Source organism: Chryseobacterium sp. ISL-6 (assembly GCF_018613715.1).
Classification (GTDB): domain Bacteria; phylum Bacteroidota; class Bacteroidia; order Flavobacteriales; family Weeksellaceae; genus Chryseobacterium; species Chryseobacterium paludis.
In genome coordinates, this window is the sequence record NZ_JAGGPT010000010.1 from 57,672 (window position 1) to 115,342 (window position 57,671).

General features: G+C 33.9%; 51 protein-coding genes and 2 tRNA genes (1 of these 53 only partly in view). 23 read left to right on the plus strand and 30 right to left on the minus strand.

The features are described from left to right. Window positions 1-1,385: the 3' portion of a YfhO family protein gene (locus tag J7E44_RS18260; protein ID WP_214832120.1), read on the plus strand. It extends 1,150 nt beyond the left edge of the window; only the last 1,385 of its 2,535 coding nucleotides appear in the window; its start codon lies off the left edge, out of view; it ends in the stop codon at window positions 1,383-1,385. A gap of 26 nt (window positions 1,386-1,411) precedes the next feature. Beyond that, on the plus strand, window positions 1,412-2,761 hold the full coding sequence (locus J7E44_RS18265; protein ID WP_214832122.1) for a glycosyltransferase family protein: 1,350 nt from the start codon (window positions 1,412-1,414) through the stop codon (window positions 2,759-2,761). On the opposite strand, the gene J7E44_RS18270 is transcribed toward J7E44_RS18265, so the two are convergent. After that, window positions 2,758-3,399: a hypothetical protein gene (locus tag J7E44_RS18270; RefSeq protein WP_214832124.1), complete on the minus strand. Its 642-nt coding sequence runs from the start codon at window positions 3,397-3,399 to the stop codon at window positions 2,758-2,760. The genes J7E44_RS18265 and J7E44_RS18270 overlap by 4 nt on opposite strands. Window positions 3,400-3,465: 66 nt before the next feature. Between J7E44_RS18270 and J7E44_RS18275 the strand changes: the two genes are divergently transcribed. Continuing rightward, entirely contained in the window at window positions 3,466-4,443 is a 978-nt protein-coding gene (locus J7E44_RS18275; RefSeq protein WP_214832133.1) for a YpdA family putative bacillithiol disulfide reductase, read from the plus strand. 166 nt (window positions 4,444-4,609) lie between these two features. Here J7E44_RS18275 and J7E44_RS18280 read toward each other — a convergent pair whose 3' ends face one another. Both J7E44_RS18280 and J7E44_RS18285 read right to left on the minus strand, forming a co-directional pair. Next, a complete protein-coding gene (locus tag J7E44_RS18280; protein ID WP_214832142.1) occupies window positions 4,610-6,640 on the minus strand; it encodes a TonB-dependent receptor in 2,031 nt (676 codons plus the stop codon). 24 nt (window positions 6,641-6,664) lie between these two features. Continuing rightward, window positions 6,665-7,843: an MFS transporter gene (locus J7E44_RS18285; protein ID WP_214833193.1), complete on the minus strand. Its 1,179-nt coding sequence runs from the start codon at window positions 7,841-7,843 to the stop codon at window positions 6,665-6,667. A 296-nt stretch (window positions 7,844-8,139) separates the two neighbouring features. On the opposite strand from J7E44_RS18285, the gene J7E44_RS18290 reads away from it, so the two are divergent. From J7E44_RS18290 to J7E44_RS18300, 3 genes are all read left to right on the plus strand, one after another. Then, on the plus strand, window positions 8,140-9,015 hold the full coding sequence (locus J7E44_RS18290; RefSeq protein WP_214832144.1) for a helix-turn-helix domain-containing protein: 876 nt from the start codon (window positions 8,140-8,142) through the stop codon (window positions 9,013-9,015). Between the two features lie 90 nt (window positions 9,016-9,105). Next, window positions 9,106-11,046 (plus strand): oleate hydratase, encoded by a 1,941-nt coding sequence (locus J7E44_RS18295; protein ID WP_214832152.1) that lies wholly within the window; start codon window positions 9,106-9,108, stop codon window positions 11,044-11,046. A 78-nt stretch (window positions 11,047-11,124) separates the two neighbouring features. Beyond that, window positions 11,125-12,021, plus strand: coding sequence for a 3-hydroxyacyl-CoA dehydrogenase (locus tag J7E44_RS18300; RefSeq protein WP_214832154.1), 897 nt, complete (start codon window positions 11,125-11,127; stop codon window positions 12,019-12,021). 91 nt (window positions 12,022-12,112) lie between these two features. Here the strand turns inward: J7E44_RS18300 and J7E44_RS18305 are convergent, their stop codons facing one another. Next, on the minus strand, window positions 12,113-13,786 hold the full coding sequence (locus J7E44_RS18305; RefSeq protein WP_214832156.1) for a glutamine--tRNA ligase/YqeY domain fusion protein: 1,674 nt from the start codon (window positions 13,784-13,786) through the stop codon (window positions 12,113-12,115). A 150-nt stretch (window positions 13,787-13,936) separates the two neighbouring features. Here J7E44_RS18305 and J7E44_RS18310 point away from each other — a divergent pair, with 150 nt between their 5' ends. After that, entirely contained in the window at window positions 13,937-15,070 is a 1,134-nt protein-coding gene (locus tag J7E44_RS18310) for an alpha/beta hydrolase (RefSeq protein WP_214832158.1), read from the plus strand. A gap of 236 nt (window positions 15,071-15,306) precedes the next feature. Here J7E44_RS18310 and J7E44_RS18315 read toward each other — a convergent pair whose 3' ends face one another. Further along, window positions 15,307-16,311, minus strand: coding sequence for an o-succinylbenzoate synthase (locus J7E44_RS18315; RefSeq protein WP_214832160.1), 1,005 nt, complete (start codon window positions 16,309-16,311; stop codon window positions 15,307-15,309). Next, window positions 16,312-17,328 (minus strand): class 1 fructose-bisphosphatase, encoded by a 1,017-nt coding sequence (fbp, locus tag J7E44_RS18320; RefSeq protein WP_214832162.1) that lies wholly within the window; start codon window positions 17,326-17,328, stop codon window positions 16,312-16,314. Between the two features lie 394 nt (window positions 17,329-17,722). On the opposite strand from fbp, the gene J7E44_RS18325 reads away from it, so the two are divergent. From J7E44_RS18325 to J7E44_RS18345, 5 genes are all read left to right on the plus strand, one after another. Continuing rightward, entirely contained in the window at window positions 17,723-18,961 is a 1,239-nt protein-coding gene (locus J7E44_RS18325) for an aspartate kinase (protein WP_214832164.1), read from the plus strand. Between the two features lie 22 nt (window positions 18,962-18,983). After that, entirely contained in the window at window positions 18,984-20,825 is a 1,842-nt protein-coding gene (locus tag J7E44_RS18330; RefSeq protein ID WP_214832166.1) for a bifunctional lysophospholipid acyltransferase family protein/GNAT family N-acetyltransferase, read from the plus strand. A gap of 109 nt (window positions 20,826-20,934) precedes the next feature. After that, window positions 20,935-21,007 (plus strand) — tRNA-Phe (locus J7E44_RS18335). A gap of 182 nt (window positions 21,008-21,189) precedes the next feature. Next, window positions 21,190-22,539 (plus strand): DUF3472 domain-containing protein, encoded by a 1,350-nt coding sequence (locus tag J7E44_RS18340; protein WP_214832167.1) that lies wholly within the window; start codon window positions 21,190-21,192, stop codon window positions 22,537-22,539. A gap of 158 nt (window positions 22,540-22,697) precedes the next feature. Next, window positions 22,698-22,770, plus strand: a tRNA-Phe gene (locus tag J7E44_RS18345). Window positions 22,771-22,863: 93 nt separating this feature from the next. Here the strand turns inward: J7E44_RS18345 and J7E44_RS18350 are convergent. Next, window positions 22,864-23,622 carry a response regulator transcription factor gene (locus J7E44_RS18350; protein ID WP_214832169.1) on the minus strand — a complete coding sequence of 253 codons (759 nt, stop codon included), beginning with the start codon at window positions 23,620-23,622 and terminating at the stop codon, window positions 22,864-22,866. A gap of 461 nt (window positions 23,623-24,083) precedes the next feature. Between J7E44_RS18350 and J7E44_RS18355 the strand changes: the two genes are divergently transcribed. The 3 genes from J7E44_RS18355 to J7E44_RS18365 all read left to right on the plus strand — a co-directional run bounded on the left by J7E44_RS18355 (window position 24,084) and on the right by J7E44_RS18365 (window position 27,856). Further along, the gene (locus J7E44_RS18355) at window positions 24,084-24,257 is read left to right on the plus strand and encodes a hypothetical protein (RefSeq protein ID WP_214832171.1); all 174 of its coding nucleotides are present in this window, start codon (window positions 24,084-24,086) and stop codon (window positions 24,255-24,257) included. 66 nt (window positions 24,258-24,323) lie between these two features. Further along, window positions 24,324-25,655, plus strand: coding sequence for a hypothetical protein (locus tag J7E44_RS18360; RefSeq protein WP_214832173.1), 1,332 nt, complete (start codon window positions 24,324-24,326; stop codon window positions 25,653-25,655). Then, window positions 25,655-27,856, plus strand: coding sequence for a peptidase domain-containing ABC transporter (locus tag J7E44_RS18365; RefSeq protein ID WP_214832175.1), 2,202 nt, complete (start codon window positions 25,655-25,657; stop codon window positions 27,854-27,856). The genes J7E44_RS18360 and J7E44_RS18365 overlap by 1 nt, the downstream gene beginning before the upstream one ends. Before the next feature lie 57 nt (window positions 27,857-27,913). Here J7E44_RS18365 and J7E44_RS18370 read toward each other — a convergent pair whose 3' ends face one another. The 3 genes from J7E44_RS18370 to J7E44_RS18380 all read right to left on the minus strand — a co-directional run bounded on the left by J7E44_RS18370 (window position 27,914) and on the right by J7E44_RS18380 (window position 30,887). Beyond that, the gene (locus J7E44_RS18370; protein WP_214832177.1) at window positions 27,914-28,594 is read right to left on the minus strand and encodes a hypothetical protein; all 681 of its coding nucleotides are present in this window, start codon (window positions 28,592-28,594) and stop codon (window positions 27,914-27,916) included. A 2-nt stretch (window positions 28,595-28,596) separates the two neighbouring features. Beyond that, complete coding sequence (locus J7E44_RS18375; protein WP_214832180.1) at window positions 28,597-29,616, minus strand: alpha/beta fold hydrolase; 1,020 nt, start codon at window positions 29,614-29,616, stop codon at window positions 28,597-28,599. Window positions 29,617-29,780: 164 nt separating this feature from the next. Continuing rightward, a complete protein-coding gene (locus tag J7E44_RS18380; protein WP_214832181.1) occupies window positions 29,781-30,887 on the minus strand; it encodes a helix-turn-helix domain-containing protein in 1,107 nt (368 codons plus the stop codon). Between the two features lie 229 nt (window positions 30,888-31,116). Between J7E44_RS18380 and J7E44_RS18385 the strand changes: the two genes are divergently transcribed. Genes J7E44_RS18385 through J7E44_RS18395 form a run of 3 tightly spaced genes read left to right on the plus strand, consistent with a single transcriptional unit; the run spans window position 31,117 to window position 33,153 of the window. Next, window positions 31,117-32,292, plus strand: coding sequence for a thioredoxin family protein (locus tag J7E44_RS18385; protein ID WP_214832183.1), 1,176 nt, complete (start codon window positions 31,117-31,119; stop codon window positions 32,290-32,292). A 5-nt stretch (window positions 32,293-32,297) separates the two neighbouring features. Next, window positions 32,298-32,942: a DUF3575 domain-containing protein gene (locus J7E44_RS18390; RefSeq protein ID WP_214832185.1), complete on the plus strand. Its 645-nt coding sequence runs from the start codon at window positions 32,298-32,300 to the stop codon at window positions 32,940-32,942. A 4-nt stretch (window positions 32,943-32,946) separates the two neighbouring features. Beyond that, window positions 32,947-33,153 carry a hypothetical protein gene (locus tag J7E44_RS18395; protein WP_214832187.1) on the plus strand — a complete coding sequence of 69 codons (207 nt, stop codon included), beginning with the start codon at window positions 32,947-32,949 and terminating at the stop codon, window positions 33,151-33,153. On the opposite strand, the gene J7E44_RS18400 is transcribed toward J7E44_RS18395, so the two are convergent. Further along, complete coding sequence (locus J7E44_RS18400) at window positions 33,150-34,346, minus strand: exo-beta-N-acetylmuramidase NamZ family protein (RefSeq protein WP_214832189.1); 1,197 nt, start codon at window positions 34,344-34,346, stop codon at window positions 33,150-33,152. The genes J7E44_RS18395 and J7E44_RS18400 overlap by 4 nt on opposite strands. 4 nt (window positions 34,347-34,350) lie before the next feature. On the opposite strand from J7E44_RS18400, the gene J7E44_RS18405 reads away from it, so the two are divergent. Further along, window positions 34,351-35,580, plus strand: a complete 1,230-nt coding sequence (locus J7E44_RS18405) for an ABC transporter permease (protein ID WP_214832191.1) — start codon at window positions 34,351-34,353, stop codon at window positions 35,578-35,580. A 144-nt stretch (window positions 35,581-35,724) separates the two neighbouring features. Then, on the plus strand, window positions 35,725-36,708 hold the full coding sequence (locus tag J7E44_RS18410) for a PLP-dependent cysteine synthase family protein (RefSeq protein ID WP_214832193.1): 984 nt from the start codon (window positions 35,725-35,727) through the stop codon (window positions 36,706-36,708). A gap of 40 nt (window positions 36,709-36,748) precedes the next feature. Here J7E44_RS18410 and J7E44_RS18415 read toward each other — a convergent pair whose 3' ends face one another. From J7E44_RS18415 to J7E44_RS18425, 3 genes are read right to left on the minus strand one after another with little or no spacing between them, the layout of a single operon-like run. After that, a complete protein-coding gene (locus tag J7E44_RS18415) occupies window positions 36,749-37,273 on the minus strand; it encodes a hypothetical protein (protein ID WP_214832201.1) in 525 nt (174 codons plus the stop codon). Window positions 37,274-37,315: 42 nt separating this feature from the next. Continuing rightward, on the minus strand, window positions 37,316-37,618 hold the full coding sequence (locus J7E44_RS18420) for a chaperone modulator CbpM (RefSeq protein WP_214832203.1): 303 nt from the start codon (window positions 37,616-37,618) through the stop codon (window positions 37,316-37,318). A 3-nt stretch (window positions 37,619-37,621) separates the two neighbouring features. Continuing rightward, window positions 37,622-38,536, minus strand: a complete 915-nt coding sequence (locus J7E44_RS18425) for a DnaJ C-terminal domain-containing protein (protein WP_214832204.1) — start codon at window positions 38,534-38,536, stop codon at window positions 37,622-37,624. Between the two features lie 94 nt (window positions 38,537-38,630). Between J7E44_RS18425 and J7E44_RS18430 the strand changes: the two genes are divergently transcribed. Further along, window positions 38,631-39,836, plus strand: coding sequence for a dicarboxylate/amino acid:cation symporter (locus tag J7E44_RS18430; RefSeq protein ID WP_214832206.1), 1,206 nt, complete (start codon window positions 38,631-38,633; stop codon window positions 39,834-39,836). A 91-nt stretch (window positions 39,837-39,927) separates the two neighbouring features. Here the strand turns inward: J7E44_RS18430 and J7E44_RS18435 are convergent, their stop codons facing one another. Together J7E44_RS18435 and J7E44_RS18440 are read right to left on the minus strand one after the other, a co-directional pair. Then, complete coding sequence (locus tag J7E44_RS18435; protein WP_214832208.1) at window positions 39,928-40,311, minus strand: DUF779 domain-containing protein; 384 nt, start codon at window positions 40,309-40,311, stop codon at window positions 39,928-39,930. Between the two features lie 343 nt (window positions 40,312-40,654). Continuing rightward, on the minus strand, window positions 40,655-42,184 hold the full coding sequence (locus J7E44_RS18440; RefSeq protein ID WP_214832210.1) for an aldehyde dehydrogenase family protein: 1,530 nt from the start codon (window positions 42,182-42,184) through the stop codon (window positions 40,655-40,657). A gap of 180 nt (window positions 42,185-42,364) precedes the next feature. Here J7E44_RS18440 and J7E44_RS18445 point away from each other — a divergent pair, with 180 nt between their 5' ends. Beyond that, complete coding sequence (locus J7E44_RS18445) at window positions 42,365-43,288, plus strand: helix-turn-helix domain-containing protein (protein ID WP_214832212.1); 924 nt, start codon at window positions 42,365-42,367, stop codon at window positions 43,286-43,288. 49 nt (window positions 43,289-43,337) lie between these two features. Further along, entirely contained in the window at window positions 43,338-44,273 is a 936-nt protein-coding gene (locus J7E44_RS18450) for an alpha/beta hydrolase (RefSeq protein WP_214832214.1), read from the plus strand. A 64-nt stretch (window positions 44,274-44,337) separates the two neighbouring features. On the opposite strand, the gene J7E44_RS18455 is transcribed toward J7E44_RS18450, so the two are convergent. From J7E44_RS18455 to J7E44_RS18520, 14 genes are all read right to left on the minus strand, one after another. After that, window positions 44,338-44,727 carry a hypothetical protein gene (locus J7E44_RS18455; RefSeq protein ID WP_214832216.1) on the minus strand — a complete coding sequence of 130 codons (390 nt, stop codon included), beginning with the start codon at window positions 44,725-44,727 and terminating at the stop codon, window positions 44,338-44,340. Window positions 44,728-44,968: 241 nt separating this feature from the next. Beyond that, entirely contained in the window at window positions 44,969-46,297 is a 1,329-nt protein-coding gene (locus J7E44_RS18460; RefSeq protein WP_214832218.1) for a hydroxymethylglutaryl-CoA synthase family protein, read from the minus strand. Window positions 46,298-46,445: 148 nt separating this feature from the next. Beyond that, window positions 46,446-48,956, minus strand: a complete 2,511-nt coding sequence (locus tag J7E44_RS18465) for a M1 family metallopeptidase (RefSeq protein WP_214832220.1) — start codon at window positions 48,954-48,956, stop codon at window positions 46,446-46,448. Then, the gene (locus J7E44_RS18470) at window positions 48,956-49,186 is read right to left on the minus strand and encodes a hypothetical protein (protein ID WP_214832222.1); all 231 of its coding nucleotides are present in this window, start codon (window positions 49,184-49,186) and stop codon (window positions 48,956-48,958) included. Before J7E44_RS18470 ends, J7E44_RS18465 begins: the two co-directional genes overlap by 1 nt. A gap of 4 nt (window positions 49,187-49,190) precedes the next feature. Beyond that, entirely contained in the window at window positions 49,191-50,510 is a 1,320-nt protein-coding gene (locus J7E44_RS18475) for a serine hydrolase domain-containing protein (protein ID WP_214832224.1), read from the minus strand. Between the two features lie 59 nt (window positions 50,511-50,569). Then, entirely contained in the window at window positions 50,570-51,451 is an 882-nt protein-coding gene (locus J7E44_RS18480) for a hypothetical protein (protein ID WP_214832226.1), read from the minus strand. Between the two features lie 35 nt (window positions 51,452-51,486). Next, window positions 51,487-52,281, minus strand: a complete 795-nt coding sequence (locus tag J7E44_RS18485; protein WP_214832228.1) for a thymidylate synthase — start codon at window positions 52,279-52,281, stop codon at window positions 51,487-51,489. Window positions 52,282-52,453: 172 nt separating this feature from the next. Continuing rightward, the gene (locus J7E44_RS18490; RefSeq protein ID WP_214832230.1) at window positions 52,454-52,648 is read right to left on the minus strand and encodes a hypothetical protein; all 195 of its coding nucleotides are present in this window, start codon (window positions 52,646-52,648) and stop codon (window positions 52,454-52,456) included. A 196-nt stretch (window positions 52,649-52,844) separates the two neighbouring features. After that, a complete protein-coding gene (locus tag J7E44_RS18495) occupies window positions 52,845-53,078 on the minus strand; it encodes a hypothetical protein (protein ID WP_214832232.1) in 234 nt (77 codons plus the stop codon). Window positions 53,079-53,081: 3 nt separating this feature from the next. Continuing rightward, complete coding sequence (locus tag J7E44_RS18500) at window positions 53,082-53,522, minus strand: hypothetical protein (protein ID WP_214832234.1); 441 nt, start codon at window positions 53,520-53,522, stop codon at window positions 53,082-53,084. Window positions 53,523-53,653: 131 nt separating this feature from the next. Beyond that, window positions 53,654-55,000 carry an alpha-amylase family glycosyl hydrolase gene (locus tag J7E44_RS18505; RefSeq protein ID WP_214832242.1) on the minus strand — a complete coding sequence of 449 codons (1,347 nt, stop codon included), beginning with the start codon at window positions 54,998-55,000 and terminating at the stop codon, window positions 53,654-53,656. A gap of 151 nt (window positions 55,001-55,151) precedes the next feature. After that, complete coding sequence (locus J7E44_RS18510; RefSeq protein ID WP_214832244.1) at window positions 55,152-55,745, minus strand: IS1096 element passenger TnpR family protein; 594 nt, start codon at window positions 55,743-55,745, stop codon at window positions 55,152-55,154. Between the two features lie 133 nt (window positions 55,746-55,878). Beyond that, window positions 55,879-56,910: a sensor histidine kinase gene (locus tag J7E44_RS18515; RefSeq protein ID WP_214832246.1), complete on the minus strand. Its 1,032-nt coding sequence runs from the start codon at window positions 56,908-56,910 to the stop codon at window positions 55,879-55,881. A gap of 48 nt (window positions 56,911-56,958) precedes the next feature. After that, window positions 56,959-57,636, minus strand: coding sequence for a response regulator (locus J7E44_RS18520; protein ID WP_214832248.1), 678 nt, complete (start codon window positions 57,634-57,636; stop codon window positions 56,959-56,961). Window positions 57,637-57,671 lie beyond the last annotated feature (35 nt).

Below are 57,671 nucleotides of genomic sequence, written 5' to 3' on the forward strand. Positions count from 1 at the left end.
CCTGGGGAAGTAACTTTATGCCATTATCGGACTTCTTTATAGATTTCATACCATTTTATAGCAAGTTCAGAGCCCCATCTTCTATTTTAGTTGTTGTTGAACTCTTATTTCCATTAATTGCTATTATTGGATTGTATAGATTCTTTACCGATGAAAAATTAACCGAAGAATATAAAAAGAAAATACTTTTTTATGTAGGAGGTGGAACGTTAGGATTCATATTAATTCTTTTAATCTTTGGTAAAGGTTTGTTAGGTTTTGCCACAGACAACGAGAAGCTATATTTCCCTCCTTTCCTACTGGATTATCTGGTGGATGAGAGATTTAAATTATTCAAAATAGATGCAATCAAAGCATTTCTTTACGTAGCAATAGCGGCTGTAGTTCTATTCCTTACTATGAAGAAAAGGTTAAATCAGAATATTGCTTTAGTTATAATTGGTGTGGTAAGTTTATTTGACCTATGGACCGTAAACAAGCGATATCTGAATGACGAAAACTATGTAGATAAAGTATTTGCTGAAAATCCATTTCAGACTGAAAGCTCAGATCTTCTGGCAGAAAAAGTACAGGCTAATCCGGCTCTTGGATCTATTTTAGCTAACGTGAATGTCAATAAAACATTAGAAACAATTGCTGAAAAAGATAAAACACACTATAGAATTTTCAATAATATTTTAGGAACTTTCAGTGAAACGAATACTTCTTATTTCAAATCTTCTATTGGAGGTTATCATGCTGTAAAACTAAGAAGATATGATGATGTGATCAACGAGTATTTCCAGGTAATGGATTCTGTAAAAGTTCCGAATGTTCTTAGTCTATTGAATGCAAAATATTGGGTTCTTGGAGGTCCGGAAAAACCACAGACAATGCCAAATACAAAAGCCAACGGCAATGCTTGGTTTGTAAGTGATATCCAATTTGCCAATACACCGAATGAAGAAATAAAATCAATTGGTGTTATCAATAGCAAAAGAACGGCAGTTGTTGCTTCTGAAGATAAATCATATTTTACCAATAAACCAGTTCAGGCTGATTCTACAGCATTTATTAATTTAACAAAATACCAGCCTAACGAGTTAGAGTTTAAATCTAAATCTAAGACTCCACAATTGGCCGTATTTTCTGAGATCTACTATCCTCATGGATGGAAGATGTTTGTGGATGAAAAAGAGGTACCTTATATTAAAGCAGACTATTTACTTCGTGCTGTTCATGTTCCTGCTGGAAATCACCACATCAGAATGGTTTTCGAACCCGAGGTTATTGAAAAAGGGAAATGGATATCTTTGCTTTCTTTCGGATTATTCATTGCTCTAAGTGGTTTTGGTATTTTCTGGGTGAACAAAAAGAAGGGAGACCTAGTTAAAAAAACTGCTTAAAGTTTAAGTTCGAGGTTTGACATTCCATGGAAAAGAAGAAAATTCTTATCATCACTTATTACTGGCCTCCTGCAGGAGGTCCGGGTGTTCAAAGGTGGTTGAAATTTGCAAAATACCTACCTGATTTTGGATGGAATCCTATTATTTATACACCTGAAAACCCCAGCTACCCTTTATTGGATGCGAGTTTAATAAAAGATGTTCCTCAAGATCTAGAAATTATAAAGACGCCTATTTGGGAACCTTATCAGCTTGCCGAAAAACTTAATAAAAGTAATAAAAAGTTTAAAGCAGGACAGTTTGATGTTGGTAAAAATCAAAGCTGGAAATCAAAGCTTTCTATTTGGGTAAGAGGAAATTTCTTCATTCCTGACGCCAGGATTTTCTGGGTAAAGCCTTCTGTGAAATTTTTAGAACATTATTTAAAACAAAATAAAATTGATGTTGTGCTTACTTCGGGGCCACCTCATTCCTTACACCTCATTGGTTTGCAACTTAAAAAGAAACTTCCAACACTAAAATGGATTGCAGATTTTCGTGATCCATGGACAGAGATTTCTTATTATAGGCATTTAAGGCTAACCAAAAGTTCAGATAAAAAGCACCGACAGCTAGAAAGTGAAGTTTTTAAAAACGCAGATATAACTCTGGCAACAAGCTATACAGATGCTGAAAACTTCCGTAAAAATGGTGCCAATGCGATTTGTATTACCAATGGATTTGATGAAGATGTTTCGCTCAACTTAACCGATGAAAAAACGAGCGGGCAAAATAATAGTGAAATCAAAAATAATATACAATCTCTTGAATCCTCAAACCCAAACACTCATTTTATATTGAGTTATATTGGTGTTTTAGAACAGCTTCGTAATCCTGAAAACCTTTGGAAAATACTTAATGATCTTGTACAGACAAATTCGGATTTTGCTAAGTATTTTATGTTGAAATTTGCAGGAAGAGTGGATGATAAGATTTTAGAATCTCTAAAAAATTCAAGTTTAAAAAATTACATTTTAGATTTGGGATATCTTTCCCATGATAAAGCAATTGTAGAAATGCAATCTTCTGATATGCTGTTGATCACTAATTTTCCAAATGAATCTTCAAAAGGCATTATTCCCGGAAAAATATTTGAATATTTAGCCACAGGAAAACAAATCATTTCATTTGGTCCTGATAAAGCTGACGTTTCCAAAATACTTGAAGAAACTCAATCCGGCAAGCATTTCAGTTATCAAGATGATGATGCAATAAAAGCTTTTATATTAGAAAAATTTGATCTTTGGAAAAATGGAAATCTTCTTGAAAATGCTCAGAATATTGAACAGTTCTCAAGAAGAAATCTCACTAAAAAGTTAGCTGAAGTATTAGCTTAAATTGTCCACTGATCATTAATAACAGCTATTAAATAATATTTTCCCTGGAATTCCTCATACACAAAACGAAGAGTCTTCCAATCCATCTCTCCATATTTCTCTGTTCCTTTAATATAATTTTCTGTGAAATCATGCTTTGGATAGATCTCTTTTAAATTATTCAATGAATTTCCACCTCCCTGAAACTCATTAAGAGAATAGGAAGATATTGTAAAATCTTTTGAAAAGACCCATTTCCCAAGATAGTTTTTGATCGTCTCTTTGTACAAGTCTCCTGAACCGTCATGTGAACCCCAGGTAAATTGCGTTTGTGTCTGAACATATTTTTCAAAATCAGTCTTCGAAAAGTGCTTATCCTCTTTAATGTCTATAAAAGCATACATGGAAAAACGAATCCCTTTTTGTGGGTGAATAAATTCTGAAAATTTCTGATAATCTTTACTTTTTAGAGTCTGCAAAACCTCATCATTGGTTTTCTTTAAAATTTCTTTTTTTTCAGCTTCACTCATTTTCGGAACAGTTGTACTATCCGTTTTTGTCTGAGCAATAGAATCGATAGAGTTTGTTGCAGGCTTCTCCGGATTTTTTTTACAAGCTATAACGCTTAATATCAATATTGAAATGAATAGTTTCTTCATCTTTTTTTAATGTTAATTATAGAAAATCACCAAAACTAATGCCAGAAAAATAAGTAAATTTGTTGAATGGAAGTTTTAGATATTCTCATTATCGGAGGAGGACCTATTGGGTTAAATTGTGCACTCGAAGCTCAGAAAAACAATCTCTCATATTTAATTATCGAAAAAGGAACAATTGTTAATTCATTGTATAATTATCCTTTATATATGCGTTTCTTTTCTACGGCTGAAAAATTAGAAATTGCAGAAATCCCTTTTATATCCACAGCACCAAAACCAGGCAGACAAGAAGCATTAGAATATTACCAGGGAATTACCAGACAGAAAGACCTTAACATTCACCTTTATGAAAGGGTTATTAAAGTCTCTAAAACAGATGGTATATTTGAAGTTGAATCCTCCAAAGCCAAGTATTACTCAAAGAATGTGATCATTTCCACAGGCTTCTACGATATTCCAAATCTGATGAATATTCCCGGTGAAGACTTACCAAAAGTAAAACATTATTATTCTGAACCCTACCCTTATACTAAACAAAAGATCGCAATTATAGGCTCAAGTAATTCAGCCGTAGATGCAGCTTTGGAAACGTACAGAAAAGGAGCTGAAGTAACGATGATCGTCCGACATTCTGAAATATCAAAAAGTGTAAAATATTGGGTAAAACCGGATATCGACAACCGAATTGCAGAAGGCAGCATCCATGCCCACTTTAATTCTGAAATTATTGAGATAAAAGAGCATAGCGTTGTGTTTAAGGATGAAAAAGGTCAGATGAATGAGATTGAAAATGATTTTGTCCTTGCCATGACTGGTTACCTACCTGATTTTGATTTTCTAAAAAATTCTGGAATTGAATTACAGGGAGATTGTCTTAAGCCTGTACACCATCCTGAAACAATGGAAACAAACATTAAAAATCTATATCTGGCGGGAGTTGTTTGTGGAGGAAAAGATACCCATCTGTGGTTTATTGAAAACTCCAGAATTCATGCCAGCATGATTATAAAGAACATATTGGCGACTCTTTCATCTCTTGGTTGATCACAAAGACACAACTTTTCTCCAATTCTGAGTTTTTAAGATTTGGCCGTCATTGGTAGCGAAGCGAAGCAATCTCAATCATGATTCCAAGGGAAACGGAAGATGAAAATCCAACCCATTTCAAGTAAAAACAAGAAAAATACACTAAGGTCCCAACATTAAAATACTAAAAATCGGCTTTTACACCAAAAATAAAATTCCGTTTTGCAGCCGGATTGTAAAAGCGGTTGCCAAATGCATTGGTATCAAATCCTAAAACATAATCTGTATTATACAGGTTTTGAATCTGAAGATATACATCGAGTTTTGTTTTTTGAAATTGAACAGGAACCCTGAATTGTAAATTACCAATGAGTGTTGATGTAGACCATACTGAATTGGCGTCGTTCAAAGGAATTTTTGAAGTATAGAAATGAGAATAATCAATAGAAATGATTTTTAAAACCATGAAATTGAGCAAACTATTTATTGTCGTTGCAGGAACCCCTGTTAAGCTATTTCCAGAAAAATCCTTGTTATCCTGTTTATAATCTTCAAATCTAAATCTATAAAAACTACCGGAAAGTCTGAATTTGAAATGATTCAACACTTCACTGCGAAAGTTGAAATTCTTTGATTCTATTAAGGTTTCAAATCCTCTTTGAACAGTACTTCCCTGGTTAATAAAAAATTCCTGTCCCTTTTCATTTTGTCTTCTCACAATAGCATTCTTCATTCTGAAATCAAAATAGCTTCCTTCTACGAACAAAATATCGCCAAATTGTTTTCGGATTCCAATCTCCTTATTCCAACCATATTCAGGAGCAAGATTCAGATTGAACTGCTGATCAGAAGATCGGATCTCTTCATTTGTCGGAGCCGAATTTCCCTTTCCGGCTTTCACTCTTACAGAAAATCCTTTTGTTATAAGATAGGTCAACCCAATGTTTGGAAGCCATTGTTTTTTAAAATTTATCTCTCCACTTTCATTACTTGGATATACCCTATCCCATTGGTATGAATTTGAATTCAGGCATACTGAAATATCTGTAAATAATTTTTCATTAAAACTAAATTTTTGTGAAAGGAAATAAAATCCGGATCTGTTCCTTAGTTTGTCAAAATTTTGAGAACTTCCTTCTGATCCCATATTGTTATCATAATTTTTAACCAGAATGGAATTAATCCCACCTTCAAATCCAAATCGCCATGCCATTTCAACTTTATCCCAGTGTTCTGTATAATTAAGATGGGTTCGCAATGCAAAATTTTGTTCAAATCTATTTTCAAAATTGGTAATAAAAGGATTTTCAAAATCAACATATGAACCTTGCAACATCATGAAATGTGAAAGTTTCGGACTAAGTTCCAGTTGATGAGAAATTCCTGCAAGAATCATTTTATTTCTTATTCCCGCATTTTGCTCACTGGCACCAGGGATTGTAGTGGTCGCTGGTCTTGACTGTTTCCTATCCACCTGCATTTGTTCTAATGTAAGGCCACCAGGTGTTTGATAATCAAGATCAGAAAATAAAAGCATGGTATTCAATGATGCTTTTTTAGTATATTGAAATCTGTCTTTAAAAAAAATCTGTTTCCTCTCTACAGCAGATTGTTTTCGATAAGAATCCGTTCTGTAATAATTCTGAAAAATTTCAAAAAAATGCTTTCCCAATTGCTTTGAAAGGTCAAAGCTTTGGTTAAATGCCCCATAACTACCGACAGAAAGATGAGCAGATAAATTTTCTGAAGATCTTGTCTGAAGAAGAAGTGTCCCACCAGTTGCAGCCCCATAATCACCTCCTTCTGGCCCCTTATATATTTCTATCCTATCGATCAATTCAGGGGAGATGAGATTAAAATAGGTATTTCCCGAAGCATCAGACAGGATAAAGTCATCCAGGTATACTTTAATATTTCTTACCCCAAAAGGTGATCTTAGCGTGCTTCCACGCACCGAAATCCTGTAACTTCCAGGAGAACGTTCTTCTATTCTTGCTCCAGCGATCTGATTAATGGATTCAAGCATTCTCTCTGGTGTGTTCTGACGGAGAAGCGCTTCTGAAATTACAGAAACAGATTTTGTAGAGGTTATATAAGTAGTTGGCTTTTTATATGCATCAATTTTCACTTCTGAGATCAGTTCAGCAGAATCTCTTTTTTGTGAAGAGAAAAATGGGCAAGCAATGATAAAGAGTAAGAAGCAGATCCTCACCATCCTACAAAACTAGTAAATGATTCTTTAAACTGTTTCCTCTTTTGAGTTTTTTTCAGCTAACATCCATGGAACAATAAAATAAAAAGCAATGGCAATTAGAGTTGCAAGAGCTCCGGTACCTATCCATAATACTGTAAATCCAAATTTCTCAGCAATTAAAGTTCCTACGTAAGGAGTTACAATAAACGCAATGGAAAAAGACATTCCATTTAATCCCATATAAGCTCCTTTATTATTGGCTCCTGATCTTAAGGCAGTAATAGTAGACATAAAAGGAAGTGTCCATATCTCGCCAATACATAAGATGGTCATTGAAATAAGCAATGTTATGATACTATAATCAAACGCCATCATTGCATATGAAAAACCACATAAGAAAGTTCCTAAAAGCATCGTAACACCTAATTTAAAATACTTTTCAGCAATTTGTACAAAGGACATTTCCAGCAATACAATCAGAAAACCGCTGTATCCTAATAAATAACCGATATGCTCCTGGCTAAGATGTGCCGTGTCTTTATAGAAAATAGTCAGTGTACTGAATAACTGAAAAAAACATATGGCAAACAGCATACAAAAGAAACAGTATATCAAGAATTTTCCATCCCGATAAGGTGACCCTTCTTTGGCAATAGCAATAGTTTCTTTTACTTTTTTAGCTTTCCTAGTTGCTAATTTATCTCGTTTTCTAAAAAATACAACATAGGTTATTCCTGCTATAAGTGCTCCCAAAGCATTGCTATAAAATAGAAACTCATAAGAAATAGCAGATAAAATACCTCCTAAAGCCGGACCTATTGAAAATCCTAAATTCACGGCCATTCTATTCAACGAAAAGGCCCTGGTGATATTTTCAGGTCTCGCATATTTAGTGATCGCTACTGAGTTGGCAGGACGGAAAGTCTCACTTACAATACTCTGTGCCAAAATAATTCCCGCTAACCCTACTTCTGTTGTAAAGAGAGGAATCATACAAAATAAAGGAACACTGAGTAGCAAGCTTAAACTCTGAACTTTATACTCACCGATCTTATCGGTAATCATCCCTCCAAGCCATGAACCTATTACAGAACCAATTCCAAAAAAGCTCAGGACTATTCCTGAATTTTCAATACTGAAATTCAAATGAGCAGTCATATATACTCCCAAAAAAGGAAGTACCATAGAGCCGGCACGGTTGATAAGCATTACCAATGCCAACATCCAGCTTTCTTTAGAAAGCCCTTTAAAGGAGCTTGTATAGATACTTAATAATTTCACGGATTTTGTTTGGGGAAAAATTAGAAGACACAAAATTAGGTAAATTAAGCCAGAGCATAAACGTAAAATCCTAATTTTTATGAAGAAATAAAAAACAAAGTGAAAATGATAAAAAAACAAGTATTATTTTAACTCATTGCCTTATTTCAATTTTATAAAATTCGTAAATTGCAGTTAAAGCAAGATTCATTATACAAATCTTTAGGATCTAACTAAATTAAAATCAACTCAATATTAGAATGATAACTTACGAAAATTTACAGGATACCTTATCATTTTATAGTATAGATTGTCATAAATCCTATTATATTTCTTCCGGAAAAACAATTTTTGAGTTTCCCGACGCTCCTTTCAGGATGGATTATTATGCCATCTGCATTTGCACTGGTGGTGAAATAGATCTTGAAATAGACAGTAATCAATATCATCTGGGAATTAACAGCTGTCTTATTTCAGCGCCTTCTACTATTGTCAGGTTTATGAATACCCATAAGGACTTCACCATGAAGTTGTTATTTTTTGATAAGAATTTTTTACTCAAAAACATCTCAGATCCTTTTATCATTGAGAAAATGAATTTATTTCACAACAATTCTTATAGTCTTTTAAAAACAAACAATAAAAATGCATCTATACTAATAGACTTAATGGGATATATGGAAAAAAAAGCAGAGCAAAAAGGAAAATATTCTGAAGAAATTATCAGAACTACCATTTTTAATCTGCTATTGGAAGTTGCCGAAATACTCAACAATGCGGACGATAACCTTGAAGAAAAAGAAGAAGGAAAGATCGATCTATATCTTAGGTTTTGCAAATTAGTCCGTGAAAACATCCACCACTACAGAACAGTGCAGCTTTATGCTGATCATCTTTTTGTTTCAAGTAAATATCTTATAGAGATCGTAAAAAAGGCAACCGGAAAAACACCTCATGAAGTGATAGATGAAGCATTATTAAAGGAAGCATATGTTTTACTTGGAACTCCTGAGATAACGATATCAGAGATATCCTTTCAGCTTCAGTTCAATTCTTCGTCAGCCTTTGGCCGTTTTTTCAAAAAACAGACTTCTCTTTCCCCTTCTGAATATCGGAAAAAAAAAATTCAGCCTTAAGAATTAGGGGATATTAATTCTGACATTAGGGACATATTGCCCCTCTAGAATAGATGTACCTTTATTCTGTTAATAAAAAAACAATATAAAATGAGTACGATCAATTCTAAATTCGACAAAGTTTTAAAAGCTTCAAATGAGTATGGAAAAGTAAATCACGAACCAGATTCAAGCAAGGAAGTTCAAATTAACACCCCCGGAAAGACAATGCCTTTTTCCGATCAGATTGGAAACTATCAACGTAATAAAGGTATTCCTACCCAATCCTACGAAAACAGTAAAATCTATATTGTAGGAAGTGGTATTGCAGGAATGGCTACAGCCTATTACTTTATCCGTGACGGACATGTTCCCGGAAAAAATATAATTTTCTTAGATCAATTGCATATAGATGGAGGTTCATTGGATGGTGCGGGAAATCCAGAGGATGGATATATTATTCGTGGTGGTCGTGAGATGGATATGACTTACGAAAATCTTTGGGATCTTTTCCAGGATATTCCTGCTGTAGAACTACCCGCTCCTTATACTGTTTTAGATGAATACCGTCTTGTAAATGATAATGATCCTAATTATTCCAAAGCAAGATTAATTCATAATCAGGGACAGGTACAGGATTTCAGTAAATTCGGATTGGAAAAAAAAGATCAGCTTGCTATTATAAAGCTTTTATTAAAGAAAAAAGAAGAGCTTGATGATCTATCAATTGAGGATTATTTCAGTGAATCGTTTTTAAACAGCAATTTCTGGTTTTTCTGGCGGTCTATGTTTGCTTTTGAAAATTGGCACAGTTTATTGGAATTAAAACTTTATATGCACAAATTTCTACATGCCATAGATGGTATGAAAGACTTCTCATGTTTAGTGTTTCCGAAGTATAATCAGTATGATACTTTCGTAACTCCATTAAGAAAATTCCTCACTGAAAAAGGGGTACAAATCCAATTAAATACACTGGTTAAAGATTTGGATATCCACATTAATACCGAAGGAAAAGTAGTTGAAGGTATTCTTACAGAGCAGGATGGTAAGGAAGTAGAAATCCCTGTGGGTAAAGATGATTATGTGATCGTAACAACAGGATCTATGACCGAAAGCACTTTCTATGGAGATAACAAAAAAGCTCCAATTATCAATATCGATAATAGTACAAGCGGACAAAGTGCCGGATGGATGCTATGGAAAAACCTCGCTGCAAAATCAGAAGTATTTGGAAAACCTGAAAAATTCTGTAGTAATATTGAAAAATCTGCCTGGGAATCTGCAACGCTTACCTGTAAACCTTCGGCTTTTGTTGATAAATTAAAAGAACTATCCGTTAATGATCCCTATTCAGGAAGAACAGTTACGGGAGGCATCATTACCATTACAGATTCTAACTGGGTGATGAGTTTTACCTGCAACAGACAGCCCCATTTTCCAACCCAACCTGACGATGTCCTTGTTCTTTGGGTATATTCATTACTAATGGATAAACAGGGTAATTATGTAAAGAAAACGATGCCTGAATGTACAGGGGATGAAATTTTAGCTGAACTATGTTATCATCTTGGAATTATTGATCAGCTGGACAATGTCATTGAAAACACAATCGTTCGATCTTCATTTATGCCTTATATCACTTCGATGTTTATGCCGAGAGCAAAAGGTGACCGTCCAAGAGTCGTTCCAGAAGGCTGTAAAAATTTAGCTTTGGTGGGACAATTTGTAGAAACCAATAATGATGTGGTATTTACTATGGAGAGCTCTATAAGGACTGGAAGATTAGCGGTCTATAATTTACTCAACCTGAATAAACAGGTTCCGGATATAAATCCTTTGCAGTATGACATCCGTCATCTTCTAAAAGCAACCCAAGCCTTAAATGACTATCAACCGTTCCTTGGTGAGGGAATTCTAAGAAGAATATTAAAAGGAACTTATTTTGAACATATCCTGGTCAATAATCCGGTAGAAAAAGAAGAGCATGAATCCTTTTTTATGGAGCAAATCAATAAATTCCAGGACTGGATTAAAGGTATAAAAAGTTAAAATAAATTTTATGAAAACCGGACGTACCATTGTTCGGTTTTTAATTCTTACTAATATGGTTTATTAAATTTAAATTTTATGAATTTTAAAAATGTAACTGTTGCCGGTAGCGGTGTATTGGGATATCAAATAGCTTTTCAAGCAGCTTTTTATGGCTTCAATGTCACAGTTTATGATATCAGTGACGAAATCTTAGAAAAGGCAAAGACAAAATTCAATATACTTAGTGAAGCTTTTAAAAAAGGTTTAAATGCCACTCAGAAGCAACTGAACGTGGCATTTAAAAACCTAAATTATACTTCTGATCTTTCGGCAGCATTAAAAAACGCTGATCTATTGATAGAAGCTGTTCCTGAAAACCTTAAGATCAAAATTGATTTTTACCAAAAGGTATCAAAAGTCGCTCCTGAAAAAACGGTATTTGCAACGAACTCTTCATCATTACTTCCCAGTAAGCTTGCAAAAAAAACAGGAAGACCAGAAAAGTTTATTGCATTACATTTCGCCAATGAAATCTGGAAACATAATACCGGAGAGGTAATGAAACATCCTGAAACATCAGCAGAGGTTTTTAATGCTGTCATTGACTTTGCCAAAGCAATTGGAATGGTTGCACTTCCTATCCATAAAGAACAGCCTGGATATATCGTCAATTCGTTATTAATGCCTTTACTAAGTTCTGCATTAGAGTTGTGGGTGAACAAGATATCAGATATTAAAACCATTGATAAAACATGGATGGTAGCAACTGGAGCACCAATGGGTCCTTTTGGAATAATGGATGTAGTTGGTATTACTACAGTTTATAACATCAATAAAATAGCAGCAGATTCCACAAAATCTTCTATTAAAATTAAAATTTCAAAGAAATTAAAGAAGGAGTACGTGGATAAAGGGAAATTAGGTATTGTTTCTGGAAAGGGGTTTTATGCTTACCCTGATCCGGCATTTGAAAAGAAAAATTTCCTGAAGTAATGTCATTTATTTTCTAAGCCTAAATGAAACATGTAAAAATAAAAACAGGACCTAAAAAATAGATCCTGTTTTATTTTATATTGGAATGATCCTACTCTGGTTTGTAAGAATCTTTCAATGTTACCGTACGGTTAAATACCAAATTAGATTCTGTAGAATCCTGATCTTTCGTGAAGTATCCAATTCTTTGGAACTGAAGTGGTTCACCTACTGCTACATCTTTCAGACTTGGTTCAGCAAATCCTTGAATTGTTGACACAGATTCAGGATTGATGAAGTTTAAGAAATCAACATCTTTCTCAGCATCAGGCTGTTCTACAGTAAATAACTGATCATAAATTTTTACTTCTACAGGAATTGCATGTTTTGCTGATACCCAGTGCAGCGTACCTTTTACTTTTCTTAAGCTCTCTTCTGTTCCACTTCCAGACTTACTCTTCTCATCGTAAGTAGCGTAAATAGTTGTGATCTCTCCGTTCTCATCTTTCTCCACTCTTTCAGCTTTGATAATATACGCGGATTTTAAACGAACTTCACCTCCTAACTTTAATCTGAAGAACTTATTGTTTGCCTCTTCCTTAAAATCTTCACGTTCAATATATAATTCTCTTGAAAAAGGGACTTCTCTTGTTCCTGCATTTTCCTGTTCAGGATTATTTTCAGTTTCCAACCATTCTTCCTGTCCTTCAGGGTAGTTTTCGATCACTAATTTTACAGGATCTACCACAGCCATCACACGTTTAGCTACTTTATTCAGGTCTTCACGAACACAGAAATCCAATAACTGAATTTCAATCAGATTTTCTCTTTTTGCTACCCCAACTTTATCAATAAAGTTTCTGATAGAAGCTGGTGTAAATCCTTTTCTACGCATTCCTGAAATAGTAGGCATCCTAGGATCATCCCAGCCTGTTACCACCTTCTCAGCAACTAACCTTTGCAGTTTTCTTTTAGAAGTAATCATGTACGTAACATTCATCCTTGCAAATTCTCTCTGTTTTGGCGCTACTTTAGGCTCTTCATATACCTGATCTAAATACCAGTTGTAAAGTGGTCTGTGGTTTTCAAATTCCAAAGAACACAATGAGTGAGATACCTGCTCCAAATAATCCGATTCTCCATGCGCCCAGTCATACATTGGATAGATTTTCCATTGTGTCCCTGTTCTGTGGTGGGGTCTTTTCAATATTCTGTACATCACAGGATCACGCATATTCATATTTGGCGAGATCATATCAATCTTAGCACGAAGAGACATCGTACCTTCTTCAAATTCTCCATTTTTCATTCTTTCGAATAAATCAATAGATTCTTCTACAGGACGATTTCTGAATGGAGATTCAACTCCTGGCTCTGCAGGGTTTTTTCTCTGTTCTGTAATTACTTCTGATGGTTGCTCATCTACATAAGCTTTCCCTTCTTTAATAAGTCTAACAGCCCAATCATAAAGCTGCTGGAAGTAGTCGGATGCATACAATTCTTTATCCCATTTGAAACCTAGCCATTCTACATCTTTTTTGATGGAATCCACAAATTCCTGCTCTTCTTTTTCAGGATTTGTATCATCGAAACGAAGGTTTACGGGAGCATTGTATTTTTCACCCAACCCAAAGTTGATGCAGATCGCTTTTGTGTGCCCTACATGCAGATACCCATTAGGTTCAGGGGGAAAACGGAAACGGATTTGATCTCTATTCAAACCGTTTACCAAATCATCTTCTATAATTTGCTCAATAAAATTGAGTGATTTTTTTTCTTCTTCCATTAAATTAACTTTATAAAGCTCGTGGACTTTGTGCAAATTTAGCGAAAATTTAGGGTTTATGAAAGTAATGAATGAAAACTACAATGAACTATTATCCAATAATTTTTCCGAAATTTATAAAGTTAAAAACCACTCACAAAATCATTCATTATGGCCGTTTATATATTAAGTAATCGGAAGATCATTCGTCATAAAAACGAAACCATTGATTCATTTTCCAATGACGAGTACTCTATCCCTAATTTCAGAATTGCAAAATGTGATTTCGATAATTATACAGAACCTACTGCTCAGGCAAAAAAGAAAAAAGATTATACCAACAGGAATATTTTAAATTATCAGCTTTTCTCGGAACCGGAAAAGCAAGGATACGAAGATGTTCTTGAAGTATTATTAAGTGAGAAAAAGATAAAAAAATCAAAGCTCACTGCCAACAACCTTGGGGGAACGCAAAGGTTGTTTTATGAATTATATAAAAACATGTCCTCTACAAAGTCCAGAAGTGATGTGTTAATATTTATTCATGGCTATGCCTATGATTTTGATGATGAATTAGAAGCCATCATCGATCTGAAAAAGCTATTTATTGATAGCCCTGAATCTCCTGTTGAGCATATTCTATTCGTTAGCTGGCCGGCTTCAAGCAGTATTGTTCCTCTAACATATTTTGATGATAAGGCTTCAAGTATCAATTCAGGAACCTCTTTAATGAGGCTGTTCTATTTCTATACCCAGTTCTTAAAAGATATTTTTTCCAACCGGGATCTTGCTCCCTGTAATCAGAGAATACATCTGATGGCACATTCTCTGGGAAACAGAGTACTCCAAAGTATGCTCTATAGCTTAAAAAGTGAAAATATTCTAAGAGTTATTGATCAGGTATTATTGCTAAACGCCGATGTAACTTACAAAGTTTTCGAAGACTCTGAAGATTCTTTTAATAAACTTCCCTTACTTGCCAACCGGATTTCAATTTATTTAAACCGAAAAGACGCAGTCCTCGGTATTTCACAATTCACAAAAAATATTCTTACGCCAAGGCTGGGAAAACATGGTCCAAGTGATATTCAGAAATTTAAGGATATTGTTTCTATCATCGACTGTACATTTATTGAAAATGATTTGAAGAGTGGTCTGAAATTTGAACTTGGTAATCATTGGGGATACCTATCCAGCTCGCAGGTTCAAAATGATATTTTCCAAACTTTAAATGGAACCGACAGCAACCTCATTACCAATAGAATAAGCAATAATGAAAACACCTTCATCATTGTCTCAAAATGATTAATTAATTTAGAGTTAACAATAAAATAATGTGTTAATATTTGTAAAAAGCCCGAAATGGCATGAAGATTGCATATTTCTTAGACTAGAGAATTAATTAAAATTTCCGGCAATGAAAAAGTTTAAAGAAAAGTTTTCTATTTTATTAGAAAACATTAAAAAAACGATTTTCATAAATGATGAGATTTAGTTAGATGCCTTCAAACAGGAAACCTTAACACATTTCCATGTTTAGATCATGCTTTAAAAAGCAAGCGTTCCCCAGTTAGTTTCATATGGTTGACAAAATTATTAGTAAATAAGCCTCCAGTGCCAAGGCCTTGAGGCAATTTACTATGTTTTGTAAATGTATACTGCGCAATCGCATTTAACCCGATATTACTTTCCAAAGCTGAAGTTATCCACCATCCTATTTTTTGTTCTTCTGCGAGCTTAATCCACTCATCAGATCCTGAAAAACCTCCGATTAATGAGGGTTTTAAAATAATGTATTGTGGCCTGATGGCTTCTAAGAGTTTTTTCTTTTCATCATTTTCAGTTACCCCAATTAATTCTTCGTCCAAAGCAATGGGTGTTGGAGTTTCCGCACATAATGCAGCCATATCGGTCCAGTTTCCGGCTTTAATAGGCTGTTCTATAGAATGAATATGCAAATCGGAAAGCTGCTTTAAGACCATTCTTGCTTCTTCTGTATTAAATCCACCATTAGCATCAACACGCAACTCTAATGCATCTTTCGGAAATTTTTCTCTTAACTTTTGAAGAACTGTATGTTCAGATTTCCAATCAACACCAATTTTTAACTTAATACAATGAAAGCCATTTTCAAGTTTCTCATGAATCTGTTCTTCCATATAATTAACATCTCCCATCCAGATCAATCCATTGATAATAATGGGAATCTGTCCTCTTGTAAATTCACTTGGAAAATAAAGGTGATCACCATTATGCAAATTGAGAATGGCCTGTTCGTATCCAATCCAAATGGATGGAAATTCTTTTAACTGTTCTTTTAAAAACTGGGGATCCTGATCGATATTTTCACAAAGCCACTTCAATTTTTCTTCATAATCAGGTCTATCGTCAAAGCTTAATCCTCTGAAAACAGCACACTCTCCTACTCCCTTTTGCTCACCTTCTGAAACTTCAAGAATAAAGGTCTCTTTTTCATGCAAAACGCCACGAGATGTTCCACTCGGGCGTTTGAATTCTAATAAATATCTAGAATATTTAGCTATCATTTATTTTACACTATCTATTCGCATAAATTCCTCGGCCTTCTCTACCATATCTACGCTTCCACAGAAAAATGGAATTCTTTGGTGAAGTTCAGTAGGTTCAACTTCCAAAATTCTTCTGAATCCGTCTGTCGCTTTTCCTCCTGCCTGTTCTGCAAGGAATGCCATAGGATTACATTCGTACAATAATCTCAGCTTACCATTAGGTGATTGAGAGTAGGATGGATAAATATAAATTCCACCTTTTAGCATATTCCTATGAAAATCAGCCACGAGAGAACCAATATATCGGGATGTATAAGGACGATCGCCTTCTTCCATCTGGCAATATTTCAGATAATTTTTAACTCCTTGAGGGAATTTAATATAGTTCCCTTCATTAATGGAATAAATCTTTCCGGTTGCCGGAAATTTCATATTTGGATGCGAAAGATAATAGGTGCCTAAAGAAGGATCTAAGGTGAAGCCGTTCACTCCATTTCCTGTGGTATAAACAATCATGGTGGAAGAACCATAGATCACATATCCTGCTGCGATCTGATTTACTCCTTTCTGTAAGAAGTCTTCTAACTGAACCGGAGTTCCAGGTTCTGATACCCTTCTGTAAATTGAGAAAATAGTTCCTACCGAAACATTAACATCAATATTTGATGAACCATCAAGAGGATCAATTAAAACTACATATTTACTAAGATGCCCGTTTCCAACACATTTAATATCTATAAAATCATCGTTCTCTTCCGAAGCAATTCCACAAACTACCTCTCTTTGCGATAATGCAGTGATAAATATTTCATTGGCAAGCACATCTAATTTCTGCTGCTCTTCACCCTGAATATTCTCATTACCGGCTTTTCCGATAATATCTGCAATTCCAGCTTTATTTACTTCTCTGTTTACCACTTTTGAAGCCAATCTTATAGCACTTAGAAGTCGGGAAAGTTCCCCCGTAGAATATTGAAAATCTTCTTGTTTATCTATAATAAATTCTCCTAAAGTCTGCAACGATTGATCTGACATATTTTACTATTTACGATTTCTCCAAATTTCGTAAAATTTATCGCAATCTAAAAAAAATTCTTTTAAAAGATCTTAAACACTGTATATCAATGTCATATAGTGTTATTTCATCATTATCCTTCTCTATCTTCTCAATAATCTGTTCCCGTTTTTCATTGCAAAGAAATTTCATCAATTATCATCATTTTTAGTCATATAACTCGATTACATAGAAATAAAACTACATAATAGAGGTTGATATTAAAGAAAACCCAATAAAATCATCCATTTATCATAAAAATCTTTATCTCATCCTACCATTCAGGTATTTCATATCTCATTGTAAATTTATAATTTTGACGTCCGTAAAAAACTCAACTATTATTTATCTAACAATTTTATTTTTAATAATTTAATGAAAATTTTCAAGTTTGGTGGAGCATCTGTAAAAGATGCTGAAAGTGTAAAAAATGTGTCAATGGTTTTAAAAAGCCAAGGATTTGCCAAATGCTTGCTGGTAATTTCAGCAATGGGCAAAACGACTAATGAGTTGGAAAAGGTTGTAGAACTTTATTTCAAGAAGGAAAACTATCAAACTGAAATTAAGATTATTAAACAGAAGCATATCGAAATCGCTCAGGGTCTTTTCCAAGAAAACCACCCAGTATTTTCGGAAATTAATTTGTTTTTTGATGATCTTGATTCTTTTTTAAGAAGAAATAAATCTCCAAATTATAATTTTGTTTACGATCAGGTAGTAAGTTGTGGAGAAATGATTTCTACAAAAATTTTGAGTGAATATCTTAATGAGATACAGTTTACTAATCAATGGCTGGATGCAAGAGATTATATAAAAACTGATAATTCTTATAGAGATGGTAATGTAGACTGGAAAAAAACAGAAGAGTTTATCTCTACTTTAAATTCTGAGATCTGTTATGTAACACAAGGTTTTATCGGCTCTGACGATAATAATTTTACAGTTACTTTAGGAAGAGAGGGTTCTGATTACTCTGCTGCCATTTTCGCTTACTGCACCAATGCGGAAGCAATGACGATATGGAAAGATGTTCCCGGGGTAATGACGGGGGATCCCAGAAAATTCAAGGATGTTACCCTTCTTTCTAATATCTCTTATGAGGAAGCTATTGAAATGGCTTATTATGGAGCAAGTGTTATTCACCCGAAAACCTTACAGCCTTTACAACAAAAAAGCATTCCTTTTTATGTAAAATCTTTTGTAGACCCTACAAAGGGAGGAACGAAAGTAGGAGCTTCAGAAAAAAATCAACATGAAGAATCTTATATTTTAAAAGAGAACCAGAATCTTTTAAAAATATCTACAAGAAATTTTTCATTTATTGCTGAAGATCATATGAGTGAAATTTTTAGTCTTTTATCAAGACATAAAATTAAAGTTTCATTGATGCAGAATTCTGCAATTTCACTAGCTTTATGTTTGGAAGATAAATTCAATACTATTGATGAGCTGAACGAAGAATTACAAAAAGGTTTTAAAACTGAGGTAGTTAAGAATGTATCTCTATTCACCGTAAGAAATGCGAAGATGGATAACATTGATAAATTTTACCAGGAAAAAAGTGTATTATTGGAACAAATTTCCAAGAGTACTCTTCAAATGGTAACACTATAAATATAATTGCGACTAAACACATATGAGCTTAATTTCGAAAAATGATTTAATCCAAGCTTCCGGCTTAAGTAAAATAGGATTTCTAAAGAATCCTGTAGCATCTGCTATCATGAGCGTTGCTAAAATAAATGAAGTCAACAGATTATATGATAAACTAAAAGACAGGGAAGGTAAAGACTTTTTCGATTCATTTGTAAGGGAGAGAAACTTAAGCTATATCGCATTTGAAGAAGATTTAGCTAAGATCCCAAAGACAGGACCATTTATCCTGGTTTCCAATCATCCGCTTGGGGCAATTGATGGAATCTTAATGTGTAAAATATTATTAGAAGTACGTCCTGATTTTAAAGTAATGGGTAATTTTCTATTAGAGAAAATAAAACCTATGGAACCTTATGTAATTTCTGTAAATCCTTTTGAAAACAGAAAGGGAGCTTACAGCAGTTCTTCAGGAATGCGTGAGACTTTAAAACACATTGAAAATGGAGGTTGTGTTGGTATTTTCCCAGCAGGGGAAGTTTCAAACAAAAACAATGCTTATAGTGAGATCTTAGACAGGGAATGGGAAAAACCAGCTTTAAAATTGATTAAAATGGCAAAAGTACCGGTTGTTCCGATGTACTTCCATGCCAAAAACAGCACATTATTTTATCAGGTGGCAAAACTGCATGCGAGTTTGCAAACATTAATGTTACCATCTGAAATGATGAATGACAGAGAAAAACCCATCCGTGTAAGAATAGGTAAACCCATTGCTGTAAAAGCCATGGATGAGATGGAAAATATTGAGGAGCTAGGTGAATTTTTAAAACGTAAGGTGTATATGATGAAATCTTACTATGAAAAAAGAAAATCACTTGCCCAGGTTATAAATCTTCAAAATCTATCTTTAAAATTCCCTTTACTTAAGGAGGAAAATATTGTACAAAATATCATTGATGAAACGCCTAAAGAAAATATTCTAAATGATATTAGTAAGCTGAGAGGTACTGATAAGATGCTTTTCAGTAACGGCAATTATGAAATCTATTTCACTACATATGAGGAGATCCCTTCTGTAATGAGGGAAATAGGCAGACAGAGAGAGCTTACTTTCCGCGCCGTGGGAGAAGGGAGTAATTTACCTTTTGATCTCGACGAATATGATAAGCATTACCACCATCTTTTCCTTTGGGACAGTACTGCAGAAATGCTGGTTGGAGCCTATCGTATGGCCTTAGGTAAAGATGTTATGAAAAAATATGGCATTAAAGGATTTTATACCAGTTCACTTTTTGAATTCGAACAGGATATCCATCCTTTCTTCAAAAAAGTGATTGAAATGGGAAGAGCGTACATCTGTCAGGAATATCAGCAAAAACCGCTTCCACTCTTTTTATTATGGCGTGGAATCGTTCATGTGTGCTTGAGAAACCCTGATCATAAGTTCCTTATGGGTGGAGTAAGTATTTCGAATAAGTTTTCAGAGTTTTCAAAATCTTTGATGATCGAATTCATGCGTTCAAATTATTATGATGGTGCAGTTGCCCAATATATTACGCCCAGAAATGAATATAAAGTGAAGCTTAGAGATCGTGACAAAAATATCTTTTTTGAGGAAATGGAATCTGATCTTAATAAGCTGGATAAAATCATTGATGATCTTGAACCGGAGTTAAGACTGCCTGTTTTGATCAAAAAATACATCAAGCAAAATGCAAAAGTAATTGCATTTAATGTAGATCCTAATTTTAATGATGCAATAGATGGACTTATGTATATCCGAATCAGTGATCTTCCGGAAAGTACGATTAAGCCTGTATTAGAAGAAATGAGTGAGCAAATCAGAAAGGAACAGGAAAATAATCCAGCTGAGAATCAGTAGGTTTTTATTTAAACTATAAAAAAATTCCATTAATACTTGCTTCATATACCAAAACTTACTACTTTTGCATCACTTTAAAACAACGAAGTAAGACAAACAAAAATATAATGGTTTCTTAGCTCAGTTGGTAGAGCAATGGATTGAAAATCCATGTGTCCCTGGTTCGATTCCTGGAGAAACCACAAACCACCTTTTTAAGGTGGTTTTTGTTTTATATACAACCCACCATCTTATACTCCACCCCTCTTTTTTTTATTGAAACAATATGAATTTACTTATAATTTAATCAACAATGTGAGAATTAATTTTTTATTCTATAGATAAAAAATTAAATTAGTGCTGTAAATCCAATCACAAATAAATTATGAGACTAAAACTATTGACAGAGATCTTTTTAGGTATTGCTTTTCTTGTTTTTCAGTCGTGTGCAGAAAATAATAGCATAGCCACGGAAGACACCATTTCTAAACAAAATAAAGCATCTTCTTTAATAAACAATCCACCATTCAGTGTTCCGGTAGCTGGAAATTCATTTCTGACCGTAAAGCCTTCCGGAGCCAATGAGGTAATCACATCTGCCAAATTAGCCAACTGGACCAATCCCAATACGGTTATTAGTACTTATTTCAGACTAAGCAATACTGGAACGTTAAATATCGGATTAAAGGCTTCAGTCCCTTCCGGTAGTAGCATAGTTAAAGTAACGATTGGTAATGAATCTAAGAACATTACATTAACAGGATTGGCTTATACCAATTATACTGTGGGAGATTTTACCATTTCTAACCCAGGTTATGTAAAAGTTGATCTTCAAGGGGTATCTAAAACAGGAGGTTACTTTGCGGACCTCACCGATATTTTAGTTAGTGGATCCGCAGCCACAGGAACTCATATTTTCAGTAATGATCCCTCATATTATTACTGGGCTCGTAGAGGGCCTTCCTGTCACTTGAATTACACGATCCCAACAAATACCAATGTAAGTTATTATTATAACGAAGTGACAATTCCCATTGGTGAAGATAAGATCGGCTCTTATTTTATGGCAAACGGCTTCAAAGAGGGCTACTTTGGGATGCAGGTTAATTCTGCCACTGAAAGAAGGATTTTATTCTCTGTATGGAGCCCATTTGAAACAGACGATCCCAATAATATCCCACCCGATCACAAGATTGTGTTAAACAGAGCAGGTAGTGGAGTTAGTATTGGAGAGTTTGGTAATGAAGGCTCAGGAGGACAGAGTTATTATAAATATAATTGGACAGCTGGACAGACCTATAAATTCTTATTAAAAGGTGAACCTGATGGAAATGGAAAAACGGATTATACAGCATGGTTCCTCTCTCCAGAAACCACTTCCTGGAAACTCATTGCCAGCTGGAAGAGGCCACAAACCAGCACTTATCTTAAAGGATTCTACAGTTTCGTAGAAAATTTTGAACCTGAGAATGGATATCAGGGAAGAAAGGTAGAATTTAAAAATCAGTGGGTAAGAACCTCTTCTGGAAACTGGATGGCAATTTCAGGAGCGAGATTCAGTGTGGATAATACTTATAATGCAGAGCAAAGGATAGATGCTATGGGTGGAATAAATGGTAACGCATTCTTTTTACAAAATGGAGGATTCTTTAATACTGTTGTAAACCCAGGAACTCAGTTTTCGGTTACAGCACCAACACAAGCTCCCAATATAGATTTTTCAAATCTTCCATAAAACATTCATATAAGAGATATAACCTGCTATTACCATTTGGGAAAAATAATAGCAGGCTTTTATTTTTATACATTTTTTTAATTTTTATTGCATGATATAGTAAAAATTACTATTTTTGCACCCACTTTAAACAACGAAGTAAGCCAAACAAACATATTGGTTTCTTAGCTCAGTTGGTAGAGCAATGGATTGAAAATCCATGTGTCCCTGGTTCGATTCCTGGAGAAACCACAAAACCACCTAATTAGGTGGTTTTTTGTTTTTATTTTAATTGAACAGTTAGTTTAAGATACACTACTGAATTCTTAAATATCATTCATCTCTCTATAGCAATTTATTATTGGTTACAAATGCCAATGCTTCTGAGATATTAGTTACCTGCATTTTTTCAAATAATTTCCTGCGATGAAATTTTATGGTATCAGGAGAAACAAAAATTTTCTCTGCTATTTTATTAATGGTGTAACCTTGTGCGTGATATCGTAAAACATCCAGTTCCCTTTCCGTTAATTTTATTTTTTTCTCGTTTCTCCATACCCCCTCCTTAGTATCATATCTCCAATAGTCATTCGTACCTTGTTTAGAAATGGTAATATTTCCGGAATTGGTATTTGTGGAAAGGGAAACTACACCCATCGCTTTCCATATCTTCCCTTCTTCTGTAAGAAAAAGTGGAGTCAATTTCTGATTTACTAAAAAAGCCTTATTATTATTCAACAAGTGAATATCATAAGAAAGCGTATAGTATTTTCTCTCATCAGCCGGAATCTTTTCATAGAACTCAAATCCTATCTGGTTAACTTTTGATAATAAATCTGCATCACTTTTCTGTACATACTTAAAATAAAAATCATATCCCATATTCTTGACTTCTTCGGCAGTATTCCCACAAAGGAATAATGGATTTTCGGAAACATATTCAAAATTCCTTTTTTGATAGTCAATAATATATACACTCATATAAATTGCCCTGGAAAATGCATCTGTCACTTCCAGATAATTACTCGATTGTGAAGTTTCTTCACGCAAGACCCCCTTGACTTTAGTTTCAGAGAAAAAAAAGTCATTAAAAATTTCACTCATAAATTTAAGTTTGGTTATAGTTTTTTCATGATTAATTTAATTTAAATGATAATTCTACACTAAAGTGTAGCATTCAGTTAAATCAATCCATATAAATTTATGAAAAATAATTCCCATGAGCAAGACATCTTTACATAAATCAATTCACAATTATTTGAAATTAAAATTGACTGTAACTACTGACAATATTGTATGTTCTTATAGTCCGAAAATAAATACATTTCACTATGAAGAGTATTATACGTATAAAACAGTATAAAATGAAAAATACTATTCTTTTTTATACAATGAAAATAATCTAGCAATCTTTTTAAAATACACACCAGTCTTCTCTTTCATTTTTACTAAAGAAAAATAAAATGAGATAGATGTTAAAAATATTTTCTTGCAAGAAGAGACCGACGAAGGGGCTAATGTCTATAAACTTTGAACCATAAAAATCATTTTAAAAATTTATTATCATGAAAAAAGCAAAATTTAACGCAAAAGAGTTCTTAAAGGTAAAAACTCTTTCTCCACTTGAGCAAAATCAATTAAGAGGAGGATTCGGTGAAGCAGCTGACGCAGCTGACAACGTAGTAGTAGTACGTGTAGTACGTGTAGTACAACAAGTACAACGAGTTATCGGCTTGTAAAATGAATAATGTAATAGAGAAATTTATTTTCTCTATTACTTTTTTCCACCATTAATACATTTTAATATGAATAATAAAGAGTTTAATAAAGAGTTTTGGGAAAACTTTATTGCTACCAATAAAAACTTCACCCAAACCTGTGTAATCAAAGACGTCATTCCGGAAGATTTAATTAAAAAATTAAAAGACGCAGTGGTGGACGGCCTTGTTAATAGATTTAAAACAAAAGACCTTGATGGTTTCAGACTTTATTTTCCTTCTCAAGGGAAAGGTAAAGAAAATGCTGACTTCATTGATGAATTATATAAAAATCCACCTCTTGAAAATGAAGAAATCATTGAATACTGTAACAGAGTTTTCAAAGAAAAATTTGGATTGATCATCAATTTTCTGGAGAGACATTCTAATTTCATATCCAAAGAATTACGATTAATCACTGAGCCTTTGCTTGAAATCATTGGCATTCCTGCAACAGGAGTAGATGTAACTGTATTTATAGGAAATTACGGATGGACACCTCTTGGAATTCATCAGGATCATAAAGGGGAAAATGTTTTACATTTCCATTTAGGCCCTGGTGATAAAACAATGTATATCTGGGATCAGGAAAAGTACAAAGACCTTACAGGTACAAAACATAATAATTTTGAAATAGAGCCTTTATTGGAACATGCTGAAAAATATGATTTTGGAGCAGGAGATTTATTTTTCATGCCTTGGAACAAGTTTCATATAGGTAAAAGTGATGATCTTTCTGTAGGGGTAACTTTTTGGTTCAACAATCCATCAAAAGTAAAATTCTTTGATAGAATACTTAATACCTTCTACAGAGATTACATTGATATTAATAAGGACATAATTGAACCACAACACAATTTCCTGGAAAACAATGAGACATTCGATGAATTTTTGTCTATTTTGAAAATCGACGAAGAGATACTTAACGGATCCACAAGATCATTCTTCAAATATTTCTACGATGAGTTTAAGCATGGATTACTAAGTAATGCTGGTTGGCAGGCACCACCTCAATCGCGGGAAAAAGAAGACAGCTATAATATTGATGATTACGAATTCCTTCTTGAAAAGGAAATTTACACCAATAATCCTTTTAAAATGATCTACAAAATAGATGAAGCTAAAGATATGTTCTATCTATTTGTAAGAGGGTCAAAAATAGAAATGAGATATCATCCCGAGTTAATAAATATCGTTGATCACCTTAACAGCCATGAAAGCTGGAAAGTAAGTGATTTACTAAAAGATCTAGAAAAAGAATGGCCTGTGGAAGCAGGATTATACTTCCTTTCAATGATCTATGATAAAAAAGGAATTGAAATAATAGGAGAAACTCAAACTGTGAAACAAACTGAGGATATACTACTAGAAGAAAAATAATGAAATTTATCCCTCAACATGATAAAATGGACTGTGGCCCATCGTGCCTAGCTATGATAACTTCTTATTATGGCAAAGCATATGGGCTTCAGTACTTACGTGATACCTGCTTTATTTCCAGGGAAGGTGTTTCTATCCTGGGGATCAATAATGCTGCCGAAAAAATCGGTTTTAAAACAATAGCAACACAATTATCTATTGAGGATATAAAAGACGAATTTTTACCCTGCATTTTACATTGGAATCAAAATCACTTTGTTATTCTTCTAAGAATATCAAGATCTTTGTTCAGTAGAGAGAAAACATATACCATTGCCGATCCTGCACATGGAATCCTGAAACTTAAAGAAGAAGAGTTTAAAAAGTCATGGTTAAAAAACACAGATAAAGGAATCGCTCTTTTACTGGAACCCACCGAGGCATTCTTCCAAAGAAAAAATGTACCTGACAAAAAAATATCTTTGCAGTACCTATCCAGTTATCTAGGTCCTCATAAGAAACAGTTTGCCTGGTTATTTTTCATTCTTTTGATGGGAACTTTAACAACTCTGGCCTTTCCTATTTTAACTCAAAAACTAATTGATGAGGGAGTAAGCAAGAAGAATTTAGGAATTATCACTTACATCCTTGTTGCTCAACTTGCCTTTTTTGCAGGCAATATAACATTAGGAATATTCCGGAACTGGATCATGCTATATGTTGGTAGTAAGCTCAATATCAAAATTATTTCTGATTTTCTAAAGAAGTTGATGAGTTTACCTATCAAATTCTTTGAAACAAAATTCATGGGTGACTTTAATCAGAGAATACAGGATCATGAAAAGATAGAGCTGTTTTTGACTTCCAACAGTCTGGTTACCATTTTTTCGATGATCACATTTTCGGTATTTTTTGTAGTCTTATGGACTTATGATTTCCGCATTCTAGCCACGTATTTTATTCTTACTGTACTTTCTATAGTATGGTCATTATACTGGCTGAAAAAATTAAAAGTTTTAGATTATTATCGCTTTCAGGAGAAAAGTGAAAATCAGGAGTCCATTTATGAGATCATTAATGGAATATCCGAAATGAAACTTAATGAATTTGAAGATTATAAGCGTAATGAATGGGAACAAATTCAGAAAAAGTTATTTACCGTTAATCTTAGAATTTTAAAGATTGATCAAATTCAGCTTTCAGGATTTGAATTTATTAACCAGCTGAAAAATATTATTGTGATGTTCTTATCGGCTTCTTTTGTAGTAAAAGGGCATATGACATTAGGTGCATTATTAAGTGTTTCCTACATTATAGGACAAATGAACCCCTTGGTAAGTCAGTTAATAACCTTCTTTCGTTCTTTACAGGAAGCTAAATTAAGCTTATCCCGACTCCATGAAGTTCAAAACCACCCTGAAGAAGAATCCGAACAACTTATAGGTCTTGATCATGAAAAATATGCTAAGAAAAATGGAATAGAACGAGGTATATATCTGAAAAACATGTCATTTCAATACGAAGGACCACAATCTCCATATATATTAAAAGACATTAATCTTTTTATTCCTGAAGGAAAAGTTACAGCTATTGTTGGTGCAAGTGGAAGCGGAAAGACTACATTGATGAAAATATTGTTGAAATTCTATGAACCTGTTGAAGGGGAAATCTATTTTAATCATGCCAATCTAAAAGAAATATCACCACGTGATTTACGAAGAAACTGTGGTGTCGTAATGCAAGATGGTCATATCTTCTCAGATTCCATTGAAAGAAATATAGCAACAAGTGATGAAGTCATTAATGAAGATAAATTAAAAAGAGCTTTACAGATTGCAAACATCCAATCATTTGTAGACGACTTACCACTTGGTTTAAAAACTAAAATCGGAGCTTCAGGAAATGGCATTTCGGGAGGACAAAAGCAAAGGATCCTTATTGCAAGAGCGGTTTACAAAGAACCCCACTTTATTTTCTTTGATGAAGCAACCTCTGCGCTGGATGCAGAAAATGAAAAAGTAATTCATGATAACCTACAAGAATTCTTCAAGGGGAAAACGGTTGTAATTATAGCCCATCGTCTTTCGACTGTTAAAAATGCAGATCAGATCATTGTATTAAAACAAGGAAAAATCATTGAACAAGGAAATCATCAGTCTTTGGTTGAAAGAAAATCAGATTATTTTAATCTAGTCAAAAATCAACTCGAACTGGGAGCCTAATATTTTATATTAAAAAAAACAAAAAGCCGAATCTTAAGATTCGGCTTTTTATTATGATCAGAAGGGTAATTTATAATTATATCCTATTTGAAGAAGGTAAGGTAACTGAGGTTTCGTTTTAAGATCCTGAGACACTATACTCCCAACTTTCAAATAAATTTCCTGATTACTAAATGAATACCCGCCTTGAACTGAGGCATAGAAGTTTCCTCCTGTTGATGGTTCGTACCATCCATCTTTTACTTCGGGATAAATCTGTCTGTAATGATCGGAATGTTTAAAATGAGTGACAATGGCTTTATCAAAACCAACTTCCACACCTGCAAACCATTTGGGGCGGTAATATCCTATAGTACCGGACATATCCAATCCAAAATTCATAAGCTGTATATTTTCATTTTCATATTTTCGAAAAATCCCTTGAGCTTTAGTCGAGAACTGTAAATTTTGAATTTTCAGCCATCTTACATTCGCTCCTGCCTTTACTTTAAAATCATCAAACAACCGATCACCTGCCGGTACTGAGATTTCCACATTAGCAATAGTAGGAAACAATTTACTATTAAATTTATACCCATATCCAAGTCCAACCACAGCTCCGTACTCTGCACCGATATTAGCATTAAGAATATGCCTTTCACGATCAATAAGTGCCCCCCAATTCACAGTCTGTGACTTTACTACACTAAACATCAGGCTAAAAAAAGCTATGTTGATATATAATTTATTATTTCTCATTTTTAAAGACTGTTGATAAAGTTGATCATTTTTGGTTTTGTCTGAGAGTTCCATGCATTTTGATTGGTAATAATACCGTCATGTCCTACTCCTGAAATTTTTACCCGTTCTATATGATTATAAGCTGAAGTTACTTTTTGCGCCCAGGAATCCGGATATGCTTTATTTCTTTCACTGTAAAAGAAAAGTACAGGAGCATTGTAATCCTGTAAACCTTTAGAAAAATCAGATTTGTATTGATCTCCAACCTCAAATAAAGCATCCATAACCACTGCTCCACTCCTCCAACTCATACTTGGATCAAAATCTCCTTCTCCGGTAATATTGTTCTTTGAGCTCAACATGGACATTTTATAATCTAGTACTTCATGTTGGTCATCTTTCCCGGAAATAAACTGATCTAAATAGGTTGCATCGTTAAGGATTTCACTCCATAACTTAAATGACCTTGATTCTTTTACATAATCTTTAATATCATCCCACTTTAACCCGCCAGGTTCACATAAAATAAGACCTTGAACAGCATTTGGATATTTCCCGGCATATCCTGAAGCTAACATAGCACCCCAGGAATGTCCTAATAAAATTACTTTTTGATTTGGAGTTTTCTGATAGTAGGCAATTACAGATTTCAATTCCTCATACATAAGATCAGGTGCTTCTGCTCCCAACGATGTGTAAGACTGTTTGGAAAAACGTTGTGATAATCCAGAACCTCGCTGATCATAAAATACAACCCGATATCCCTGGGCTGCAAGATCTTTACAATTCAGAAGATATCTATAATCTCCTCCTGGCCCACCATGAAGAGCAATAATAAGAGTCCCGTTTTCAGGTCCGAAAGCTTCAGAATGAAGTAGTGTACCATTAGCATTAATTGATGGTAAGGAAGAATCCTGGTCCACCGTTTTAGGTACGAGGTTCCCCGGCTCATCTATAAGCCGCCCATCTGTACAGGAAAATAACAGTGTGAAAATTGTAAAAGAAACCACCAGGGCATTCTTTTTTCTTAATGTTGGCATAGTATCGGTTTAAAATGTTTGATGCAAAGATTCATCAAACCCGAAACTTACACGCTCCATTAGGAAAGTTGGTTCACAAAAAAAAGAGAACACAAATAACTATATAACAACAACTTATGAAACATGAAACTCTTCCCTGAAAATTGAACCGTAAAAAATAAGAATTAAAAAGTTTTTTGATATTCTGTAGGGGTAACTCCAGTATATTTTTTGAAATTTCTGTTGAAGGATGTTTTAGAATTAAAACCGCATTCAAAAGCAATGGCCAGAAAAGTATATTGCTTACTATCCGGCTGTATGATCTTATGCATGAATTCTTCTATCCTTTTTTCATTAATAAGCTCATAGAAGTTTTTATTTTCTTTGGAGTTGATTACTTGTGAAAGATAGTTGGGGTGAACTTTAAGCAATTCCGCCAGTTCATTTAAAGTAAGATTAGGATTAATAAATGGCTTTTCTTCGTTTAAGACGATGAGTAATCTTGTATGTATATCTTCAATACTTTCCTTTGTCAGTCCAGATTTTTGATATTTCTTATCCTGAGAATCTGTAACATTTACAATTACCTCTTCCTCTACAACTTTTTCGGCACTAAAAAAAGAATTGGACTGATTGAAAACCTGTACTTGTTTTATGCCAAAATAACCTAACCACATAATAAAAATCACTACTGCACCATAAATGATATTGGCATTCTCGTTAAAGAGAACCAATCCCCAGATCATACCAATCCAGATGATAAGATACAGCAGCCAATTGAAGTTTATTCTTTCAGTATTTGAAAACTGCTGAACCATATTTTTCCGAAATTTATATAAAATAAGAAAGGAAATAGCTACATAAACAATACCTGAAATATAGATACCATACAATCTTAAAAGCATTTCAACATTAAATCCTCTTCCTTCATGTTTAAAAATATTCAATCTTTCGTTAAAAGAAGCAGTATAAAATGATACAAATAATAGATTGCAAATTACAAAGGGTAGAAAATGCAGTAACTGTTTTAATGAAAAAGGATTCGGAGATGTTTGTTTTTTTACATACAGATATAAAAACGGACCGTAGACAAGTGGAAGCGTAAATCCCAGAAAGACAAAAGAAGGGTATTTTGCATATTGACCGGTAAGAAATAAATAATGTGCTAGTAAGTTTATTCCAATTACCAGAAGCCACCCACTTAAAATAAAATCTGCAGAACTTTTACCTTTCTTTGTAAGCAAAAGAAATGTCAAAAAGAAAGCAATAAATATCCCGGAAAGATAAAGCATAAAGAGCTTTTATTATTTGTTATAGCGCTAATAAATTTTAATCGTCTAATTCACAAAAATAAAGAATAACTTCCATGTAATGATGACAAAAAAAAGAAAGGTTTGCTTAATCTTATCAATGTGAAATTTAGCTTCGGTTCTTAAAATTAGTTAATGTAAGATATCCGAAGACTAAATTCGGAATCTATATCTCGAAAAATACCTATCTTCGCCTACAAATTTTAATCGAATGAAGAAGCTTATCTCCGGATTTTTTGTTTTTCTCACTGTCATTCTTTTTGCACAGGAATCTATCCAATTTCAGGATCTGCCATTTAAAGATCTTGTTGCTAAGGCTAAGAAGGAAAACAAGATAATTTTTATAGATGCTTATGCCTCTTGGTGTGGACCATGCAAGCTGATGGAAAAAAATGTTTTCACTAAAAAATCAGTAGGAGATTATTACAATGCCAATTTTGTGAACGCCAGGTTCGACATGGAAAAAGGAGAAGGAAGGGAAATTGCCGCTAAATATGGCGTTCGTTCCTATCCTACTTACCTGTTTCTTAATGGTGATGGAGAATTGGTCTCTCAGAATCTTGGCTATATGGAAGAAAGTATTTTCTTAACAATGGCACAGGATATTAACTCCCCAAACAATAAAAAAGGATCTTTAAAAGATCGCTTTGCAAATGGTGAAAAAGACCCGGAATTTTTAATTAATATTATGAAATTAAATTCCACATCAGATTTTGATTTTGCAAAAAAAGCTTCTGAAAGATATTTTGAAAATAAGAAAAAAACAGAGGAGCTCTCTAAAGATGATATAGGATTCTTATTATTCTTTCTAAAATCTGTTGAAGATCCAAATTATAAAATTTTCACTTCTAGAAAGGCTGATATCATTAAATATCTTCCCGAAGAAACTTATAAGGAATTTGACCATCAGCTTATATTATCAAAAATAGTTGTTCAATCTATTGATGAAAAAAATAAAAGAATCAACGAAGATTATTTTTTAAAAACAGCAGAACCTTTGGTTGGAAAATATGATGCTGAAGTAAAACTTAATCAAACTAAGCTAAGCTACTACGAGCAAAATGCTAATTATCCTGAGTATGAAAAAGCTGCCTTAGAATATTACAAGAATTCGGATTCATTTGAGCCCAATCAATTATTGAAAGCCGCTTGGATCTTCTCTGAACATATTAAAAATACTTCATCATTAAAAAAGGCTGTTGAATGGGCAGAAAAATCCGTCATGAGAGGAGAAACATCTGAAAACACTTTTATTTTGGCGAAGCTTTATTTCTTAACAGGAAATAATGATATGGCAAAAACGTATGCTGAAATGTCAAAAAATATGGCAACACAAGCCAATAAAGATGCTACTTTGGCTGAAAGATTACTTAAACAAATCAAATAAATTTCATGAAGTACAAAATTTTAGCAGGTTTTCTTAGTCTACTTTCTATAGGAAATCTATATGCACAGGAAACAGAAAAGAATTTAGAACCTATACAGGAAAATGGAAAAAGTTTGTATGTAAAAGGCAATGCTCTTTTACTTCCAGTAGGAATACTGAATGCAGGACTAGAATATCAACTTGGCAAAAAATACACTTTACAGGGTGATGTTTTTATTTCTCCATGGAAATCTTTTGCAGGCCATGAATTCCAATACTATTCAATTTCTTTAGAAGGCAGATATTATTTTGATGAAGCCTTTAAACATTGGTATTTAGGAGCTAATCTTTCTGCTGCTTCTTTTGTATTACAAAAATGGAATTATTGGGGAAACGGCACATACACTAATGACAGAAATGAAAAATTTAAGAAATCCAATCTCTATCAAAAAGGCCTTTCTGTAATAGTTGGTGTCACTGCCGGTTATCAGTTCCAACTTTCTGAAAACTGGAACCTGGATGTTTATGCCACGGTAGGAACATCACAGGATTACTACAAAGGCTATGACCGCACTACAGGAAAACGTTATGATATAGCGCGTGAATATAATAAAAGTGGTGAGGTACTTCCTTACAGAGGTGGTATTATGATTTCGTACAAAATAAAATAATGCAATGAAGCTATTCGGAAAAAATCATATCATCATTTTGGTGATCACCTTTGTCATTCTTTTCTTGATGAATTACATCGGAAATGATGCACCTGATAAATTACAAAGGGCTATTATGACGGCCTTTGCCGGAGTAGTTGGTTTATCTATTGGGCTTTTTATCCTTAATAAAGGTAAAAATGATAAGAATCCGCCGCAGGATTTTGATTAGTTTTCGTAGACAATATATTTAGCTCTTACTTTTTCGAATTTTTCCAGGTCTGATTTCCAGGAAGCTTTGATTTCTGCAATTGATTTGCCTGCGATTATCTGTTTTCTGAATTCATCAGTTCCTGATAAAGTATCGAACCATAAATTTTTAAGGAAAAAATCCTGTTGTGGATTTTTATAGTTTTTATATGCTTTGATCACCCATTCCAAATTCAATTCTCTTAAATCTGTTGTGTAGTTGGATAAGTTTTCACCATAACATAGCTGTCCATTAAGAAAAGGATCTTTAGCTCCATAATTAGGCTTTGGAGTAAATTGATAAGGCAGATTCTTCGTCCATGGTGAACCATATACCTGAAAAGGGTTATCCGTTCCTCTTCCTACAGAAACTTGGGTTCCTTCAAAAAAACATAAGCTAGGATATAAATTTATCGCTTTATCATTAGGTAAGTTAGGAGATGGCTTATCGGAAACTGAATATCGGTGTTTTTTATGATAATTCAACATTGGAATCAACGTATATTTTGCCTGTATTCCATTTTTCATCCACTTTTCACCATTTACCATTTTTCCATATTCGCCAATTGTTAAACCATATACTACAGGAACCTCATGCATTCCTACAAAGCTTGTCCATTTTTTTCTTAAAACGGGACCATCTGTATAACCATCATGTGGATTTGGACGGTCTAACACCATTACCTCAACATTATTCTCTGCAGCAGCTTCCATAAGATAAGTTAGTGTTGAAATATAAGTATAGAATCGGACACCAACATCCTGAATATCAAAAACTACAATATCAATTCCTTTCAACTGATCAGGTTTTGGCTTTTTATTATTTCCATATAGAGAAACAATAGGCACTCCTGTTTTAGCATCTACTCCATTTTTCACCGTTTCTCCGGCATCGGCATTTCCTCTGAAACCATGTTCAGGGGCAAAAATGGCTTTTATTTTAATGTTACTTTTTACTAGGAAATCTACCAAATGACTACGATCTTTCATCAAGCCTGTTTGATTGGTGACAATACCAATTGTTTTTCCTTTTAATAATGGTAAATAAAGCTCTGGCTGGTCTGCACCAGTCTTAAAATCATCTTTAGTTTGATTCTGAGAATAATATTGGTTGAATACTCCTAAAAAAATTAGGCAAATAAGAAGTAAATTTTTAATTTTGAGATCTAAATTCATAAGCTTGAACTTTCCTTTATATTTCTCTAGAAAAATAGCGTTTTCCAAAGATAACAAAAATAATCTTTCAAGGGTTATCATCTTCATAGGCAGGCTTTCTGTGGCTCTAGGAATCATTGTTTCATTAATTACCGTATCAACAGGTTTCGGTTCAAAAAAAGCGATCAAAGAAAGACTTGCAGATTTTAGTGGGCATATTACTGTAAAATCCACACGATCAAATTCATCATACAATACTTCTGTTCTTGATAAACAGGGCCTAAATATTCAAAAAATAAAAGCGCTTCCTGATGTTGAAAGCGTTCAAAAATATGCTATGGTTACTGGTATTATGCGTAATGAGCATAATTTCGCCGGGATTATATTTAAAGGAATAGGTAAAGATTTTGACAGTGCCCGCTTTAAAAAATTTTTAATAGCAGGCAGGACTCCAAAAGTAACAGAAGAAGGTTATAACCATGGGGTTACTATTTCTCAAAAGATTGCCAATGATCTGCATTTAAAAGTTAAGGACAGCATTGTTACTATATTTTCGAAAGCTGATCAGAAACCTATTTATAGAAAATTCGAAGTCGTTGGAATTTACAGGACTGACATTAAGATGATTGATGAACAGTTTGTAATTGGCGGAATTAATCATGTAAGAAAGATTCAGGATATGAAACCTGATGATATAGGGGGACTGGATATTTTCTTTAAAAACGTTAATGATATTGATAGTGACTTTCCAGAAATTGAAAAATTAATCGGTTATAAGAACTACGCTGAAAAAGCAACTGAAAAGTTTCCCCAAATTACTGATTGGATAAGCATTTTTGATACTAATATCGCTTTGATCATCATTATTATGCTCATCGTCGTGATCATTAATATCATCATGGTTCTCTTAATCCTTATCATTGAAAGAACAAATTCTATTGGTTTATTAAAAACTTTGGGAGCAAGTAATTCCCAGATAAGAGCTACGTTCATTAATTATACCTTGATCATCATGGTTCCTGGGCTTTTATATGGAAATATTATAGGGCTGGGCTTATTATTGTTACAGAAGTTTTTTGGAATTATAAAGTTGAATCCTGAGAATTACTATGTAAGTACAGTTCCTGTTGACCTCAACCCTATTGCCATCATTTCAATTTCTGTAGGAATATTGATTATCTCTGCATTAGCATTGATTGTTCCAAGTTATCTGATCAGTAAGATTTCACCAGTTAAAGCCATTAAATACAATTAAGCTTAAATCATTTCTTATTCTTAAAAACAGAGTAAACGAATTATATAGGAAGTCCAAACTATATTATAATTGGTTCATTTTACTTTGAGGCAAACTTTATAAATAATTTTAAAGCTGTATCTTTGCAAGGCTTATAAAACAAGTATGAAATACGCAAAAAATATTCTTGAAACTATAGGAAACACGCCACTAGTAAAACTTAATAAGGTTTTGGGTGAAGACTTTCCCGCATTAGTTTTAGCCAAAGTTGAAACTTTCAATCCTGGAAATTCTGTAAAAGACAGAATGGCTCTTAAAATGATTGAAGATGCCGAAAAAGACGGCAGATTAAAACCCGGAGGAACCATTATTGAAGGTACTTCTGGAAATACAGGAATGGGATTAGCTCTTGCAGCCATCATCAAAGGCTACAAATGTATTTTTGTAACCAATTCCAAGCAATCAAAGGAAAAATGTGATATTCTCCGTGCGGTGGGAGCAGAAGTTATTGTTTGCCCAACGGATGTAAAACCTACAGATCCTCGTTCTTATTATTCAGTTTCCAAGAGACTGGCTAAAGAGACTGAAAACGGATGGTATGTTAATCAATATGACAACTTATCCAACAGAGCAGCTCATTATGAATCAACGGCTCCTGAAATCTGGGAACAGACAGAAGGAAAACTTACTCATTTTGTAGTCGGCGCCGGAACAGGAGGTACCATTACCGGATGTGGAAAATTCTTTAAAGAAAGAAATTCAGACATTAAAGTAATTGGCATTGATACTTACGGTTCTATACTAAAGGAATTCCATGAAACAGGTGAACTTCATTATGATCATGCTTATACCTATATTACAGAAGGAATTGGGGAAGATATTATTCCTGAAAACTATGATATGTCTGTTATCGATCATTTCGAAAAAGTAACAGATAAAGATGGTGCTATTTACGCAAGAAAGCTGGCTAAAGAAGAAGGGATCTTCTGTGGTTATTCGGCAGGAAGTGCGATGGCTGCGTTAGTACAAATGAAAGAGCAGTTTACTAAAGATGACGTGATCGTTGTTTTACTTCATGATCACGGTTCAAGATATGTAGGAAAGATCTATAATGATGAATGGATGAAAGAAATGGGTTGGTTAGATTAAACGATAAATAAAAAAATCAGAGCTGTTTGCTCTGATTTTTTTATTTTATATTTTTCTTTACAGCCTGTATTAATATGTTATAATCCTGCTTAGTCATTGACTTCTGAGGAAACATATAATTATATTTACCTTCCAAAGAAATATAATCCTCATTGATATCAGCTGTTGTGAATTCTTTCCATGTACTGAGTTCATGCTGATCATTAAGATTAACATTAAAAGTTTCACTGTTAAATCTTATTTCATAAATGCCTGCTTTTTCAAGTGATTTTAAATATCTGTTCACCTCTTTTTTCCATCTCGATACCTTGTTGATGGCTACTGAAAGATACACAGCACAAAGAAGGAAAACAAAGCTTATGAAATATAGAACCCCAAAGCTTTCCTGACTTAAATTTCCTTTTAGACAAAATGTTATAAAGAAAATAAGGGCAACAATAATCGTGATAATTGTTTTGCTTTTGGTTGTAGGTGAAAAAAATAAACTTCCCTGATTTCCTTTAAAGTAAATCTCTTCGAAATCCTTTCTGTTTACATTTAGCCTGATCACTTTTTCGTCACTCATTTCGTGAAAGTATTTAATTTGTTTGAAGATTGCAAAACTAAATTAAATATCTTCATAATGAGCATTTATTGCAGAAAGTTTAGTTAAGAGATCTTTATTCTTTTGTTTAAGATCCGCCATTTTCTGAAGCATGTCGTGAATAACCTCTAAACCAGGCAGATTAATTTCAAGATCATAATGCCAATTGGTAAACCTTTCAAAAGCTGGCAGATCTTCATACAATAAATATCGTACATCATCTTCTGTCTGCACCCGAAGCAGGCCATATTCTACCAGTTCATCAAAAAAAGTAATCTCTATATTGTATATTTTTACGAGTTCCTCTCGTGATATCTTCTCGTCCATGGTTTAAGAATTTTTAAGTTGTTCAAAAAGTTCTTTTTGCTTATCAGTAAGATTTGTTGGTAATTTCACTTCATAGGTTACAAACAAATCACCAAAATGCCCCTCTTTTTTATACACCGGAAATCCTTTTCCTTTTAATCTTACTGTTAATCCACTCTGAGTTTCAGGTTTTACTTTTAGATTGACAAGACCATCCAATGTATTTACTTTTACATCTCCTCCTAAAACAGCGGTATACAAATCAACTGACACTTTTGTCTTAAGATCATTCCCTGCTCTTTCAAAATCAGGATCTGGTGGAATACTGAATGTAATATATAAATCGCCTGATGGACCACCGTTAATGCCTGGATTTCCATGGCCTTTTAATTTAATCTGCTGTCCATCATATACTCCGGCAGGAATTGTTATTCTTACCTTTTTACCATTGATCTCAAAAGTCTGTGGGTGTGTTTTAGCAGCATCTTTTAGCTGTAAATTGAGCTCAGCCTGAACATCCTGTCCTTTGAATTTCCCGGAAGCGCTTCCACGAGAGCTTCTCCCAAAGCCTCCACCTTGTCCAAACATGCTTTGAAAAAAGTCTGAAAAATCTTCACCTTCTCCAAAATCAGCCCCTGAATATCCACCCCCATAACTTTGACCTTGATTTTGATATTGTCTTTGCTGTTGTTGAGCTTTCTCATATTCTTCACCATGTTTCCAGTTTTCACCATATTTATCATATTTGCTGCGGTTCTCAGGATTACTCAGAACTTCATTAGCTTCGTTCAGCTCTTTGAATTTTCGCTCAGCCTCTTTATCATCGGGATTAAGATCGGGATGTAGTTTTCTTGCCAGCTTCCGATATGCTTTTTTGATATCATCCTGCGTGGCTTTTTTATCTACGCCCAGAATTTTATAGTAATCTATATAAGCCATAGAAACGTTTATTTACTCAAATTTAGAAAAATTAAGCCTGAAAATTATATAATAATATGTTAAAAATAAACCTATCTTTGATAAAAAGCAGCGCATGAAAGAGGTATTTAAAAACTACTCAGGAATTTTACTTTTACTATTAGGAATCATAGTTGGAAGCATCATCGGCATTACTGCACCCGGATTTGTTGGATACATTAAACCTCTTGGGGATATCTTCCTTAATTTACTTTTTGTGAGTGTTGTTCCATTGGTATTTTTTGCTGTATCTAATTCAATAGCTTCTTTAGAACAACAGTCAAAGTTTGGAAAAATCATCGCTGTGATGTCATTTACTTTTCTGTTCTTTATACTTACTGCGGCTATTTTTACCATTGGCGCTGTTTATCTTTTTCCTATGTCTCCTATTTCAGGAAGTTCACAGATCATATCTGAAGGAACGGATAATGAGACCTGGGGTAACAGGATTGTCAGCTTCTTTACCGTGGGTGAGTTTACAGAGTTGTTTTCCAGAAAAAACATGCTTGCCTTGTTGATATTTGCTTTTCTTACTGGTTTTGCGGCCAGAAAAACCGGTGAAAGCGGAAAACCATTCAGAGCATTTATAGCTTCAGGATATGAAGTGATGAAAGAATTGCTTATGCTTGTTATGAAACTAGCACCAATAGGTCTGGGAGCTTATTTTGCTTATCAGGTAGCTACTGTCGGACCTCAGCTTTTCGGATTTTATGGCAAACCCCTGGGAATCTATTATATTGTAGGGACTATTTATTTCTTTATATTTTTCACGTTGTATACTTTCATGGCCAATGGACGAAATGGAGTTAAGAGTTTCTGGAAGAACGCTCCCTATCCTACACTGACTGCATTAAGTACCTGCAGTAGTTTTGCAACAATGCCTGCGAATTTACAGGCTGCTTCAAAAATTGGTATTCCAACCTCAATAGCCAATCTTGTTATTCCGATCGGCACTACTTTACATAAAAATGGTTCTTCTATATCTTCAATTATTAAGATCTATGTAGCATTTTTAATCATTGGAAAGGACTTTTTCGAACCCTCAAATCTGATTTTAGCACTGGGGATTACTGTTTTTGTAAGTATTGTAGAAGGTGGAATTCCTAATGGTGGCTATATTGGTGAGCTGCTGATGATTTCTGTTTACAAATTGCCACATGAAGCAATTCCTGCGGTAATGATTATTGGAACATTGGTAGATCCCTTGGCTACAGTTTTAAACGCTGTCGGTAATGTCGTCGCAGCTATGTTTGTAAATCGGTTTGTGAAGGTCGATAGCTGAAAGATTTCTGTTAAAATATTTCTAAGAGGATTTATATTAAACTCGAGCAGATTTTGCAGATCGAGCAGATTTTATTTCTGTTGTTAAGATCTTATTCACTGCGCTTCACTGGTTCCAGGTTTTCATATTCTTCAGGAGTGAAAAGTTTATATTCTACTTTAAAGGTTTTACCTAATGGTGTTTCCAAAGAAAAACCTCCCGGACCAAAACCATCTGTAACATCTAATGTAAAGTGGGAGTACTTCCAGTATTCGAACAGATCGCGATCGATCCAAAATTCATGGCCGTTGATGGTTCCAATCATTGCATCATTCATCCGTGGATAGAAACCGCCTTTTTCAAAACATTGGGGCTGGGTTCCTTCACAACATCCACCAGCTTGATAGAACATGAGATCACCATATTTCTTTTCTAATTCCCAAATGACTTCAAGTGCTTTTTCTGTAGCAGACAATCTGGATATTTTTGTTTCCATTTTTTTAGTTTTGAATTAATTGCAAGGTGTATTTTTCTGTTTTTAAGACGCACTTCCCATTAGTATAGCTATCTCTTATAAAGTTAAATAAACCTGACAAAACAAGTCCTGTCAGGCTATATTAACTTAAAATATTAATTGGGTTCACCAATTTATATGATTCTAAAATAATACTGAAAAAGCATTAACATTACAATTTTGCGTGAGGGATAGTAAGGGCGGCGAGGAACGAGCCGGTGCGAAATGAAATGAAGCACCGAAACGAAGTGAAGCCCTGCATAGCCCGACCGTTTTGTCCCGCTGTTAAAGCGGGACAAACGGGCACGCCCTAATATTTAAAAAATTAAAAGAAACCTAATTTATTTTTGTTGTAAGAGATCAGCATATTTTTTGTCTGGCGATAGTGATCCAACATCATTTTATGATTTTCTCTACCAATTCCCGATTGTTTATATCCTCCAAATGGCGCTCCTGCCGGATAAGAATGATATTGATTTACCCAAACTCTTCCTGCCTGAATCTGACGTGGAATGTTATACAATTGATGGGCATCTCGCGTCCAAACTCCCGCTCCAAGGCCATAAATAGTATCATTCGCAATTTTTACAGCTTCTTCTTCATCCTTGAAAGTGGTGAAAGCCAAAACAGGTCCAAAGATTTCTTCCTGAAAGATTCTCATCCTGTTGTTTCCTTTGAAAATTGTGGGTTGGATATAATATCCACTTTCTAAACCTTCGCCAACATTATTTACATCCCCACCCACAAGAATTTCTGCACCTTCTTCTTTTCCTAATTTAATATAGGATAAGATCTTATCTTTTTGAATCTGGGAAGCCTGAGCTCCCATCATTACTGTTTTATCCAAAGGATTCCCAACTTTAATAGCTTTTACTCTTTCAATTACTTTTTCAATAAATGCATCTGCAATATCTTCCTGAACCAATAATCTTGAAGGACATGTACATATTTCACCCTGATTAAGTGCAAAAAGAACCGCCCCTTCTATTGCTTTATCCAGGAATTCATCATCAGCAGCCATTACAGAACTGAAAAAGACATTCGGAGATTTCCCACCAAGTTCCAATGTAACAGGAATAATATTTTCTGTAGCATACTGCATTACCAAACGACCCGTAGCTGTAGAACCTGTAAAGGCCGCTTTTGAAACTTTAGGATTTGTCACTAAAGCTCTTCCTAGTTCTGCACCAAAACCGTTTACAATGTTTACAACACCCGCAGGTAATAGATCGCCAATAATTTCCATTAAAACCATAATAGAAATCGGGGTGCTTTCTGCAGGTTTTAAAACCACACAGTTTCCAGCAGCTAATGCCGGAGCCAATTTCCAAATAGCCATCAATAAAGGAAAGTTCCATGGAATGATCTGTGCGATTACTCCCAAAGGTTCATGAACGATAAGAGAAACGGTATCTTTATCCAGTTCATTGTGTGAACCTTCTTCAGCACGAACGACAGACGCAAAATAGCGGAAATGATCTACTGCAAGAGGTAAATCTGCTGCAAGAGTTTCTCTTACCGCTTTCCCATTGTCAATTGTTTCTACTATGGCAAGATATTCAAGATTCTGCTCTATTCTATCTGCAATTTTATTCAGCATAATACTTCTCTCAGTAGACGAGGTATTTTTCCACGTTTGAAATGCTTTATGAGCAGCGTCTACAGCAAGCTCCAAATCTTCTTTGGAGGAATGGGCTGCCTGTGTGAAGTTTTTTCCATTAACCGGTGATACCACATCAAAATATTGTCCGTTAACCGGAGCTGTAAACTGACCGTTGATATAATTATCATATTTACTTTTGAACTCAGGCCACTGTAAAGTAGTTTCTGATTTTTGTTCTGTTATTGTGCTCATATTAGTATTTATTTTAATTTTTCTGTAAAGCCAAATTACACTTCCGAACCAACAACCAATAGCACAATCCTATAAAAAAACTTCAAAATAGTGCACGACCCGAATTTTATACTTTTTTAACAATACCCTCATTTTATATTTTCTTATATTTGATAGAATGGGCCTTAAACATGTTTAGAAATGAACAATAATAAATTTTTATTAAATACTCCTGAACTGAAAAAAGAAAATCAGCTGATGAGCCTAGTTGAAAATCAAACGAAATTCAATCTAAACAACTGTGAATTTAGCATCTATGAAACCCATAAAGCAGCCTTTGATGTAAAACTTCATTTTGACACCATTGCTTTTACGGCTATGTTGAGAGGAAAAAAACACATGAAGCTGGAAAACAAAACAGGCTATTTTGATTATTTTCCAGGGGAAAGTATATTAGTTGCTCCGGGAGAAACAATGGTTATTGATTTTCCTGAAGCGGATGAAACGCCCTCACAATGTATTTCTTTAAGTTTAAATCCTGATTTTATAGAAGATTCGCTCAATCATTTAAATTATACTCTGCCTAAAGTAGATGAAACTTCCCAATGGAATATTCAATTGGACGAATATTTTCTTTTTAACAATAAATCTCTTGCGTCTGCTACCAACAACATTATGAGAATCGCCATGGATGATAATTCTCAAAAAGATATTATGGCGGACTTTGCTTTAAAAGAACTTTTGATACGACTCATGCAAACTCAAGCCAGAAGTATGGTGGAGAAAAATATTGCTAAAAATAAATCGAGGATAGGTTTTGCTGTAGATTATATCAAAAAAAATCTTCATCAGAAATTATCCATTGACAGTATTGCAAAACTGGCTTATGTCAGCAAATCGAACTTTTTTAAAATGTTTAAAGATGAATTAGGGACTTCGCCCAATGATTTCATTCTTCAGGAACGAATCAACAGAGCAAAAGAGTTACTGGCTGGTCAAAACAGTATTAAAGAGACCGCTTATCAAACTGGTTTTTCGGATACCAATTATTTTACAAGGGTATTTAAACAATTGGTGGGTGTGACACCTAAGAGCTATCAGAATAAGATTATTTTTTTTGATTAAATTAATAGCACTACTATCACTTCTTCTTTATCTTTTAGAAATACGCTGTATGAAACTTTTAAATATTACTGTCAGCCTATTACTTTTTTTAAGCAATATGTACAATTCTCAAACTTCCGGAAGAAAGTTTCAGATCTCCTCTGATTTACAGCAGATCTCTTTATGGCCAAAAAATAGAATACCCGATCAATCCGGTACAAGAGGAGCAGAAATAATAACCTATAAAGGATCACTTACCAATATATCTACACCAAGATTAATTGTCCATCGTCCTGAAAGCCCAAACGGCACAGCTATATTGGTCATCAGTGGCGGCGGGTATGCTCATATTGAATTAGGAAAAGAAAGTACTCCAACATCGAAATGGTTGCAGTCAGAAGGAATTACAGCTTTTGAACTTATTTATAGGCTACCACAAGAAGGTTGGAAGACTACTAATGTTCCTTTTGAGGATGCTCAAAGAGCCATGCGACTGATCAGAAGCTCGGCTAAAAACTATGAAATTGATCCTCACAAAATAGGAATTCTAGGGTTTTCAGCAGGAGGACATCTGGCTGGAATGATCGCAACACAGCCTAATAAAAAATTTTATACACCCATCGATGCTATAGATTCTCTATCCGCAAGACCAGATTTTGTAGGATTGATCTATCCGGTTATTTCAATGCTTCCACCCAATAATAAAACCCACGCTTTTAAAAGTATTCTTGGAACTAATCCTTCTATTTCTGAAGAAGTTGCATTCTCAGTGGAAAGACAAGTGAATGCTCAGACTCCACCTACATTTTTAGCTCAGGCAATTGATGACCCTATTTCTCCTGTGGAGAATAGTACACTAATGAATAATGCCTTAAAGAAAGGAAATGTATCTGTTGAAATGCATTTGTTTCAGAATGGTGGGCATGGTTGGGGAATGGGGAAGAAAGGGAGTGAGGTGGCGGCGTGGTCGGGGCTTTTTAGGAGTTGGACTGAAGTTGGGAAATAATACTTTATTTCAAGTGTTTTAAAGAATTATTAAAAAACCAGTACAAAGCACTGGTTTTAAACTTTTAATTAACATTTTTTTTCCTTTTAAAAATGAACTTTTTATTATCCTTTATAATAATCAAAGTGTCACTATTAGCTTTTTTTATAATTCTAAAAGGAAGATTAGTTTCTCTCCAATAAATAGGAAATTGATTATTTGAAAAAGTATTTGGAATTAAAATATTTTTATTATTTAAATCTTGAGTCTGATAAATAAAATTATACTTTTTGTCTACATAATATTTCCCATCTATATTGAATTCATATCCAATATTATACAATCCTTCTCCACTCAATAGAGTATCAAAAGAATAATCATTAAAATCACGGAGGCTTTTATCCTTTTTATCTGTACAACTAAAAGTGAGTAGAATGCATAAAACAACTACAATGATTGCATAATAATAATTCATAATCTTATTTTTGTAATATTGACTTTAATTTAATAAATCTATCAGCTGACATTGTTCTGTTAAAATTAACATCTATATCGGGAACAGCGTCTATTTCAACATTTACAGATAATACATAAATTTTAGCCATCCTTTGAAACGTCCCGCACTAACTTAATCCTCTTTTTACAGGCACAATTGTATTCTGCATAAACAACACCTCTGAATAGAGATGTTTTTAATGAGTACTTTAAATAATAACTTAGCTCTGATAGGTATAATATCTCGCTCCTTTCGATAATGGATTTTCAAGTTCAACTGAGTCTAATCCAAACCCTTTATAATTTTGATTAATGGATTGGTCCAATTGTTTTCTATGTAGTTTTTCATAGATTTCGAAATTAATTGGAGTTCTATTTTTCAAGCTTTCAAATAAATTCCATTTGGAAACAACTTTTGTCCAGTTTGCAGAAACCTTTCCTGTAAATACTTTAGATTTTGATCCACTTCCATAGCCTAGAAATCCTATTTCTTTTCCTGTCAGATCTTCATCTTCATTATAAGAAGTTTGTAAAGCAGAGAGTAATGCCATAAAGATGGATGCTGTATACATATTTCCTATTTCGGAAGATGCACGTTGTGTCTTTTCAATTTTCTCATTGATGAATTGTAGATAACTTTCAGATTTGGCTACTGCCTTTTGGTCTTCCTGAGTTTCGTAGCTCAGGCCATTTTCTAAACTGTAAATTTCTGTAAACACCCTTTTACCATGAAATGCATAGGGAAGATGGAAGATCAAATACCTCCAGTCTGTATAAGGTTTATCCTTGCCACTAATTTCTTTATAATGATGATAAGCTTCTCTGATCCGATCCTGATAACACTGATTAGAATACTGTCCATCAAAAACAGGTTCATCCATGAATATTTCTATCTTATCAGAAAAGGATTCCGGGGCATCTTTCAGATTTTCTTTTTTATAGTGACGTCTGGGTTTGAAAAAATCGAAAACACTTTCTGTGGCTACTCCCCATAGATTTTCAATTTCTAACAGATCCGGTTGGGAAGAAACTAATAAAGCTACCGCTCCTCCACCTTGCGTATATTCACCAGAAGAAGCCAATTCATATTTTGCATAATCACTGGCAATAACAATTGCTTTTTTATCAGGGTTTACTCTTACAAAATCCAGAGAATTATGTAGTGCATCTACAGCGCCAACACAAGCAAATGTCATATCAACCACATCGCAGTTGTTAAAACACCTTTCACCATAATCTTTTTCCAGCACTTTTTCAACCATCTGCATTGCGTAAGATGCTGTTGGCTTCGCAGCATCTAATGCACTTTCAGTTCCCAGATAAATTCTAGCTATATTTTTAGGGTCAAGATGGTAATCTCTTATTAATTTCAATAACGCCTCGGCGGCAAAAGTAGCTGCATCTTCATGAACATCAGGAAAGCCCATTTTATTTAATCCTAAACCTTTTTCTAATTTTGCAGGTTCAATTCCTCTTACTTCAGCTAAATCTTTTATTTCCAAATATAAAGAAGGTGCATAGTAACTCGCCGCTTCTATTCCAAAACTCATAGTATTCAAATTTTATACGAATTTAAAAAAAAGCACCCGTTTTATTACTCTTATATTATCTTGTTTTTAAAAATCAACCACAATATTTCCGAAAACAAAAAAAACACTTCACAATGGAAGTGCTTTTCTATTAGCTGGAATTACAAGTTTATTTATAATCTTCGATGCTTTTGTTTATGGCATCTATTTGCTTATTAATGCTTGCTGCATTTTGTGGGTTTTGCTTCAATAATTCCATTTTTTTACTAAGACCATCTTTCAACATTTGAGAGATCATCATCTTAGCTTGAGGATTTTGAGCAACCTGACCTTTTGCCTGCCCCAACAATTTGGTAATGCTTTCTGTAGCTTTAAGATCATTTGAAGTCATGATCCAGTTGAAGCCGTCTTCTGCAGACTTTCCTAATTCCGGGTTCTGGAATTTAATAAATGGATAAAAAGCTGCAATAGGAGCAATATTAGCCATTTGAGAAGTTACTTTATTTTTGACCACAATAGGTAGCAACTGTGCCAATAAATCATCGGAAGCTCCTTTTAAATCAATCTTATCTGCTAATGTATTAACTTTAGAAGGATCAACAGTAACTAATGCTGATAGAGAGTTTCCTTTTACTGAGTTAGAAACAGCATTCACTCCTTTTTCAAAAATCGGAATATATTTCTTATCCTTTGTTTTTGCTAAAGCAGCAACAGCAGCACCCTGCACTAAAGTTTTTGGATCATTGGTTGCCAATTTTTCCACATCCGCAGCTAAAGCTTTTGATTGCTCAGGATTGGATAGATCCATTAATTCCAATGCTTTCATTCGTACCCTGAAGTAAGGATCTTTTAAAGCAGCAGACAATAACCTTGTTGCAGCCGGATTTTTACCAACCTGATCCTTAATTGCTTTCAATGCACTATATCTGCTCTTAAATTCTTTAGAGTTTGTGAATTGCATTAAATTCTGTTCAGGAGTTTTTGTCTCTGTAATCTCAGACACCAATACTCCATCAGCATTGATATTGATCAAATCAGGAGTTTTTGAAACATCAAAATTAAATGTATTCTTACCTTCAGCATTTACCCAGACATTATATCTTTTAGGTTTTCCGTTATCATATACATCAAGAGCCAATGGGAATTCAAATAGTTGATCCTGGGTTTGGTTGATCACCAAAGTAACCTGCTTTTTAACAGGTTCAAATGTATAAGAATAGTTCAACTTTGGATTTCCGCTACCAAAATACCACTGATTAAAAAACCAGTTCAAATCTTTTCCCGAAACTTTCTCAAAAGAAAGTCTTAGCTGATGTGCTTCCCCATTTTTATATTCATTGGTCTTCAGGTAATCATTCATTCCGGCAAAGAATGCATCATCCCCTAAATAATTTCTCAACATGTGAAGGATTCCACCACCTTTCTGATAGGTTACAAGGTCAAAAACATCTTCACGGGAATCATAATTAAATCGAACAAGATTTTTCTTAAAATCAGTAGGATTATGAATATACATATTCACATCGCTCATCTGATGATAATCTGCCTGATCTTTACCATATTTATATTCGTTCCATAAGTACTCTGAATAGTTGGCGAAAGATTCGTTTACTGTAAGATTACTCCAGCTTTCTGCTGTCACAAGATCTCCAAACCAATGGTGGAATAATTCGTGAGCAATAGTATCTTCCCATTTATTCTCATCAATCAGCTGTCCCGGTTTTTGTAAGATATCACTTCCATGAAGTGTTGCCGTAGTATTTTCCATAGCTCCACTTACATAATCCCTCCCGGAAATCTGCGCATATTTTGCCCAAGGGTAATCATAACCCATTTTCTTAGAGAAAAACTCGATCATCTCCGGAGTATTTCCGTAGATCTGTTTTGCATAAGGTTCATATTCCTTTTCTATGTAATAATCCACCGGAATATTTTTCCATTTGTCTTTTACGATAGCATAATCTCCAACTCCCATAAAAAACAGATAAGTAGAATGTCTTTTATCCATAACCCAGTGATCCGTTCTCTGTCCATTTGATTCTTTCTGTGAGTCTTTTAAAATTCCATTGGAAAGGGTAACATATTTATCAGGAACGGTCATATAAATTTCCTGAGTGGTTTTCTGATTGGGTTTATCAATTGTTGGGAACCAAGCTGAAGAAGACTCGGTTTCACCCTGAGTCCAGATCTGAATTGGTTTATCAGGATCTTTTCCCTGGGCATTAATAAAATACAACCCTTTTGCATCATTAATTGCTGCACTACCCTCTTGTTTTACTTCATTTGGGCGCGATGTATATTTAATATAAACCGTATAATCCTGATCCTTCTGGTATGTTTTATCTAAATTAATAGTTAAAACATCATCTTTATATTCATATTTTAAAGGAGATCTTTTACCGTTGTTATCTAAAGCCACTTCATGAATCAGCATACTCTTAGCTTCCAGAACCAATTGATTTGTGGGATAAAAATAAGGTGAAGCAGTAAGCCACTCTTCACCACCCATCTGTTCTTTCTGATAATCAAAATTTACTTTAAGTTTGGTATGTTTTAGTTCCGTTACTTTAGTGTGTGTTGCTCTGTATACTTTTTCTCTTCCTGACATTTCAGTTTGTGCTGATACATGAGCAGAAAAGAAAATTCCTAATAAAGCAATCGATAAAATGGCCTTTTTCATTATTTTTTAGAATTATTTTTAGTTATTATCTCGAAAATATCATTGACTAATGTTTCGTAATCCCCTTTTTTAAGCTGTTCTTTAGTTTTAGCAAAAGCTTTTTTAAGTTCACTTTCTGGGTTTTCTTCATCAATGATCTCTACTGAATCTACGCCCTTCAATTGAAGGATGGCATTTTGTAATAGTTCGAGGTCTATTTTTTGATCTGTATTTATTTTTAAATATTTCATTGTGTTATTCTTTTACAAATATAATTTTATTACCACCCTGCGAGAGTATAAATTCCTTTTTGGCTGGATTAAAATCAATGACAATTCCAGCTGTATCAAATTTAAAACTTGTTTTGGAAGTTGCTTCTAAAGGAAAAGCTCCTTGCCCTGTTGCCTGAGCCATTAATACTTTATCTTTAACAAAAATATTAATTTTCATAGGCATCTCTTTCGTGGCATAAGTTCCAATAAATTGCTGCAGTTCATTTTCAGGAACACTAATCACTGTGAAACTCGGAATTTCAAAATCTTTTCCATAGGCAGCACTCAAAGCTGCTGTAGAAATATTTTCATTTCCAAAATTACTTTGATTACTAATCATTGCAAAAGACTTCTCACCATCCGGAAAATATGATATTACCGAACTAAAATGATCGATTCCTCCATTATGTCCAAAACCCATTTTCCCTTCAAAAGGAACTTCAGTCAATCCAAAACCGTAATGTTCTTTAAAATTACGCATTTTTCCCAGACTTTCTTTTGAAATAAGCTTCCCTGAAACTAAACCATCCATGAAGGTGATTAGCTCGGAGGGTGTAGAAACTAAGTTTCCTGCACCAAGAGGGACAGACATATCTGTTTCAGGACTTTTCACGTAATTATTATTTTGATAAGTATATGAATTAGCCATATTTTTCGAAGGCTCTATTTTGCCACCTACTTTAGTATATTTTAATTGCAAGGGTGCGGTGATGTATTCTTCAATTAACTGAGTGTAAGATTTTTTATAAACTTTCTCTAAAATAAAGCCGAGTAAAGAATAATTTGAATTACTGTAACTAAATTTACTGCCCGGTTCAAAATCCGAACCTGCTTTCTGAATAATATCGATGAGTTTTTCCTGTGAAATGGGCTGCAGATAGTAGGTCATATACAGACCATCATCAGTGAAGTTATGAATTCCACTTCTGTGATCTAAAAGATATTCTATTTTGATCTTTTCGGCATTCTTTATTTGAGGAAAAAACTGACTTAGTCTGGTGTCGAGAGTGAGTTTTTTACTTTCTACTGCTTTCATAATCAAAACTGCTGTGAAAGTTTTCGTTATAGAGCCTATTCTGTAAATGGTATTGATATCAGCTTTTTTATTACTTTCAACATCGGAAAATCCAATCGTATTGGTGTAGATTACTTTTCCATGGTCTGCAATGGCAAAACTACCCATTACTCTATGCTCTTTATCTAAAGTTTTAAAGTAGCTATCAAGTTTTTCTTTGTTAATATTTTGACCGAAATTTAAACTGAAAACTCCAATAGAAACACAAAAAAGTATTTTTTTCAACATACTAATGACATTTCATTAATAAGTAGTGAAAGAAAGGGACTTGTTACATATCTAAACCTTTATCTGGTCGGATATTCATCAGGAAAAATATCATTTGCTTCTAATTCTCTTCTGATTTCAATTTCATCACTGAAAAGGGTATCTTTTTTAATGTAATTAAGAATAAATTCTTTGTTTAAGGGATTTCTGAAAGACAGCAGTTCTTTTAGATATATATCCTTTGAAACACCAACTAAAGTATCATTTTTAATGATTGAGATGAATTCCTTTTGCAAGGCATCAATATAGTCCCCTTTATGCCAATGACTTAGGTAAATAGCCGCAAAAATTTCATGATTTTTAAAAGCTAAAGTCTCAATTCTTTTTCGGTAATTTTTAGGATAATTTTTATATCTAAATACCTCTAGTAAAAGGCTTCTCGGCGAATTTGGATTAAAAATAATGATGCTATCAAGCTTTTTCAACAACTGATCAGATTGCCCGTTCTTCCCGGGTATAGCGTAAAGATATTTGCGATATAAAGGTTCTGCAGGATTCTGATCCCCAATTATACAACCATATTTTGTATGAACTTTAGTTTTTAGATTTAAGAAGTTCGAAAACACTTTGTCAATAAGCTCTGGTTTTCTTTCTAAAAGTCCTACTGAGGCATACACAGCTACAGTTATGTTTTTATTATTAATTAGTGATAATAGTTCGTCTTCCGAAGCCAGCTCAACTAATTTTTTAAAATTTTCAGCATTGGCAGGTTTTTCTGTTCCTTTCCCTATGTCCCCAGTTTGATAGGTATTGATTATTGAAATATGTTTAACGATATCTCTCAAATGCTGGGGCACTCGCAATGTATCAAAAACAGCATCTTTAGAATTATCCCAATTTTCTATTAAAAGTTCAGAATAAACCGGATCTTTCTCTTTTTTACAACTAAAAAGAAAAATCACAGAAATTAGGATAATGGAAATTTTAGAGAAAGTCATTAAATCGCAACAGGCGCTTTAATTCCCGGATGTGGGTCGTAATTTTCCAACGTAAAATCTTCAAAATTAAAATCGAATATATTCTTAATTTCTGGATTCAATTTCATTGTAGGAAGTGGTTTTGGATCTCTTGAAAGTTGTCTGTTTACCTGTTCAAAATGGTTATTGTAAATATGAACATCACCAAAACTGTGAACATAATCCCCCACTTCGAGATCACAAACCTGCGCTACCATCATCAATAATAAAGCATAGCTAGCAATATTAAAAGGAACTCCAAGGAAAACATCAGCGCTTCTTTGATAAAGTTGTAAAGATAACTTTCCGTCTGCTACATAAAACTGAAATAATGCATGACAAGGTGCTAAAGCCATATTTGGAATTTCTGCTACATTCCATGCAGAAACGATCAGCCTTCTGGAATCCGGATTTTTTTTGATCTGATCAATTACCTCTGAAATCTGGTCCACTATCTTATTATCTGCTCCACTCCAGCTTCTCCATTGTGCTCCGTAAACGGGACCTAAATCTCCATTTTCATTGGCCCATTCATCCCAGATGCTTACCCCATGATCATTTAAATATTGAACATTAGTATCTCCTTTTAAGAACCATAGTAATTCATAAATTATAGATTTCAAATGCACCTTCTTGGTTGTTACCAAAGGAAAACCTTTTGATAAATCATATCTCAGCTGATATCCGAAAACACTTCTTGTTCCGGTTCCTGTTCGATCTGTTTTGTCTGTTCCATTATCCAGGATATGCTGTAAAAGGTCTAAGTAATTTTGCATTTTGAAAATTTTAATTTATGTGTTTTTGATAAATTATAAGAGACTTCAAAGTTAATAAAAAAACCGTTGTGAAAAATAATTTCACAATGGTTTAATGTTATTCTTTTATATGTTTAAACCTATAGGACTCCTTAGAAATCAATCATTAATTTCTGAAGATTTTCTAGATAAATTACCGTATAACAACCGCAACTTCCTGAGAATTCCCTTCTACTGATTTCACTTTTCCAAATTTATTTTTATTCATTATGGTATCATTCCAATAATCTAAAGTGACGGGTCCGAATTTTATCAGTTTTTTATACTTACTCTGATCTATAATTTCTTTTCCGCCATAATCAATCGCCATGTTTCCGATTGATTTCAATTTCCCAAATTTACTGTTGTCTATAATATCATGATCCCAATAATCTATAGATATGCTGCCAATCTTTTTTACTTTACCGGTTTTTTCCTTGTCAAAACGATCCCAATAATCTATAACGATATTCCCTATGCTTTTTACTTTACCCTCTTTTTCATTATCAAAATGATCCCAATATTCCCTATTTTCTTGATTTTGCCTATATTTTCACGGTCGAAATACTGATCATCATAATAATCAACATTCCCATTGGAAATTGAATTAAACCCTGCAACTGATCCTTCGTCATCAATTGTAATGATGACACCTCCCGTAGTAATATCAACAGATTTAAATCATATGATTTACCTGAAACATGAGCCCTCACCTGAGCCAATGCAAGGGAGTTTGCAATTATAAGTAAAAGACCACATACAATGTATTTCAATTTCATAGCTTACCAGATATTTTCAATAGTTTGATCAATATTATTAATATCAAACTTCTCTGCTATTTTCTTGCCAAACATTGCTTTTACCAGCGGAGATTCTACAGAAACGGTCATTATTTTCTGATTTTCAGATACAATTTCTCCAACAGGTACGGAAATATAAAACAATCCTTTATCGGTCTTCACTAATGCTCCGTTCTGTACTTTGGAAGATTCATCTGAACTTATTTTCTGAAGAATAGTCTGCTGATTTAAAGATTCATTAAGCTGTCTTTGAAGATTATTGATTTCCTGCTGAACCATTTCACGACTGGTTTCATACTTGTCCCCCATTGAACTCTTGGTTTCATTATTTGAAGCCCGGGTTTCAGCAATTAGGGTTTCAAACTTTTGAATTCTCTCTGAGAGTTTTGTTTTTATAATATTTAATATTTCTTTCTTATTCATTTTACAATTAACTAGATCCTGTATTTACTTGATGTAAAAAGCAGGCCGGAGCCCACTTCTATTGGTATTATAAACTTAAATATAATCAATCTTTTTTATATTTTAAGCCAGAATTTCAATAGCTTAAAATTTCATTTTTCAAACACTTTGTAATCAGAAACTTTAAAATTAAAATCTTTACCTGTATTAAAGTCCATTTTTGTTCCATCAAATACATTTCTAAATGTTCCTGACAGGTTTTCATCCTGAATACTGAAATTTACATCTTCTTTTGACATGTTTAAAATAACTAAAACCTCATCTTTATCATTCTTCCTGATATAGGCTAAAATTTTATCATTAGCCGTTGTATTCAGAAGATAGGTTATAACGTTTGCATCCCCACCTCTTAAGGCCGAATTTGAAGATTTCAACTCCAATAATGTCCTGTAAAAATCTGCAACCTGATAATTGTTTGTCCATTCTATAGCATCCTTTTCGAAAAACTCCAATCGTTTCATATTAGGCAGCTCCTGTCCGGAATACAATAAAGGAATACCATTCCATGTTGCTGAGAAAACAGCCATTGGTTTGGTGATGACTCCATACTTTTCATACTCTGTTCCATTCCATGAATTCTCATCATGGTTGCTGGTAAACCATGCCCGCATTGAAGAGTCCCCAATATTAGAATATTTAATCAGCAAGTCTTTTAAATCCTGTAATGGAAGATCCTTCTTATAATAGTCTTCAGATGTGTGCATCCATTTCCATGAATAACTCGCATCGAAAACCTTTCCATATTCGGGACTTTCCAATTCATCAAACTCGCCTAACCAGAAAAGCGGTTTGATGGTCTCCACTTCAGGACGTGCCTGCACCCAGAAATCAACTTCAACCCACGAAGCAAGATCACATCTGAAACCGTCGATATTTGTTTCTTTAACCCAAAATTTCATTGCATCAATCATTGCTTTTCGCATCTCTTGATTTTTATAGTCAAGTTCAATGATATCATCCATTCCTGAAGCAATGTGAAACTTTCCATCAGGATCTTTTAAATAAAATTCAGGATGTGTTTTTGTCCAGATATGGTCCCACCCTGTATGATTGGCAACCCAATCAATGATCACCTTAAACCCTAATCGATGTGCCTCATTCACCATATGCTTGAAATCATTGATTGTACCGAACTCCGAATTAATAGAAGTGTAATCTGCAGCTGCATAAGGACTTCCTAAGCTTCCTTTTTTATTTTGCTGGGCAATTGGAGTAATAGGCATAAACCAGAGTACCTTCACTCCCATTGATTTTAGGCGCGGCATTTCTTTTTCAAATGCTTTAAAAGTTCCTTCCTTAGTGTATTGTCTTATATTGACTTCATAAATATTAGTAGAATGCTTCCAATCTCTGGGTAAATCCATTGTCTTATTTGTATTTTGTATAGCACAGGAAACAATTCCTAAGCCAATAATTGCTAATAAAATTATTTTTTTCATTAATCCCGTTTTAACAAAAATAGGAATTGTTCGGATGATTAATATAAAAAGCAGAAAAGCAAATTTATTGTTCTATCTTTTGTTTAGGTTCAAGCATAAAAAAGTCCCGGATATAAATCCAGGACTGTATATTTTTAATAGTGTATAAATCTTATACTTCTTCATTATCATCTTCCTCATCGAAGACATCATCGTTATAGTCTTCTTCTTCCTCATCATCAAAGTTGTCATCTTCATCAGCAAAGCTATCACCGCTTCCAAAATCATCGTCAAAATTGAATTCGTCGTCCATCAGAGGCATAGCCGATTTCTTTTTAGATGCACCCCCATTTCCACTTTTACTTGGTGCTTTTAAAGGAACATTTCCAAATCGGTATACTGTAATTGGATAATTAACTCCTTTTGTTTCTTCAATTACTTCAACAAGCTCACAGAAGAATTCCCAAAGATCCAGAAGTCCATATTGGAATTGAGCTTTATCCCCTTCTTTTGCAAAAGCCTCATCAATATATACATCTGACATAATTTCGCCATCACCATCATCACTCATATCCTCTAGTGGAACACTTTTTACTATCGTACCATCTTCTTCCAGTAAATTAAAAGTTGAAAGCTCATCTCCTTGCAAGCTGAACGCACTCTTAATTCCTAGATGTAAATTCCATAGTGTCTGTTTTCCCTTTACTTCGATATCACGGAAAATATCTTCTTTCGCATCTAATATTACGCGGATTTTGTAAACCATATCAGTCTTTAAATTACTTTTTGCCTTTATTTATTATGATAAATTTCTGTTGCAAATATATAATAAATGACATGTCACAAAAAAATATTTCAAGATTTTTTAAAATATTTTTTTTCCTTACATTTTGCCAGGATTATTTGCTTTTTTCAAGCATAAAACTGAATTTTGTCCCTTCAAGGTACACACTTTCAACTGTAATATTTTCTTTATGGGCTTCAAGAATATGCTTTACAATGGCCAAACCTAAGCCAGAGCCACCTTCTCTTCGGCTTCTACTTGTCTCTACGCGATAAAATCTCTCGAAAATTCTTGGTAAGATTTCCGATTTTATCCCCATCCCATTATCAATAACCTCGATTAAGACTTTGTTCTTCAGGACACTTGTTTTTACAACAACCTTTGCCTCCTGTCTGTTAGCATAATGAATAGCATTGGAAACCAGATTGATAAAAACCTGAGACATCTTTTGCTTATCTGCTTCTACAAAAATCTGTGGATGCAGGGTTTGAATCTGTAATGTTGTATTATGTTTTTCAGCTTCAAGATCCAGAAGGTCAAAAATTTCTTTTATCAAAAGATTCACATCAAATCTTGAAACTGTAAGATTAATTTCTCCTGCTTCAAGTCTGTTAATCATATCCAGATCGGTGACAATAGCAATCAGTCTTTCAACAGAAATATCTATTCTTTCCAGATACTTATCCCGGATGGTTAAATTATCTACCCCACCATCTCTTAGGGTTTCCACATATCCCTGAATGGAAAACAATGGCGTTTTGAGCTCATGAGAAACATTTCCAATATATTCTTTACGATAGCTTTCCATTTCCTTCATCATATCGATCTCAGAAACTTTCTGCTGATTAAGATCAGAAAACCTTTCTCCTAATTCTTTAATGGTAATATTTTCATCATTGTTATTTACAATCTCCTGTGGTAAAAGCTGTGAAAGCCCACGAACCTGCTTTTTACCGTAGTAATTAAACAGCAATTCAAGGACTAAATAATTAACAATAAAGATAATAACGAGACAAAGGATAAGTCCTATTTTGAAAAAAGGAGTTTTATAATAAATATCTTTCAGTGAATCAAAAATGATCACCAATAAGAACATCACCAATGTTATTAAACATGATGCGACAAGAGTAAGCCTGTAAAATTTCAATTTTACAATTTTTATGGGTTAGTAGGGTAAAGGTAGGATATTTCGTTATTAAACGATCAACTTATATCCTATTCCTTTTAGAGTCTGAATGGTATTAATTCCTAATTTCTCTCTCAATCTTCTGATATGAACATCGATCGTTCTTTCACCAACGATAACATCATTACCCCAAACTTTCTCTAGAATTTCTTCTCTTTTGAAAACTTTTTCAGTGTTAGATGCTAAAAGATAAAGCAGATCAAATTCTTTTTTAGGAAGTAAAAACTGCTGCCCGGCTTTAGAAACTCTGAAATTATCTTTATCAATAATTAAGTCTCCGATTTCAATTAATTTAGCATTGTCAGAAACCTGAGATGTTAATTGTAATAGGGCGTTTACTTTAGAAATAAGAATTTTTGGTTTGATCAGTTTTACGATGTAATCATTTGCTCCTGCCTGAAAACCGGCTAATTGAGAAAATTCTTCACTTCTTGCAGAAAGAAAAACAATTAATGATTTTTGAAGTTCTTTAACTTTGCGAAGTTCCTGGCAAGTTTCGATACCATCTTTTTCTGGCATCATCACATCCAGTAATATAAGGTCCGGAATAATTTCTTTAGCTTTTTCTATTCCTTCGTTACCATTGGTAGCGGTATAAATATCGTAGCCTTCCTTTTCCAGGTTATAAGACAGAATCTCTAAAATATCCAGTTCATCGTCTATTAAGAGTATTTTCTTTTGGTTCATTTTCAATTTTTACGAGTCAAAGTTAATAATTTTTA

Bases quoted from the DNA above. Each gene is read 5' to 3' on its own strand.
- J7E44_RS18455 (WP_214832216.1), bottom strand. From the start codon at position 44,727: ATGAATTATTATTATGCAATCATTGTAGTTGTTTTATGCATTCTACTC.
- J7E44_RS18460 (WP_214832218.1), bottom strand. From the start codon at position 46,297: ATGAGTTTTGGAATAGAAGCGGCGAGTTACTATGCACCTTCTTTATAT.
- J7E44_RS18265 (WP_214832122.1), top strand. From the start codon at position 1,412: ATGGAAAAGAAGAAAATTCTTATCATCACTTATTACTGGCCTCCTGCA.
- J7E44_RS18370 (WP_214832177.1), bottom strand. From the start codon at position 28,594: ATGAGAAATAATAAATTATATATCAACATAGCTTTTTTTAGCCTGATG.
- J7E44_RS18280 (WP_214832142.1), bottom strand. From the start codon at position 6,640: ATGGTGAGGATCTGCTTCTTACTCTTTATCATTGCTTGCCCATTTTTC.
- J7E44_RS18300 (WP_214832154.1), top strand. From the start codon at position 11,125: ATGAATTTTAAAAATGTAACTGTTGCCGGTAGCGGTGTATTGGGATAT.
- J7E44_RS18295 (WP_214832152.1), top strand. From the start codon at position 9,106: ATGAGTACGATCAATTCTAAATTCGACAAAGTTTTAAAAGCTTCAAAT.
- J7E44_RS18355 (WP_214832171.1), top strand. From the start codon at position 24,084: ATGAAAAAAGCAAAATTTAACGCAAAAGAGTTCTTAAAGGTAAAAACT.
- J7E44_RS18435 (WP_214832208.1), bottom strand. From the start codon at position 40,311: ATGGAAACAAAAATATCCAGATTGTCTGCTACAGAAAAAGCACTTGAA.
- J7E44_RS18275 (WP_214832133.1), top strand. From the start codon at position 3,466: ATGGAAGTTTTAGATATTCTCATTATCGGAGGAGGACCTATTGGGTTA.
- J7E44_RS18415 (WP_214832201.1), bottom strand. From the start codon at position 37,273: ATGAGTGACGAAAAAGTGATCAGGCTAAATGTAAACAGAAAGGATTTC.
- J7E44_RS18505 (WP_214832242.1), bottom strand. From the start codon at position 55,000: ATGAAAAAAATAATTTTATTAGCAATTATTGGCTTAGGAATTGTTTCC.
- J7E44_RS18350 (WP_214832169.1), bottom strand. From the start codon at position 23,622: ATGAGTGAAATTTTTAATGACTTTTTTTTCTCTGAAACTAAAGTCAAG.
- J7E44_RS18330 (WP_214832166.1), top strand. From the start codon at position 18,984: ATGAGCTTAATTTCGAAAAATGATTTAATCCAAGCTTCCGGCTTAAGT.
- J7E44_RS18360 (WP_214832173.1), top strand. From the start codon at position 24,324: ATGAATAATAAAGAGTTTAATAAAGAGTTTTGGGAAAACTTTATTGCT.
- J7E44_RS18450 (WP_214832214.1), top strand. From the start codon at position 43,338: ATGAAACTTTTAAATATTACTGTCAGCCTATTACTTTTTTTAAGCAAT.
- fbp (WP_214832162.1), bottom strand. From the start codon at position 17,328: ATGTCAGATCAATCGTTGCAGACTTTAGGAGAATTTATTATAGATAAA.
- J7E44_RS18410 (WP_214832193.1), top strand. From the start codon at position 35,725: ATGAAATACGCAAAAAATATTCTTGAAACTATAGGAAACACGCCACTA.
- J7E44_RS18385 (WP_214832183.1), top strand. From the start codon at position 31,117: ATGAAGAAGCTTATCTCCGGATTTTTTGTTTTTCTCACTGTCATTCTT.
- J7E44_RS18270 (WP_214832124.1), bottom strand. From the start codon at position 3,399: ATGAAGAAACTATTCATTTCAATATTGATATTAAGCGTTATAGCTTGT.
- J7E44_RS18375 (WP_214832180.1), bottom strand. From the start codon at position 29,616: ATGCCAACATTAAGAAAAAAGAATGCCCTGGTGGTTTCTTTTACAATT.
- J7E44_RS18310 (WP_214832158.1), top strand. From the start codon at position 13,937: ATGGCCGTTTATATATTAAGTAATCGGAAGATCATTCGTCATAAAAAC.
- J7E44_RS18520 (WP_214832248.1), bottom strand. From the start codon at position 57,636: ATGAACCAAAAGAAAATACTCTTAATAGACGATGAACTGGATATTTTA.
- J7E44_RS18390 (WP_214832185.1), top strand. From the start codon at position 32,298: ATGAAGTACAAAATTTTAGCAGGTTTTCTTAGTCTACTTTCTATAGGA.
- J7E44_RS18465 (WP_214832220.1), bottom strand. From the start codon at position 48,956: ATGAAAAAGGCCATTTTATCGATTGCTTTATTAGGAATTTTCTTTTCT.
- J7E44_RS18470 (WP_214832222.1), bottom strand. From the start codon at position 49,186: ATGAAATATTTAAAAATAAATACAGATCAAAAAATAGACCTCGAACTA.
- J7E44_RS18500 (WP_214832234.1), bottom strand. From the start codon at position 53,522: ATGAATAAGAAAGAAATATTAAATATTATAAAAACAAAACTCTCAGAG.
- J7E44_RS18425 (WP_214832204.1), bottom strand. From the start codon at position 38,536: ATGGCTTATATAGATTACTATAAAATTCTGGGCGTAGATAAAAAAGCC.
- J7E44_RS18430 (WP_214832206.1), top strand. From the start codon at position 38,631: ATGAAAGAGGTATTTAAAAACTACTCAGGAATTTTACTTTTACTATTA.
- J7E44_RS18365 (WP_214832175.1), top strand. From the start codon at position 25,655: ATGAAATTTATCCCTCAACATGATAAAATGGACTGTGGCCCATCGTGC.
- J7E44_RS18395 (WP_214832187.1), top strand. From the start codon at position 32,947: ATGAAGCTATTCGGAAAAAATCATATCATCATTTTGGTGATCACCTTT.
- J7E44_RS18420 (WP_214832203.1), bottom strand. From the start codon at position 37,618: ATGGACGAGAAGATATCACGAGAGGAACTCGTAAAAATATACAATATA.
- J7E44_RS18380 (WP_214832181.1), bottom strand. From the start codon at position 30,887: ATGCTTTATCTTTCCGGGATATTTATTGCTTTCTTTTTGACATTTCTT.
- J7E44_RS18400 (WP_214832189.1), bottom strand. From the start codon at position 34,346: ATGAATTTAGATCTCAAAATTAAAAATTTACTTCTTATTTGCCTAATT.
- J7E44_RS18325 (WP_214832164.1), top strand. From the start codon at position 17,723: ATGAAAATTTTCAAGTTTGGTGGAGCATCTGTAAAAGATGCTGAAAGT.
- J7E44_RS18445 (WP_214832212.1), top strand. From the start codon at position 42,365: ATGAACAATAATAAATTTTTATTAAATACTCCTGAACTGAAAAAAGAA.
- J7E44_RS18440 (WP_214832210.1), bottom strand. From the start codon at position 42,184: ATGAGCACAATAACAGAACAAAAATCAGAAACTACTTTACAGTGGCCT.
- J7E44_RS18495 (WP_214832232.1), bottom strand. From the start codon at position 53,078: ATGAAATTGAAATACATTGTATGTGGTCTTTTACTTATAATTGCAAAC.
- J7E44_RS18285 (WP_214833193.1), bottom strand. From the start codon at position 7,843: ATGTTGGCATTGGTAATGCTTATCAACCGTGCCGGCTCTATGGTACTT.
- J7E44_RS18485 (WP_214832228.1), bottom strand. From the start codon at position 52,281: ATGCAAAATTACTTAGACCTTTTACAGCATATCCTGGATAATGGAACA.
- J7E44_RS18305 (WP_214832156.1), bottom strand. From the start codon at position 13,786: ATGGAAGAAGAAAAAAAATCACTCAATTTTATTGAGCAAATTATAGAA.
- J7E44_RS18315 (WP_214832160.1), bottom strand. From the start codon at position 16,311: ATGATAGCTAAATATTCTAGATATTTATTAGAATTCAAACGCCCGAGT.
- J7E44_RS18340 (WP_214832167.1), top strand. From the start codon at position 21,190: ATGAGACTAAAACTATTGACAGAGATCTTTTTAGGTATTGCTTTTCTT.
- J7E44_RS18475 (WP_214832224.1), bottom strand. From the start codon at position 50,510: ATGTTGAAAAAAATACTTTTTTGTGTTTCTATTGGAGTTTTCAGTTTA.
- J7E44_RS18510 (WP_214832244.1), bottom strand. From the start codon at position 55,745: ATGGTTTACAAAATCCGCGTAATATTAGATGCGAAAGAAGATATTTTC.
- J7E44_RS18290 (WP_214832144.1), top strand. From the start codon at position 8,140: ATGATAACTTACGAAAATTTACAGGATACCTTATCATTTTATAGTATA.